The 48,200-nt window shown below is 69.8% G+C and carries 42 protein-coding genes, 1 rRNA gene, 2 pseudogenes and 1 riboswitch; of the genes and pseudogenes, 29 read left to right on the top strand and 16 right to left on the bottom strand.

Features of this window, described 5'->3' with window-relative positions:
- The 11 genes from rrf to ABD339_RS32035 form a co-directional block, all read left to right on the top strand.
- Positions 1-99, top strand: a 5S ribosomal RNA gene (gene rrf / locus ABD339_RS32085); the annotation flags it as partial.
- Between the two features lie 140 nt (positions 100-239).
- Complete coding sequence (clsA, locus tag ABD339_RS32080) at positions 240-848, top strand: cardiolipin synthase ClsA (RefSeq protein ID WP_344570688.1); 609 nt, start codon at positions 240-242, stop codon at positions 846-848.
- 112 nt (positions 849-960) lie between these two features.
- Complete coding sequence (locus ABD339_RS32075) at positions 961-3,456, top strand: sugar phosphate nucleotidyltransferase (RefSeq protein ID WP_344570687.1); 2,496 nt, start codon at positions 961-963, stop codon at positions 3,454-3,456.
- A gap of 117 nt (positions 3,457-3,573) precedes the next feature.
- The gene (locus tag ABD339_RS32070) at positions 3,574-4,473 is read left to right on the top strand and encodes a DUF881 domain-containing protein (protein ID WP_344570686.1); all 900 of its coding nucleotides are present in this window, start codon (positions 3,574-3,576) and stop codon (positions 4,471-4,473) included.
- On the top strand, positions 4,470-4,802 hold the full coding sequence (locus ABD339_RS32065; RefSeq protein ID WP_180928314.1) for a small basic family protein: 333 nt from the start codon (positions 4,470-4,472) through the stop codon (positions 4,800-4,802). Before ABD339_RS32070 ends, ABD339_RS32065 begins: the two co-directional genes overlap by 4 nt.
- Before the next feature lie 5 nt (positions 4,803-4,807).
- Positions 4,808-5,644, top strand: a complete 837-nt coding sequence (locus ABD339_RS32060; protein ID WP_344570685.1) for a DUF881 domain-containing protein — start codon at positions 4,808-4,810, stop codon at positions 5,642-5,644.
- A gap of 123 nt (positions 5,645-5,767) precedes the next feature.
- Entirely contained in the window at positions 5,768-6,601 is an 834-nt protein-coding gene (locus ABD339_RS32055) for an FHA domain-containing protein (protein ID WP_344570691.1), read from the top strand.
- Between the two features lie 21 nt (positions 6,602-6,622).
- Positions 6,623-7,354: a transcriptional regulator FtsR gene (gene ftsR, locus ABD339_RS32050; protein ID WP_344570684.1), complete on the top strand. Its 732-nt coding sequence runs from the start codon at positions 6,623-6,625 to the stop codon at positions 7,352-7,354.
- A 74-nt stretch (positions 7,355-7,428) separates the two neighbouring features.
- Positions 7,429-7,902 carry a bifunctional nuclease family protein gene (locus tag ABD339_RS32045; protein WP_026004895.1) on the top strand — a complete coding sequence of 158 codons (474 nt, stop codon included), beginning with the start codon at positions 7,429-7,431 and terminating at the stop codon, positions 7,900-7,902.
- 234 nt (positions 7,903-8,136) lie between these two features.
- The gene (locus ABD339_RS32040; RefSeq protein ID WP_344570683.1) at positions 8,137-8,778 is read left to right on the top strand and encodes a MerR family transcriptional regulator; all 642 of its coding nucleotides are present in this window, start codon (positions 8,137-8,139) and stop codon (positions 8,776-8,778) included.
- 33 nt (positions 8,779-8,811) lie between these two features.
- Complete coding sequence (locus tag ABD339_RS32035) at positions 8,812-10,353, top strand: DNA polymerase IV (protein WP_344570682.1); 1,542 nt, start codon at positions 8,812-8,814, stop codon at positions 10,351-10,353.
- On the opposite strand, the gene ABD339_RS32030 is transcribed toward ABD339_RS32035, so the two are convergent.
- Entirely contained in the window at positions 10,266-10,646 is a 381-nt protein-coding gene (locus ABD339_RS32030; RefSeq protein WP_344570681.1) for a PRC-barrel domain-containing protein, read from the bottom strand. The genes ABD339_RS32035 and ABD339_RS32030 overlap by 88 nt on opposite strands.
- A 167-nt stretch (positions 10,647-10,813) precedes the next feature.
- A riboswitch (glycine riboswitch) is annotated at positions 10,814-10,910 on the top strand.
- Positions 10,911-11,097: 187 nt separating this feature from the next.
- Between ABD339_RS32030 and gcvP the strand changes: the two genes are divergently transcribed.
- Positions 11,098-13,992, top strand: a complete 2,895-nt coding sequence (gene gcvP / locus ABD339_RS32025) for an aminomethyl-transferring glycine dehydrogenase (RefSeq protein ID WP_344570680.1) — start codon at positions 11,098-11,100, stop codon at positions 13,990-13,992.
- 156 nt (positions 13,993-14,148) lie between these two features.
- Here the strand turns inward: gcvP and ABD339_RS32020 are convergent, their stop codons facing one another.
- Positions 14,149-14,355, bottom strand: coding sequence for a DUF5999 family protein (locus ABD339_RS32020; protein ID WP_326692209.1), 207 nt, complete (start codon positions 14,353-14,355; stop codon positions 14,149-14,151).
- Positions 14,356-14,633: 278 nt separating this feature from the next.
- Positions 14,634-15,305 carry a hypothetical protein gene (locus ABD339_RS32015; RefSeq protein ID WP_344570679.1) on the bottom strand — a complete coding sequence of 224 codons (672 nt, stop codon included), beginning with the start codon at positions 15,303-15,305 and terminating at the stop codon, positions 14,634-14,636.
- 501 nt (positions 15,306-15,806) lie between these two features.
- Here ABD339_RS32015 and ABD339_RS32010 point away from each other — a divergent pair.
- The gene (locus tag ABD339_RS32010; protein ID WP_344570678.1) at positions 15,807-17,312 is read left to right on the top strand and encodes a glutamate-cysteine ligase family protein; all 1,506 of its coding nucleotides are present in this window, start codon (positions 15,807-15,809) and stop codon (positions 17,310-17,312) included.
- 53 nt (positions 17,313-17,365) lie between these two features.
- On the opposite strand, the gene ABD339_RS32005 is transcribed toward ABD339_RS32010, so the two are convergent.
- Positions 17,366-17,827 (bottom strand): MarR family winged helix-turn-helix transcriptional regulator, encoded by a 462-nt coding sequence (locus tag ABD339_RS32005; RefSeq protein WP_344570677.1) that lies wholly within the window; start codon positions 17,825-17,827, stop codon positions 17,366-17,368.
- 77 nt (positions 17,828-17,904) lie between these two features.
- Here ABD339_RS32005 and ABD339_RS32000 point away from each other — a divergent pair, with 77 nt between their 5' ends.
- From ABD339_RS32000 to ABD339_RS31990, 3 genes are all read left to right on the top strand, one after another.
- Complete coding sequence (locus ABD339_RS32000) at positions 17,905-18,273, top strand: VOC family protein (RefSeq protein ID WP_344570676.1); 369 nt, start codon at positions 17,905-17,907, stop codon at positions 18,271-18,273.
- A gap of 2 nt (positions 18,274-18,275) precedes the next feature.
- The gene (locus tag ABD339_RS31995) at positions 18,276-19,220 is read left to right on the top strand and encodes a DNA-3-methyladenine glycosylase family protein (protein WP_344570675.1); all 945 of its coding nucleotides are present in this window, start codon (positions 18,276-18,278) and stop codon (positions 19,218-19,220) included.
- 329 nt (positions 19,221-19,549) lie between these two features.
- Positions 19,550-20,326: a CPBP family intramembrane glutamic endopeptidase gene (locus tag ABD339_RS31990; protein WP_344570690.1), complete on the top strand. Its 777-nt coding sequence runs from the start codon at positions 19,550-19,552 to the stop codon at positions 20,324-20,326.
- A 113-nt stretch (positions 20,327-20,439) separates the two neighbouring features.
- Here the strand turns inward: ABD339_RS31990 and ABD339_RS31985 are convergent, their stop codons facing one another.
- Entirely contained in the window at positions 20,440-21,261 is an 822-nt protein-coding gene (locus ABD339_RS31985; RefSeq protein WP_344570674.1) for a PhzF family phenazine biosynthesis protein, read from the bottom strand.
- 296 nt (positions 21,262-21,557) lie between these two features.
- On the opposite strand from ABD339_RS31985, the gene ABD339_RS31980 reads away from it, so the two are divergent.
- The gene (locus tag ABD339_RS31980) at positions 21,558-22,190 is read left to right on the top strand and encodes a PadR family transcriptional regulator (RefSeq protein WP_344570673.1); all 633 of its coding nucleotides are present in this window, start codon (positions 21,558-21,560) and stop codon (positions 22,188-22,190) included.
- A gap of 176 nt (positions 22,191-22,366) precedes the next feature.
- Here ABD339_RS31980 and ABD339_RS31975 read toward each other — a convergent pair whose 3' ends face one another.
- The gene (locus tag ABD339_RS31975) at positions 22,367-23,191 is read right to left on the bottom strand and encodes a DUF4232 domain-containing protein (protein WP_344570672.1); all 825 of its coding nucleotides are present in this window, start codon (positions 23,189-23,191) and stop codon (positions 22,367-22,369) included.
- 327 nt (positions 23,192-23,518) lie between these two features.
- On the opposite strand from ABD339_RS31975, the gene ABD339_RS31970 reads away from it, so the two are divergent.
- The gene (locus tag ABD339_RS31970; protein ID WP_344570671.1) at positions 23,519-24,064 is read left to right on the top strand and encodes a Clp protease N-terminal domain-containing protein; all 546 of its coding nucleotides are present in this window, start codon (positions 23,519-23,521) and stop codon (positions 24,062-24,064) included.
- Between the two features lie 89 nt (positions 24,065-24,153).
- On the opposite strand, the gene ABD339_RS31965 is transcribed toward ABD339_RS31970, so the two are convergent.
- A complete protein-coding gene (locus tag ABD339_RS31965) occupies positions 24,154-24,873 on the bottom strand; it encodes a pyridoxamine 5'-phosphate oxidase family protein (RefSeq protein ID WP_344570670.1) in 720 nt (239 codons plus the stop codon).
- A 47-nt stretch (positions 24,874-24,920) separates the two neighbouring features.
- On the opposite strand from ABD339_RS31965, the gene ABD339_RS31960 reads away from it, so the two are divergent.
- Positions 24,921-26,252, top strand: coding sequence for an aminotransferase class I/II-fold pyridoxal phosphate-dependent enzyme (locus ABD339_RS31960; RefSeq protein ID WP_344570669.1), 1,332 nt, complete (start codon positions 24,921-24,923; stop codon positions 26,250-26,252).
- A 101-nt stretch (positions 26,253-26,353) separates the two neighbouring features.
- On the opposite strand, the gene ABD339_RS31955 is transcribed toward ABD339_RS31960, so the two are convergent.
- Positions 26,354-26,815, bottom strand: a complete 462-nt coding sequence (locus ABD339_RS31955) for a pyridoxamine 5'-phosphate oxidase family protein (protein WP_344570668.1) — start codon at positions 26,813-26,815, stop codon at positions 26,354-26,356.
- A gap of 254 nt (positions 26,816-27,069) precedes the next feature.
- Here ABD339_RS31955 and ABD339_RS31950 point away from each other — a divergent pair, with 254 nt between their 5' ends.
- The gene (locus ABD339_RS31950) at positions 27,070-27,699 is read left to right on the top strand and encodes a cysteine hydrolase family protein (RefSeq protein ID WP_344570667.1); all 630 of its coding nucleotides are present in this window, start codon (positions 27,070-27,072) and stop codon (positions 27,697-27,699) included.
- A 234-nt stretch (positions 27,700-27,933) separates the two neighbouring features.
- Here the strand turns inward: ABD339_RS31950 and ABD339_RS31945 are convergent, their stop codons facing one another.
- Positions 27,934-28,401, bottom strand: coding sequence for an RrF2 family transcriptional regulator (locus ABD339_RS31945; RefSeq protein ID WP_344570666.1), 468 nt, complete (start codon positions 28,399-28,401; stop codon positions 27,934-27,936).
- Positions 28,402-28,549: 148 nt separating this feature from the next.
- Here ABD339_RS31945 and ABD339_RS31940 point away from each other — a divergent pair, with 148 nt between their 5' ends.
- Positions 28,550-28,975, top strand: coding sequence for a cupin domain-containing protein (locus ABD339_RS31940; protein WP_344570665.1), 426 nt, complete (start codon positions 28,550-28,552; stop codon positions 28,973-28,975).
- 472 nt (positions 28,976-29,447) lie between these two features.
- Positions 29,448-30,857: a glutamate decarboxylase gene (gad, locus tag ABD339_RS31935; protein WP_344570664.1), complete on the top strand. Its 1,410-nt coding sequence runs from the start codon at positions 29,448-29,450 to the stop codon at positions 30,855-30,857.
- Positions 30,858-30,892: 35 nt separating this feature from the next.
- Here the strand turns inward: gad and ABD339_RS31930 are convergent, their stop codons facing one another.
- The 3 genes from ABD339_RS31930 to ABD339_RS31920 all read right to left on the bottom strand — a co-directional run bounded on the left by ABD339_RS31930 (position 30,893) and on the right by ABD339_RS31920 (position 34,951).
- A complete protein-coding gene (locus tag ABD339_RS31930; RefSeq protein ID WP_344570663.1) occupies positions 30,893-32,260 on the bottom strand; it encodes a cytochrome P450 in 1,368 nt (455 codons plus the stop codon).
- A gap of 201 nt (positions 32,261-32,461) precedes the next feature.
- Positions 32,462-34,408, bottom strand: coding sequence for an acyl-CoA dehydrogenase family protein (locus tag ABD339_RS31925; protein ID WP_344570662.1), 1,947 nt, complete (start codon positions 34,406-34,408; stop codon positions 32,462-32,464).
- 12 nt (positions 34,409-34,420) lie between these two features.
- Positions 34,421-34,951, bottom strand: coding sequence for an EF-hand domain-containing protein (locus ABD339_RS31920; protein ID WP_344570661.1), 531 nt, complete (start codon positions 34,949-34,951; stop codon positions 34,421-34,423).
- 396 nt (positions 34,952-35,347) lie between these two features.
- On the opposite strand from ABD339_RS31920, the gene ABD339_RS31915 reads away from it, so the two are divergent.
- Both ABD339_RS31915 and ABD339_RS31910 read left to right on the top strand, forming a co-directional pair.
- Positions 35,348-36,574, top strand: a complete 1,227-nt coding sequence (locus tag ABD339_RS31915) for an MBL fold metallo-hydrolase (protein ID WP_344570660.1) — start codon at positions 35,348-35,350, stop codon at positions 36,572-36,574.
- Positions 36,575-36,680: 106 nt separating this feature from the next.
- Positions 36,681-38,201, top strand: coding sequence for an MFS transporter (locus ABD339_RS31910; RefSeq protein ID WP_344570659.1), 1,521 nt, complete (start codon positions 36,681-36,683; stop codon positions 38,199-38,201).
- 63 nt (positions 38,202-38,264) lie between these two features.
- On the opposite strand, the gene ABD339_RS31905 is transcribed toward ABD339_RS31910, so the two are convergent.
- On the bottom strand, positions 38,265-39,782 hold the full coding sequence (locus tag ABD339_RS31905) for an amidase (RefSeq protein ID WP_344570658.1): 1,518 nt from the start codon (positions 39,780-39,782) through the stop codon (positions 38,265-38,267).
- A gap of 127 nt (positions 39,783-39,909) precedes the next feature.
- Here ABD339_RS31905 and ABD339_RS31900 point away from each other — a divergent pair, with 127 nt between their 5' ends.
- Complete coding sequence (locus ABD339_RS31900) at positions 39,910-40,536, top strand: TetR/AcrR family transcriptional regulator (protein ID WP_344570657.1); 627 nt, start codon at positions 39,910-39,912, stop codon at positions 40,534-40,536.
- An 18-nt stretch (positions 40,537-40,554) separates the two neighbouring features.
- Here ABD339_RS31900 and ABD339_RS31895 read toward each other — a convergent pair whose 3' ends face one another.
- Positions 40,555-41,658, bottom strand: a complete 1,104-nt coding sequence (locus tag ABD339_RS31895) for a type III polyketide synthase (RefSeq protein ID WP_344570656.1) — start codon at positions 41,656-41,658, stop codon at positions 40,555-40,557.
- Between the two features lie 11 nt (positions 41,659-41,669).
- The gene (locus tag ABD339_RS31890) at positions 41,670-42,884 is read right to left on the bottom strand and encodes a cytochrome P450 (RefSeq protein WP_344570655.1); all 1,215 of its coding nucleotides are present in this window, start codon (positions 42,882-42,884) and stop codon (positions 41,670-41,672) included.
- Positions 42,885-43,144: 260 nt separating this feature from the next.
- Here ABD339_RS31890 and ABD339_RS31885 point away from each other — a divergent pair.
- From ABD339_RS31885 to ABD339_RS31870, 4 genes and pseudogenes are all read left to right on the top strand, one after another.
- Positions 43,145-43,850 (top strand): annotated as a pseudogene (locus ABD339_RS31885) (zinc-binding dehydrogenase); the annotation flags it as partial.
- 247 nt (positions 43,851-44,097) lie between these two features.
- Complete coding sequence (locus ABD339_RS31880; RefSeq protein WP_344570654.1) at positions 44,098-45,228, top strand: ABC transporter substrate-binding protein; 1,131 nt, start codon at positions 44,098-44,100, stop codon at positions 45,226-45,228.
- 492 nt (positions 45,229-45,720) lie between these two features.
- Positions 45,721-46,485, top strand: coding sequence for a GNAT family N-acetyltransferase (locus tag ABD339_RS31875; protein WP_344570689.1), 765 nt, complete (start codon positions 45,721-45,723; stop codon positions 46,483-46,485).
- A 368-nt stretch (positions 46,486-46,853) separates the two neighbouring features.
- The gene (locus ABD339_RS31870) at positions 46,854-47,999 is read left to right on the top strand and encodes a Clp protease N-terminal domain-containing protein (RefSeq protein ID WP_344570653.1); all 1,146 of its coding nucleotides are present in this window, start codon (positions 46,854-46,856) and stop codon (positions 47,997-47,999) included.
- A 35-nt stretch (positions 48,000-48,034) separates the two neighbouring features.
- Here the strand turns inward: ABD339_RS31870 and ABD339_RS31865 are convergent.
- A pseudogene (locus ABD339_RS31865) lies at positions 48,035-48,200 on the bottom strand (IS110 family transposase); the annotation flags it as partial.

The raw sequence follows: 48,200 nt of genomic DNA, 5'->3' as shown, positions 1-48,200 counted from the left end.
AGGGAAACGCCCGGTCTCATTCCGAACCCGGAAGCTAAGCCTTTCAGCGCCGATGGTACTGCATGCGGGAGCGTGTGGGAGAGTAGGACACCGCCGAACTTCTTTTAGAGATAGCCCTGTTGGCCACCGGCCAACAGGGCTATCTCTATGTCTGAAACCGACCCCGTGCACGCTGGGTGAGCGCCGACGGGTAAGGTCAGGGGGTATCGTCGGCACGGTTACTCACAGGAGGCTCTCGGGTGGAGGTCCAGGAGACGGCGGTCCAGACGGACCGGGTCCTCACCATCCCCAATATCCTGAGCATGGCGCGACTCGTTGGCGTGCCGGTGTTCCTGTGGCTGATTCTGTGGCCCGAGTTCGGGGGGCCCAACTGCGATGTGTGGGCGCTTCTTGTGCTCGCAGCCAGCGGAGTCAGTGACTATCTCGACGGTAAGCTCGCGCGCCGCTGGAATCAGATCAGCAGCCTCGGCCGGATTCTCGATCCCGCTGCCGACCGGCTCTACATCCTCTCCACTCTCGTGGGCCTCACCTGGCGGGGAATCCTCCCCATTTGGCTCACGTCGGCGCTACTGGCCCGGGAGCTGCTCCTGCTGGTCATGGTGTGGATCCTGGACCGGCATGGCTATGCTCCGCCGCAGGTGAACTTTCTGGGCAAGGCCGCCACCTTCAATCTGATGTACGCATTCCCCCTGCTTCTCCTCAGTGACGGAAGTAGCTGGGTTTCGTCACTCGCTGCGATTTTCGGCTGGGCGTTCGCCGGCTGGGGTACGGCACTGTACTGGTGGGCAGGGATCCTGTACGTGGTCCAGGTACGCCGACTGATCAGGGTGGACGCCGGGGCCGACTGAGCCCGCCTTTTCAATGTCGCGGGGTTCGACTGCCCGTAGCGCGACTTTGTGGGCCATCCTGGATGGGTGAAGCTGGCATAACCGTCGTCTGTGCGAGGAGGACGCTTCCGACATGAAGGCCGTCGTGATGGCTGGTGGCGAAGGCACACGCCTTCGGCCGATGACCGCGAGCATGCCCAAGCCACTTCTGCCGGTGGTCAATCGGCCGATCATGGAACATGTGCTGAGGCTGCTCAAGCGTCATGGTCTCAATGAGACAGTCGTGACTGTGCAATTCCTGGCCTCGCTGGTCAAGAATTACTTTGGTGATGGCGAAGAGCTTGGCATGGAACTGACCTATGCCAACGAAGAAAAGCCACTGGGCACGGCTGGCAGCGTCAAGAACGCAGAGGAAGCGCTCAAGGACGACTCGTTTCTCGTCATCTCGGGAGATGCCCTCACGGACTTCGATCTCACCGATCTCATCAACTTCCACCGTGAGCAGGGCGCTCTCGTCACTGTCTGCCTGACCCGTGTGCCGAACCCGCTGGAGTTCGGGATCACCATCGTGGACGACGACGGCCGGGTCGAGAGGTTTCTGGAGAAGCCGACCTGGGGCCAGGTCTTCTCCGACACCGTCAACACCGGCATCTACGTCATGGAGCCCGAGGTCTTCGACTACGTCGATCCCGATGTGCCCGTCGACTGGTCCGGAGATGTCTTCCCTCAACTCATGAAGGAGGGCAAGCCCATCTACGGCTACATCGCCGAGGGCTACTGGGAGGACGTGGGCACGCACGAGAGCTATGTCAAGGCGCAGGCGGACATGCTGGAGGGCAAGGTCGACGCCGAAATCGACGGATTCGAGATCTCGCCCGGAGTCTGGGTCGCCGAAGGCGCCGAGGTACATCCGGACGCCGTGCTGCGAGGGCCCCTCTACATCGGCGACTACGCGAAGGTCGAGGCCGATACGGAGATCAGGGAACACTCCGTCATCGGGTCGAACGTCGTGGTCAAGAGCGGGGCTTTCCTGCACCGCACCGTCGTGCACGACAATGTCTACATCGGCCAGCAGTGCAATCTGCGCGGCGCGGTCATCGGCAAGAACACCGATGTCATGCGGGCCTCGCGCATCGAGGACGGCGCCGTCATCGGAGACGAGTGCTTCATCGGCGAGGAGTCCATCGTCCAGGGGAACGTCCGCGTCTACCCCTTCAAGACGATCGAGGCCGGCGCGTTCGTCAACACCTCGGTCATCTGGGAGTCCCGCGGCCAGGCGCACCTCTTCGGCGCCCGGGGCGTCTCCGGCATCCTGAACGTCGAGATCACCCCCGAGCTGGCCGTCCGGCTCGCCGGTGCCTATGCGACGACCCTCAAGAAGGGCTCGACCGTCACCACCGCGCGCGATCACTCCCGCGGCGCCCGTGCCCTCAAGCGCGCGATGATCTCCGCGCTCCAGACCAGCGCCATAGACGTCCGCGACCTGGAGAACGTACCGCTGCCCGTGGCACGGCAGCAGACCGCACGCGGCAGCGCCGGCGGCATCATGATCCGTACCTCGCCGGGCGTGCCCGACTCGGTGGACATCATGTTCTTCGACGAGCGCGGCGGCGATCTCTCACAGGCGAGCCAGCGCAAGCTCGACCGGGTCTACGCACGTCAGGAGTACCGCAGGGCCTTCCCCGGCGAGATCGGTGACCTGCGCTTCCCCTCCAGCGTCTACGACTCCTACACCGGCTCCGTCCTGCGGGCCGTGGACACCACCGGAGTCGAGGAGGCAGGACTCAAGGTCGTCGTCGATGCCTCCAACGGCAGTGCGGGACTCGTGCTGCCCAGCTTGCTGGGCCGGCTCGGGGTCGATTCCCTCACCATCAACCCGGGCCTCGATGAGTCCAGGCCCACCGAAACGAGTGAGTCGCGGCGCTCGGGAATGGTGCGGCTCGGGGAGATCGTCGCCTCCGCCCGCGCGGACTTCGGCGTGCGCTTCGACCCGGTGGGCGAGCGGCTCTCCCTGGTGGACGAACACGGCCGGATCGTGGAGGACGACAGGGCGCTGCTGGTCATGCTCGACCTGGTGGCGGCCGAGCGCCGCAGCGGCAGGGTCGCCCTGCCCGTCACGACGACCCGCATCGCAGAGCAGGTCGCCGCATACCATGGCACGCAGGTCGAGTGGACCACCACTTCGCCCGACGACCTCACCCGCGTCAGCAGGGATGACGCCGCCGTCTTCGGCGGAGACGGCAGGGGCGGCTACATCGTCCCCGAGTTCAGCTCGGTCTTCGACGGTGCCGCGGCCTTTGTGCGCCTGATCGGCCTGGTGGCGCGTACCCAGCTGACGCTCAGCCAGATCGACTCGCGCATCCCCCGTGCTCACGTGCGCCGACGTGACCTGGCAACCCCGTGGGCCGTCAAGGGACTTGTGATGCGCACGGTGGTGGAGGCGGCCGGTGACAGGTCCGTGGACACCACCGACGGAGTACGGGTCGTCGAGTCCGACGGCCGCTGGGTGATGGTGTTGCCCGACCCCGCCGAGGCTGTCACTCACCTGTGGGCCGAAGGGCCCGACGAAGCCTCCGCTCAGGCACTACTGGACGAGTGGGCAGAGGTGGTGGACAGCGCCGGCCGCTGAGCGCCGGTACCCCGTGCGTACGGCGGGACGCGCCCTTGCCGGGGGCAAGTCCCGCCGTACGGCGCAGGGGTGGGCCCGTTTCGCTGGTACAGGCCCGGACGTGCGACGATGTGCGGCATGTCGCAGCAGCATCCCCCAAGGAGCACCCTGTCGAGGTCTGCGCGGCCCGACGCCTCCATGTCGCTGCTGAACAACGTCATCGACCACAGCCTGGACGACGGCTACGCGGAGGCCGCAGCACGGCGGGGTGTGGAGGGCCGCTCGGGCCTTCCACGCACTCTGCGCGCGAAGCTGGGCCTGGCCGGTGGCCTGGTGCTGGCGGGCCTCGTGGTGACGGTGGGTGCGGCGCAGGCCCGGGTCTCGGCGCCCACCATCGCCAAGGAGAAGCAGGAACTCATCGAACGCATCGAGTCCGGCGGACGCGAGGCCGACAAGCTCCAGGACAACGTCGACGAACTGCGCGCCTCGGTGGAGGAGAAGCAGCGCAAAGCCCTGGAGAAGCACGGCGACGAGCGCGGCAGAACCACGGCGCTGCTCTCCGGAGCCGTCCCCGTCAAGGGCCCGGGGATCAAGCTGGTGGTGGACGACGCCAAGGACGCCGGATCCGGTAACCACGACGGGCCGCGCAACAGCAACGGATTCTCCGATACGGGCCGCATCCGGGACCGTGATCTGCAGCGGGTGGTCAACGGGCTGTGGGAGTCGGGCGCGGAAGCCGTCTCGGTCAACGGGCAGCGGCTCACCTCACGCTCGGCGATCCGTGCCGCCGGTGACGCGATCCTGGTCGACAACAAGCCACTGGTTCCGCCCTATACGCTCCTCGCGGTGGGGCAGGGCCAGAAGCTCAGCAGGACCTTCCAGGACAGCGTGGACGGGCAGTACTTGTACGTGCTGCACAAGGACTACGGTGCCAGGACCAGCATTTCCGTCCAGGACGAGGTCCGGCTGCCTGCCGCACCGAGTCTGATCGTACGAACAGCGAAACCTGTGCAGACAGGGAAGGGCAGCACATCGTGATCGCCGTACTGGGCCTCGTCGTAGGAGTCGTGGCCGGACTTGTCGTCCGGCCCGTGGTGCCGACGGTGGTCGAGCCCTACCTGCCCATCGCCGTCGTGGCCGCGCTCGACGCGGTCTTCGGCGGATTGCGCGCCATGCTGGACGGGATCTTCGACGACAAGGTGTTCGTCGTCTCCTTCCTCTCCAACGTCGTCGTCGCGGCGCTGATCGTCTTTCTGGGGGACAAGCTGGGCGTCGGAGCGCAGCTGTCGACCGGTGTGGTCGTCGTCCTGGGCATCCGGATCTTCTCCAACGCCGCGGCCATCCGCCGCCACGTCTTCAGGGCGTGAGGCCGATGAGTGACGGAAACACGCCACCGGAGGAGCGGCGCAGCGCGCGGGAAGCGGGCAGCCTGCCTCAGGAGGAGCCGGCGCCGGAGCCCGCACGGGCTGAGCCCGCGCCCGCACCGGAGTCCAGCGGCCGTCGGCGGCTCGTCCAGGCGCTCTGGCCGCCTCGGGTGACGCGCGCCCAACTCATCGTCGCCGTCCTGTTGTTCGTCCTCGGGCTGGGGCTCGCCATCCAGGTGCGCTCCACCAGCGAGAACAGTGCGCTGCGCGGGGCACGCCACGAGGACCTCGTCCGGATTCTCGACGAACTCGACGACCGCACCAAGCGGCTGGAGGATGAGAAGCGGGAGCTCGAAGGGCACCGCACCGAGCTGGAATCCAGCTCGGACCAGGCGGAAGAGGCCCGCAAGCAGACCCGCGAGAAGGAAGCACAGCTCGGTGTCCTCGCGGGCACCGTCAAGGCGGAGGGGCCCGGCATCCGCCTTACGGTCAACGACCGTGCAGGCGCGACCGATTCCGACACGCTGCTCGACGCCGTCCAGGAGCTGCGGGCCGCGGGTGCTGAAGCCATGCAGATCAACGGCGTCCGAGTGGTGGCCAGCACCTATTTCTCCGACAGCGGCGGCGGAGTGAGCGTGGACGGGCATAAGATCGGGCAGCCTTACCGCTTCGAGGTCATCGGCAAGCCGGCGGACCTGGAGCCCGCGCTGAACATTCCTGGCGGAGTCGTGCAGACACTGAAGAACAAGCAGGCCACAGCGTCTGTGACCCGGTCGGAGAAGATCACTGTGGACGCCTTGCGGTCGGCGAAGCGGCCTGACTACGCTCGGTCGTCATCGCAGTGAGACGGTGAGAGAGCTTCCGGGGGGTCGGCCGGTCAGTTGAGCACCGCGTGGTGGAAACTGTCTACGGGTCACGGACGTTATCCGGGCGTCATGTGTGATCAATGAGAGCATCGAGGGTCTGTCCTGCCCCACGGGCGGGTCTGTTTCGTGCGAGGGGAATCGCCCGTGAGTATTTTTGCGAAGTTGTTCGGCAAGAACCGCCAGGACGGCGGCGGCGCCGCGCGGCACCGTGCTTCCCGGAACGCGGAGACGTCGGCCGGAGCGCCCGGGGACAGCGGGGAGCGCCCGCTGTTCCGGGACGAGGTAGCGCCCGGTAATGGAGGCAATTCGGGTGGTCACGGCGCCGTTTCTGTTGACCCTGGCACACAGGGGCGCATAGGTTCCGGTGCACCGCCAACCTCAAATTCAGGTGGAGGTTCTGCCTTGCCGGTGTGTAACAGGTGTGGAACCCGGGCCGCGGAAGCGAGCCGGTTCTGCTCCAACTGCGGCGCCCCCCTGCGGGGAGGCGTTCCTGCGGAGGGTTCGTCCGAGACGACCTCCACGATCTCCATCTCCGGGCTGGAGGCTTACGAGGCGGAGGCGACCGGGCAGCACGCCTCTCCGGTCCTGCCGCCCGAGGCCCAGGCCGCCGTTGACGCGCTGCCTTTGGGATCGGCCCTGCTGATCGTGCGGCGCGGCCCCAACTCGGGCAGCCGCTTCCTGCTGGACGGCGAGCTGACCACTGCCGGACGGCACCCCGAGAGTGACATTTTCCTGGATGACGTCACCGTCTCGCGGCGTCACGTCGAGTTCCGGCGCGGCAGTGACGGTGTCTTCACCGTCTCGGATGTCGGCAGCCTCAACGGCACCTACGTCAACCGTGAGCGGATCGAGTCCGGCGTGCCGCTGGGGAACGGGGACGAGGTGCAGATCGGAAAGTACCGACTGGTCTTCTACGCGAGCCAGCGCACCTTCTGACCTCTCCTGCGGGGAAGGCTCATGCTGCGAACACCGCCGGGCGGTGCCATCACGGGCACCGTCGCCGGGCAGAGCGGGCCGATGAGCATCGGTGCCGTGCTGCAGGCCCTCCGGGAGGAATTCCCCGAGGTCACCGTCTCCAAGATCCGTTTCTTGGAGGCGGAGGGCCTCGTGGAGCCGGAGCGCTCTCCTTCCGGATATCGCAAGTTCCGGGCCGAGGATGTGGAGCGGCTCAGCCATGTCCTGAGAATGCAGCGGGACCACTGCCTGCCGCTCAAGGTCATCAGAGAGCACCTCGACGCGCTCGGCAGGGGTGAGCCGCTGCCGGCGGTCCCCGCCCCCACCCGCGAGATCCAGGAGCCGGAGGCCACGCCTCCGGCTCCTGCCGTGCGTATAGGGCGCGAGGAGCTGCTGGCCGTCGCCGGTGCGGGCGAGGAGGAGCTGGCGGAGTGGGAGTCCTACGGTCTGCTCGGCCCCGCCTCCGAAGGCGCGTACGCGCTGACGGAGGTCGCCGTGGCCCGGCTGCTGGCCGAGCTGGGCCGCTTCGGGCTGGAGCCGCGCCACCTGCGGGCCATGAAGGCGGCAGCGGGGCGGCAGGCCGGCCTCGTGGAACAGCTTGTGGCGCCCCTGCGGCGGCACCCCGACCCCCGCACCAGGGCCCGTGCCGAGAGCACCGCGCAGGAACTCGCGCAGCTGTCCGTACGGCTGCACGCGGCCCTCGTACAGTCCGCCCTGCCCCCGCGCGATGACTGATTCGGCACACGGATGCCCTCACCGGACGGCTGCCCGACTACCCAAACAGGCGCGGCACGGCCTAGGGTTGCTGTGTGAATGAGCTCGACGTCGTGGGTGTCCGGGTGGAAATGCCCACCAACCAACCGATCGTGCTCCTGCGAGAAGTGGGAGGCGACCGCTACCTCCCCATCTGGATCGGTCCGGGGGAGGCGACCGCGATCGCCTTCGCCCAGCAGGGCATGACCCCCGCACGCCCACTCACCCATGACCTGTTCAAGGACGTCCTGGAAGCAGTGGGTCAGGAACTGACCGCGGTCCGCATCGTGGATCTGCGGGAGGGCGTGTTCTATGCCGAGCTGGTCTTCGCCAGCGGAGTCGAAGTGAGCGCACGCCCTTCCGATGCCATAGCGCTCGCCCTGCGTACCGGAACGCCGATCTACGGCAGCGACGGTGTGCTGGACGACGCCGGGATCGCGATCCCGGACGAGCAGGAGGACGAGGTGGAGAAGTTCCGCGAGTTCCTCGACCAGATCTCTCCCGAGGACTTCGGTACCAGCAGCCAGTGACGGGCGGCGCCCGTAGCCCCGGTGGGGCCGCGGGCGCCTCTCACGAGACCTGGCCTGACTCTGGCCTGGCCATTCGGCCAGCCATTCCCGGCCCACGGGCACGCGAAACCACCCTGTGGGGCATTATCACTCGCCGTGCCGAGTGTGGCGATCGTTGACGCACCCGGAGTGACTGCCTACCTTCATGTGGGCAGCTTCCGGGGGTAACCCGGGATGTGAAGGACGGAGGTCGGCGTGACAAGCACCGGCAGCGAAGGTACGGCGGCTGGCGACTCGTCCCTATCCGACGGCCCTCCGGCCTCCGGCCGGGAGGCGCCGCCGGGGCGGCCGTCCACTCCACCGGCGGACACCCCGTCGGACGAACCCCCCTCGGACGCCCAGCCCGAAGAAGTCGGGTATCGCGGGCCCACCGCCTGCTCGGCGGCGGGCATCACCTACCGGCAGCTCGACTACTGGGCGCGTACCGGACTGGTCGAGCCCAGCATCCGTCCCGCGTACGGCTCCGGCACCCAGCGGCTCTACAGCTTCCGGGACATCGTCGTCCTCAAGATCGTCAAGCGTCTTCTGGACACGGGGGTCTCCCTCCAGAACATCCGCGCCGCCGTCCGGCACCTGCGCTCGCGGGGCAGAACCGATCTGGCCCGTATGACGCTCATGAGCGACGGTGCCACCGTCTATGAGTGCTCCTCGCCGGACGAGGTCGTCGATCTGCTCCAGGGCGGGCAGGGCGTCTTCGGTATCGCGGTGGGCGTGGTCTGGAAGGACGTCGAAGGAGCGCTCTCGCAGCTGCACGGCGAGCGGGTGGACACGGGCGAGACCCTGATCGGGCACCACCCCGAGGACGAGCTGGCGCGCCGCCGCAACCGCGCGGGCTGAGATTGTCAGACCCGTACGGCAGCATCGGCAGACGTGAGGAGTCAGCCGACCATCCTGCATCTGGACATGGATGCCTTCTTCGCCGCGGTGGAGCAGGCGTCCAAGCCCAGCCTGCGCGGGAAGCCCGTCGTAGTGGGGGGTCTCGGCCCGCGCGGGGTGGTCTCCACCGCGTCGTACGAGGCCAGACGCTTCGGCGTGCACTCCGCGATGCCCACGGCGCAGGCGAGGCGCCTGTGCCCCAACGCGGCGTATCTCGGCCCCCGGTTCGGGGTGTACCGAGCCGTCAGCGACGTGGTCATGGAACTGCTGCACCGCCTGTCGCCCCTGGTGGAGCCGCTGAGCCTCGACGAGGCGTTCGTCGACCTGGAGGCGGGGGAGGCGCTCGTCGGGCGCCCAGAGGGCCCCCAGGCGGCTCGTGAGGTGGGCGAGCAGTTGCGGGCCGACATCCGTGCGGCCACCGGTCTGAGCGGTTCTGTGGGCCTCGCGGGATCCAAGATGCTGGCCAAGATCGCCTCTGAGCGGGCCAAGCCCGACGGGCTGGTGCTGACGGAGCCCGGTACCGAGCGGGAGATGCTGGCGCCGCTCACCGTGCGGACCCTGCCCGGGGTGGGGCCCGCTACCGCAGAGACGCTGCGCAGAGCCGGGATCACCACTGTCGGCGAGGTGGCCGAGGCCGGGGCGGACGAACTGCTGCGGCTGCTGGGCAAGGCCCACGGCACCTCTGTGTACGCGATGGCACAGGGCATCGACGACAGACCGGTGGTGGCCGAGCGGGACGCGAAGTCCGTCTCCGTCGAGGACACCTACGACGTGGACCTCACCGACCGCACGCGGGTGCGGATGGAGGTCGAGCGGCTCGCCGGGCGGTGTGTGACGCGACTGAGAGCGGCGGGGCGCTCCGGGCGGACCGTGGTGATCAAAGTGCGCAGCTACGACTTCTCCACGCTCACCAGATCCGAGACCCTGCGCGGTCCCACCGACGACCCCGGGGTCGTCAAGGAGTCGGCACAGCGGCTCCTGGAGGGGGTGGACACCACGGCGGGGGTGCGGCTGCTCGGTGTTGCCGTGAGCGGCCTGGCCGACTTCACGCAGGAGGACCTGTTCGCGCAGGCGCAGGCGGCGCGCAGCGAGGCGGCGCAGGAGGCGGTCTCGGCCGCGGGGGAGGGGCCGGACGCACCGGGCGCTGCCGGGGAAGAGGGCGAACGGGGGCTGTCCTTCGCGCCCGAGCCGGTCGTACTCGCCGACCGGCGGTGGACTCCCGGGCGGGATGTGCGCCATGCCGAGCACGGCAGGGGATGGGTCCAGGGCAGTGGTGTTGGGAAGGTCACCGTCCGTTTCGAGGAGCCGGACTCCGCGCCCGGGCGGGTGCGGACGTTCTCCGTGGACGACCCGGATCTGGAGCCGGCCGAACCACGCTTGCTGGATGCCCGGATCGCTGCGGTACTGGCCTGGCGGGAAGGCACCTCCGGCAGCCGGGCGCGCGCGGATCAGTCCTCGGCGCCGGCGATCCGTCCGAAGTCACGGTCCGCGGGAGGTGCCGCGGATTCGCCGCCCACCGGTACGTCCAGCCCGTAGTGGCGGTAGAGCTGAAGCTCCTGCTGCGGGGAGAGATGGCGGCCCACCCCGAAGTCGGGGGCGCCTTTGATCAGGGCGCGCTCGAACGGGATGCGCAGTCCGTCCTCGTCCAGGCTGCTGGGCTCCAGCGGCACAAAGGCATCCCTGCTGAACAGGCCGGTGCGCACCGCCGCCCACTCGGGTTCGCCGGTGGAGTCGTCGAGGTACACCTCGTCCACGGTGCCTATCTTGGTCCCCTCACGGTCGTACGCCTTGCGGCCGATCAGGCCCCGCGGATTGATTTCGGTCTGCACGGTGTCTCCCTCTCACGGTCTCGCACGGTTCGCGGTCGCCGGGATGCGTGTACCCACAACGGAACGGTCGTGTACCCACAACGAAACGGTACTTTTCGGCGATTGGCCACTTGAGTGCACGTCGGGTCAGTGTTCGAGGGGCCGCTGATAGGCTCGGCAGCGGCTGTCGACCCCGTGCGGGAGAGTCCTCCGGCGAGCTGCCGGAGGCGCCGAAGGAGCAACTCCTCCCCGGAATCTCTCAGGCTCACGTACCGCGCGGACGAGGTCACTCTGGAAAGAAGGGCGGGCCCGGACCAGCGCCGATGCCCCTCCTCACCGACGGTGAAAGCCGGACTGTCCGCCATGTGGACGGGCCGGTGAAACTCTCAGGTTGAGATGACAGAGGGGGAGGCCATCCGGGCACCCGTGAAGGTGCCCCTCGTAGGTCGCAGAGACCAGGAGGCCCCCGCAGATGACTTCCCCTCGCATTCCGCTCTCCGCCCTGGAGCGTGGCGCCCCCTTCGAGAGCCGCCATATCGGCCCCGACAGTGCCGCGCAGGCGAAAATGCTCGCCCAGGTCGGCTACGGCTCGCTCGACGAGCTGACGGCCGCCGCGGTGCCCGACGTGATCAAGAGCACCGAGCGGCTGAACCTGCCCGAGGCGCGCGGCGAGGCCGAGGTGCTGGCCGAGCTGCGCTCCCTCGCGGCGCGCAACAAGGTGCTGGACTCGATGATCGGCTTGGGCTATTACGGCACGTTCACGCCGCCGGTGATCTTGCGCAACGTCATGGAGAACCCGGCCTGGTACACCGCCTACACCCCGTATCAGCCGGAGATCAGCCAGGGACGGCTGGAGGCACTGCTCAACTTCCAGACCGTCGTCGCTGACCTCACGGGGCTCCCCACATCCGGGGCCTCCCTGCTGGATGAGTCAACAGCGGCGGCCGAGGCGATGGCCCTCTCCCGCCGGGTCGGCAAGGTCAAGGAAGGCGTCTTCCTCGTCGATGCCGACTGCCTGCCGCAGACGGTCGCCGTGCTGCGCACCCGGGCCGAGCCCACCGGCGTCGAGGTCGTCGTCGCGGACCTCGACGGAGGCATCCCGGACGAGGTGGCCGCGCGGGGTGTCTTCGGCGTGCTTCTCCAGTACCCCGGGGCTTCCGGCGCCGTGCGCGACCTGCGTGCCGTCATCGAGGGCGCACACGAGCTGGGTGCTGTGGTCACCGTCGCCGCCGATCTCCTCGCGCTGACGCTGCTGACCTCGCCCGGTGAGCTGGGTGCCGATATCGCCGTCGGCTCAAGCCAGCGCTTCGGGGTACCCATGGGCTTCGGCGGGCCGCACGCCGGATACATGGCGGTGCGCGAGAAGTCGGCCCGCAGCCTGCCCGGACGGCTCGTCGGCGTCTCCAAGGACGCGGACGGCGAACAAGCGTACCGGCTCGCTCTCCAGACCCGCGAACAGCACATCCGCCGTGAGAAGGCCACCAGCAACATCTGCACCGCACAGGTGCTCCTGGCTGTGATGGCCGGCATGTACGCGGCCTACCACGGTCCCGACGGGCTGGCCGCGATCGCCCGCCGCACCCACCGCTACGCCGCCGTCCTCGCCGCGGGCCTGCGCGGTGCCGGGGTCGAACTCGTACACGACGCCTTCTTCGACACCGTCACGGCCCGGGTCCCGGGCCGTGCCGCCGAGGTCACCGAGCGGGCGCGGGAGGGCGGCGTCAACCTGCGGCAGGTGGACGGGGACCACGTCGGCATCGCCTGTGACGAGACGACGGGGCGTGCGCAACTGGCCGCCGTCTGGAAGGCGTTCGGTATCGGGCCCGGAGCCGTGGACGCCGACGAGCTGGACGCCGGCACCGAGGACGCGCTTCCGGCCGGCCTGCTGCGCACGGACGAGTACCTCACCCACCCCGTCTTCCATGAACACCGCTCCGAGACGGCGATGCTGCGCTACCTGCGCCGTCTCGCCGACCGGGACTACGCGCTGGACCGGGGCATGATTCCGCTCGGCTCCTGCACCATGAAGCTCAACGCCACCACCGAGATGGAGCCGGTCACCTGGCCCGAGTTCGGCGGGCTGCACCCCTTCGCGCCCGCCGAGCAGGCCGAGGGCTACCTGACGCTGATCCATGAGCTGGAGGAGCGGCTGGCCGAGGTCACCGGCTACGACAAGGTCTCCCTCCAGCCCAACGCAGGCTCCCAGGGCGAGTTGGCGGGGCTGTTGGCCGTGCGTGCCTACCACCGCGCCAACGGCGACACGCAGCGCAACATCTGCCTCATCCCCTCCTCAGCGCACGGCACAAACGCGGCCAGCGCGGTGATGGCGGGCATGAAGGTCGTGGTCGTCAAGACCAGCGAGAACGGCGATGTCGATGTGGCGGACCTGCGGGAGAAGATCGCGCAGCACGGCGAGCGGCTGGCCGTCCTGATGGTCACCTACCCCTCGACGCACGGCGTGTTCGAGGAGCACATCACCGACGTCTGTGCCGCCGTGCACGACGCGGGCGGCCAGGTGTACGTCGATGGCGCGAACCTCAACGCGCTGCTCGGGCTGGCCAGGCCGGGGAAGTTCGGCGCCGATGTCTCCCACCTCAACCTGCACAAGACCTTCTGCATCCCGCACGGCGGCGGCGGGCCGGGTGTCGGTCCGATCGGGGTGCGCGAGCACCTGGCTCCCTACCTGCCCAACCACCCGCTCCAGCCCGCCGCGGGCCCCGAGACCGGCATCGGCCCGGTATCCGGTGCGCCCTGGGGCTCGGCCGGGATCCTGCCGATCTCCTGGGCGTATGTGCGCCTGATGGGCTCGGAGGGCCTGCGCAGGGCGACACAGGTGGCGGTGCTCAGCGCCAACTACATCGCCAAGCGCCTGGAGCCGCACTATCCGGTGCTCTACACGGGCCCGAACGGACTGGTGGCGCACGAGTGCATCATCGACGTCCGGCCGCTGACCAAACAGACCGGCGTGAGCATCGACGATGTGGCCAAGCGGCTGATCGACTACGGCTTCCACGCGCCGACGATGTCCTTCCCGGTGGCCGGCACGCTGATGATCGAGCCCACCGAGAGCGAGGACTTGGCGGAGCTCGACCGATTCTGCGAGGCGATGATCGCCATTCGTGCGGAGATCGAGCGGGTCGGCTCGGGGGAGTGGGACGCGGACGACAACCCGCTGCGCAACGCGCCGCACACCGCGGCCATGCTCGGCCGCGAGTGGGAGCAGGGCTACTCGCGCGAAGAGGCCGTCTTCCCGGGGGATGTGCGGGCTGCCGACAAGTACTGGCCGCCGGTGCGGCGGATCGACGGCGCCTACGGTGACCGCAATCTCGTCTGCTCGTGCCCGCCGGTGGCCGAGTACGACGACTGACCCAGGGGCTCGGTCCGAGCGAGAGGGCGGGGACGGGGACCGGGCACATGTCAGGGCCGGTGCGGCGGATGCCGGGCCGGCCCTGGACGTTCTGTGACGTTGGCGCAGAACGCTGAGTGCTGTTGGCGCCGGTGACGTCGGCTGGAAGCCCGCCCGTCAGGCGGCTGTGGTGATGTGGTGCGTACCGAGCGGCCGGTGCGGGGCGATGATCTGGCCGTCCGGCAGCAGCTCACCGGTGTCCTCGAAGAGCAGGACCCCGTTGCACAGCAGGCTCCATCCCTGCTCGGGGTGGTGGGCCACGGGCTGCGCGGCCTCCCTGTCTGCTGAGTCAGCTGTCGGGCACGGTGGCTGGTGCTTACACATGGTCGGTGTCGTCTTCCGTCGTGTGGTGGCGTCTGTCCTGCGGCTTTGGATGCCCATTGCCGATCCCCCGTAATTCCGGTCAGTCCCCAGTGTTCCGCCGCCGGCTCGAATCCGCAGGGATTTCGCGTCAGCACTTTCCCAACCGCACAGACGCGTCACCCGAGCGGGCGGTTGCGCCCAACAACACGGTCACTTTGGGGGGTTCACCCGCCTCGCAGGACTAGTCCATCCGGAGGGTCGCGCGGGCATGCGCGTCGAGCCGCGGGACAGACGCCGTTTCACGCCGGCGTGCGCAGTCGCGGTGCCGGAGCGACGACCAGCCTGCGCGCCAGCACCGGAAGCAGCGCGTCCACGCGGTGCGGCTGGTGCGGAGCGATGCCGGGGGGCGCGGGTGCCAGCGGGATGAGCAGATCGGCCGGGTCGGGGGAGCCGGCCGAGGGATCCGCCGAGGTGTCCCGGTGCAGCCACAGCGTGAGCATGTACAGCTCCGGGACGGACAGCAGACGCGGCTGGTAGGGCGTGGGCAGCGCCTCGGCCTGGCGCAGCGCGCGCACCGTCGACATCACGTAGGGCCCTTGCCGGAACTGGCCGAAGGCCCAGCCGTCCGGGGTGAGGACCGCCTCGGCCGTACCGGCGTGCAGGGCCGGGGACTGGGTGTCGGACTGCTCGGCGCCGGTGTCGCGCAGCAGGAAGCGCCAGCCCGTCAGACGGGTCCGGGGCCCGCTTCCCCTCGGGTCGCCCTCGTGGAGTGCGACGCCGAGCTGCTCGGTGGTACGGGGGCCCACGCGCGCCATCTCGTGTGCCGGGAGCGGGAGTTCGGGGCGCAGAGGGCCTTGGGCGGCGCGCAGCGCCGCCGGGGCGCGGGTGCCGCGGACGGCGGTGGGAGAGCTCAGCGCGGTCAGGACACTGCGCAGGGCGGGGGCCGGGGCCGGGGGTACGTGCAGCGGCATGGCGGGTCGCCTCTCTTCGGAGACACTGGTGCTCAGCGGGGGCGCGGACGACGATGTCGGCGCGAGGGGTGGCCGCGGGCGCGGCGGGGGGCGTCGACAGGAGCGAACCGGGGGCGCCAAGTCTCTGCCTTATTTGCAGAGTTTATACGAGAGGTGTTCGACTGGGGTTTCCGCTAACGTGCGCCAGTGTTTCCCGTAAGGCCACAACCGGCCGAAACTTCAGGCATTTCACCTGCTTCGACGGCGGGGAGGTCGCAGTGACCTCGGATTCCATGCGAATCGCGGTCGGCCTGATGTCGTCGGTGCATTTTACGAGAGGTGCGTGAGGTACCCGGCCGCACCGTATGCCGAGGGAATGTGCCGTGCGACACCTGCCAGCGTAGCGGCAGTTGACAGTCGAGTCAGTATCCACAGGCGTTATCCCTCGCGATGAGGGGCATCATCGGTGCACGCTCGGACCGCACGCCTGGACCGCACCACGAACAGGGGAGGAACCCTCCGATGGGAGAGAAGGTCGTGGCCGACAGGTTCGACCTGTCCGACCGGCAGCGCTACCGGCGCAAGCTGCGCGAGTGTCTGGGGGGACTGGCGCAGCTTCTGGAGGAGAAGAGGTTCGACCGCCCGAGGAATCTCATGGGGCTGGAGATCGAGCTGAATCTCGCCGACGCCGGCGGACAGCCTTTGATGGTAAATGCGGAGGTTCTCAGACATATAGCCAGCCGGGATTTCCAGACAGAACTGGGGCAGTTCAATCTGGAAGTGAATATCGTGCCGCACGCGCTCTCCGGAAGAGTACTCGACCAACTCGCCGAAGAACTCCGAACCGGTCTCTCGTACGCGGACAGGCAGGCGCGCGAGGTGAAAGCGCGCATCGTCATGATCGGAATTCTGCCGACCCTCACAACGGACGATCTCACGCTCGCCAGCCTCACCGAGGTCGACCGCTACACCTTGCTCAACGACCAGATCATGGCCTCGCGCGGCGAGGAGGTCGTCCTCGACATCGCCGGTGTCGAGCATCTGACCTGCACTTCGGAATCGATAGCCCCCGAGGCGGCCTGCACCTCCGTACAGCTCCATCTGCAGGTCACCCCGGGCCGGTTCGCCGATGTGTGGAACGCGGCGCAGGCGGTGAGCGGAGTGCAGATTGCGCTGGGGGCCAATTCCCCCTTCCTGTTCGGCCGTGAGCTGTGGCGCGAGTCGCGAGTGCCGCTCTTCCTCCAGGCCACCGACACGCGCCCGCCGGAGCTGAGCGCCCAGGGCGTGCGCCCGCGCACATGGTTCGGCGAGCGCTGGATCGATTCGGCCTACGACCTGTTCGAGGAGAACCTGCGCTACTTCCCCTCGCTGCTGCCCATCTGCGACGAGGAGGATCCTCTGCGCGTGCTCGCGGCCGGGGGCACGCCCGCCCTGTCCGAACTGACCCTGCACAACGGCACCGTCTACCGCTGGAACCGGCCCGTATACGGCGTCATGGACGGTGCGCCGCACCTGCGTGTGGAGAACAGAGTGCTGCCCGCCGGGCCGACCGTCACCGACGTGCTGGCCAACACCGCCTTCTACTACGGGCTGGTGCGGGCGCTGGCCGACGAGCAGCGTCCGGTGTGGACCCGGATGCCGTTCGAGGACGCGGCGCGCAACTTCGACGCGGCCTGTCGGCACGGCATCGACGCCGAGCTGTGGTGGCCGTGTTCCTCGCGCGCCAGCAGGGGGCCGGGCATGGTGCGCATGCCGGCCACCCGGCTGGTGCGCGAGGAACTGCTGCCGCTCGCCGCCGCGGGTCTCGACGCGTGGGGGGTGGAGCCGACGGACCGGGACTACTACCTCTCGGTGATCGAGGAGCGCTGCCGCCTCCGTGTCAACGGCGCCTCGTGGCAGGTGGGGGCCTACCGGCGCGCGCTGGAGGGGGGCCTGGACCGGGAGAAGGCGCTGGCTGCCGTGATGCGTGCGTACTGCGAGCGGGTCGCCGAGGGCGGGCCGGTGCACACCTGGGCCGAGGGGCCGTAGCGGATGCGATCTGCCGCGCTCGCGTGGCGGATCGCATCCGCTGTGCGGCGTGTTCACTCGTCGAGGGCTTGCGCTATGCGGTCGAAGTCTTCGAGGAGTTCGGCGAGGCGTTGGCCGGGGAGCGCCCGGACCATGCGCGCTTCAACGGCGTAGACGGAGGCTTGTGCCGCTCGCAGGCGGCGCCGGCCCTCGTCGGTGAGGCGGACGGGCCGCGCGCGGCCGTGATCGACGGTGTCGGGGCGGGTGGTCAGGCCCGCGTCCTGCAGCCCGCGCAGTACGACGTTCATGGACTGCCGGGTGACGAAGGTGGCGCGGGCGAGTTCGGCGTTGGACAGGTCGGGGCGCAGGGCGAGGATTTCCAGGCAGGAGTACTGCGGGACGGTCAGTTCGTGTGCGCGCAGCGCCTTGTCCATGGCGCTGCGCAGCGCTGCGTGCGCGCGTTTGAGCCGGTAGCCCACATGGTCGGTCACGTCCTTGGCTGAGTGCGGCGCTTCGGTCGGCCGGGCGTTCTCCATGTCAGTATTTTGACATCTGCGGGGAGCGGTCATACGTTCGGGGATGTCAAAGTTCTGACATCAACCGAGGAGAACACATGCCGATCAGCATCGACGGCCCCGACTTCGTGGCCCTGCAAGTGCGCGACGTGGCGGCAGCCGCCGCCTTCTGCGAGAAGCACCTGGGGCTGCGTCGCACCCCGGCCGCACCTCCCGGCGCCGTCGTCTTCGACACCAAGCCCACCCCGTTCGCCGTGCGCGAGCCGCTGCCCGGCACCGACCTCGACGCGGGCCGCCCGGGGCTGGGCGTCGCCCTCTGGTTCTCGACACCCGACGCCCAGGCCCTGCACGACCAGCTCACCGCGGACGGCATCGAGGTGCTCACCCCGGTCAGGGAAAGCCCCTTCGGCCCGGTGTTCTCCTTCACCGGCCCCGAGGGCTATGTGCTGACTGTCCACGGAGCCTGACCATGCCCGCCGCCTCCCTCACCCCGGCGAGGCCGTTCTCCCTCGCCTCGTCCATCCGGTTCCTGGAAGGTTTCACCCCCGCTTCCTACGACCAGACGGCGGACGGAGTGCTGCGCCTGGCCTTCCCCGCCGACGACGCCGACTCCGTCATCGGCTGCGCGGTCCGCCAGGAGGAGGCGGCGGACGGGAAGCCCGGCACCGTGCACCTGGAATTCACCGTTCACGCGGAGGGCGAGGCCACTCGGCCACCGCTTCGCAGCGGGGTCGGCGAGGCCGTGACGGCTCAGATCGCCCGCATCATCTCCCTCGATGTCGACGGCACCGGCTTTCCCGCCCTCGCCGACACCGACCCGGTGGTGGCCGGACTCCAGGCCGACTACCCGGGGCTGCGGCCGGTGTGCTTCTACTCTCCCTACGAAGCCGCTGCCTGGAGCGTCATCGGCAACCGTGTCCGGAAGACGCAGGCCGCAGCCATCAAGGCCGGACTGGCACGAGCGCACGGCCGGGCGCTCGATGTGGCGGGCCGGCGGCTCAGCGCCTTCCCGGCCCCGGCCGTCCTGCGCTCCCTCGGCCACTTCCCCGGTCTGACGCAGGTCAAGATCGAGCGGCTGCACGCGATAGCCGAGGCCGCGCTGAACGGGCACCTCGACGCCGCAGCACTGCGCGCCCAACCCACCGAACAGGCCCTCGCCTCGCTCCGGGAACTGCCCGGTATCGGCCCCTTCTCCGCCGAACTCATTCTCATCCGCGGGGCCGGACATCCCGATGTCTTCCCGCTGGCCGAACCCCGTCTGCACCAGGCCATGGCCACCGCATACGGCCTCGACGCCGCCACGGCAGCCGCTCCAGGCCGGCTCGCCCATATCGCCGACGCCTGGCGCCCCTACCGCAGCTGGGTCGCTGTCCTGCTGCGTGTCCGCGCGCAGGAGACCGTCACCCTGCGGTAGCCGGCCGCCTCGGTGCCGGTGCGTTTCCGGACATGTGTCGGACCGCTCAGGAGAAGCGAGGCGAGGAGAGCGCATGCCCCCGCACACCACATGGCGCGGTGACGTCGGGCAAGCTGTGACACGGCAGTGCCCCGCACTGCCGCGGCGCTAGGGCACCGGTACCGCTGCCCTTGTGCTGGACTGCACAGCGCTGCCGCGCCGCACTGTACTGCCCTGCCCGAATGGCGAGGCCGGGCACCGGCCGGGGTGGGGGAACAGGATGGGAACGGCGTTCGGAACTGGAGGTTCGTGTGCGCTCACAGGCGCCTGACAACCCGCCCTCGGCGCGGATGGCACTCACCGGGGACGGGCTGGAGCGGCGGACGCTGCGAACGGAGCTGCTGCTGGTCCTCGCCCTCTCGCTGGGGGCGAGCGCGGTCTCCTCCGTGATCCACTTCGTCGGAGCTCTGACCGAGCCGGGCGGCCTGGCCGACCAGGCGGCACAGCTCAACTCCTCCCGGGCGCCGGGACGGCCGTGGCTCGATCTGGCCTGGCAGCTCTTCAATATTGTGACGGCGCTGGTACCTGTCGCCCTCGTCGCACACCTGCTGGGGCGCGAAGGGGCCGGAGGGCTGCGGGTGATGGGGTTCGACCGGCGCAGGCCCGGCTTCGACCTCGGCTGGGGCGCCGCGGTCGCGGCCGGGATCGGCGGCTGCGGTATCGCGTTCTATCTCCTGGCCCAGGCAAGCGGGTTCAACCTCACCGTGGAGCCCGAATCGCTGCCCGGGGTGTGGTGGAAGTACCCCGTACTGATCCTCTCCGCTGTGCAGAACTCCGTTCTGGAGGAGGTGATCGTGGTCGGCTACGTACTGCGCAGGCTGGGCCAGTTGGGCTGGTCCGTGCCGGCCGCCGTGTGCGCGAGCGCTGTGCTGCGCGGGTCGTACCACCTCTACCAGGGGGTCGGCGGATTCTTCGGGAACCTGGCGATGGGTCTCGTCTTCGGCCTGCTGTACCGGCGTTGGGGGCGGGTCGGACCGCTGGTGGCCGCGCACGCGCTGATCGACATCGTCGCCTTCATCGGCTACGCGGTGCTCGCCGGAAGGGTGGACTGGCTGCCCACACCGTGACCCGACCCAGCCGCCGCAGCCGGGTCACGGCGGGCATGGACACGACGGGTCGGAACGGGACACGACGCGGCCCGGCGGCGTAACCGGTGGTCACGGCGTGGCACTCGGGGCCGTCACAGCTCCACTTGTAGGTGTGCGTCCAGGACCGTGAAGGCGCTTCCGCCCAGCAAGGTGCGCTCACCGCGCAGCCGCGTGCGGACGAGACCCGTACGCCGCGAGAGCTGCATGCCGGTGAGGTCGTCGCGGGAGAGCCGTTCGGACCACAGCGGGGCCAGAGCGGTGTGCGCGCTGCCGGTGACCGGATCTTCGGCCACTCCCACGGCGGGTGCGAAGACCCGTGAGGCGTAGTCGTGCTCCGCGTCGCCGTCCGCGGGGGCCGTGACGATCACGACACCGCTGGGAAGCGCCGCTGCCGCCGCCGGGTCGGGCGCGAGTCCGCGCAGCGTCCGCTCGTCCGCGACCTCCAGGAGCAGCATGCCCAGGCTCCCCGTGTCCCAGGCGGCCACGGCATCGGTGCCGAAAGCGGCGGAGGCGTCCTCGGGGACAGGGATCGGGGTGAGCCGTGCGGTCGGGAAGTCGAGGGTGAGGGTGGCGTCCGGCTCGTGGGTGGCCAGGAGCACTCCGCTGAGCGTACGGAATCGCACCGTTCCGCCCTTCGGCAGCAGCCCGTCGGCGGCCAGCAGATGCGCGGTGGCCAGCGTCGCGTGGCCGCACAACGGGACTTCCGTCGTCGGCGTGAACCAGCGCAGCTCCCAGTCCGCCTCCCCGTCGTCGGGCAGCGGGCGCGTGAAGGCGGTCTCGGACAGATTCATCTCGGCGGCGAGGGCCTGGAGGCGGGAGTCGTCCGGATACGGGCCGGCGTCCAGGAGGACGACGGCGGCGGGGTTGCCGGTGAAGGGGCGCTCGGCGAAGGCGTCGACTGTGCGGATCCTCATGCGCGGGAGCGTAGAAGCCCGCTGCCGGATCTCGATACAGCCAATTCCAGGTGAGTGGCTCCGTCAGTGGCCCGGTTGAAGGCCGGCAGGGGCTCGGTTGCTGGACTGGTATATGCCGCAAAGAAGGCGCGGCAGTGGCCGCTGGGGCTCAGGTGGACGGTTCGATGGCTCTTGATGGTCCGGATCCGCTTGGGGGCCGGCGTGAGAGGAGGAGAGCTGGGTTGTCACGCGACAGGTTCCGATATATCGTTGAGTCATCGCGACTGATCAAAGATGTGTAGTGAAAGGAGTCAGCGATGTTTCCCGACGGAGATGAACGAGGCACACGAGGGTTCGGCGGATTCGGACCCGGTGAGCGGCGGGGCCCAGGGGGCCCGGGGCCGCAGGCGTATGGCCGGCCGCGGTCCGCATTCGGCCCCTTCGGGCCGCCCTTCGGCGGCGGACCTCCCTTCGGGGGGCGGGGCCGGGGGCACGGCGGCCCACGCGGCAGGGCGCGGCGCGGTGATGTCCGTGCGTCGATCCTGGCGCTGCTCAAGGACCGGCCGATGCACGGTTACGAAATGATCCAGGAGATCGCCGAACGCAGCGGCGGCGCGTGGAAGCCGAGCCCCGGTTCGGTCTACCCGACACTGCAACTCCTGGAGGACGAGGGCCTGATCAGCAGCGAGAGCGAGGGCGGCAAGAAACACTTCTCGCTCACCGACGCCGGCAGGACCGAGGCGGAAGCCGGAGCGGACGCCCCCTGGGAGGACGCCGGGCGAGGGGTCGACTGGGAGGCCCTGCAGGAGGTGCGTACCGCGGCCGGCGGGCTGGCCTCGGCGTTCCAGCAAGTGTGGGCCACCGGTACGCCCGATCAGCGGGAGAAGGCACTCGGAGTCGTCAATGACGCCCGCAAGAAGCTCTACCTGATCCTCGCCGAGGAGGACTGAATCCCAGGCGCCGCGAGAGGTGCGACCAGCGCCGCTCGGAGTGCCGGGGCGGCCGGGTCCGGTGACAGGCCGTGCCCGGCCGATTCCGCGTAGGGCCGGGGGCACCGCCGCGTGCGGTGACGGACGGCAGGGCGGGTTGCGCCGGGCTGGGGGGAGAGGGCGCGCTGTGCGGCCTCTCAACTGGCGGGGCCTTCGCCGGTGCTCAGTGCTGTGGCCTGGATCCGGCCCTTGCCGCATACGGTCCCCAGGCTCCAGCCCGCACTGATCGAGTGACGCTCGTCGGGTGGGATGACCCGCAGTGCGCCCGGCGTGGGACAGGCTCCGTCGGCAGGGTCGCCCGAGGAGGGGACGACGGTCCAGTGCAGTCGGCTCCAGGCGCGGTCGCCGGGCTTCAGCGTGAAGGGCTGCGCATTGTGTTCGCGGTCCCTGGCGGTTTCCGTCGGGATCCGGGCGCCGCTGTCCGAGGTGAGCTGAAGACCTGGCCAGCCCTGTGTACGGCACGGCCTGTCCGAGGTGTTGGTGACGACGAGCGCCGCGTAACGGTTGCCCGCAGCCGCTTCCAACTGGTGCAAGGAGGCGGAGAGCGCGCCGGGGGCGCAGTGCGGGGACCCCGCGCCCTGCCCGCCGGGCGAGCGCGGTGCGGGCGCGGGGTGGGACCCCTTGCCTGACGTCTGCCCGGGGGAGGACGTTGACGTGGCCGGACTCCGTGGCGCATTCGAGTGCGCGTGGGTCCGGGAGTCACCGGGGGCGGGTCCACCGGATGAGGGCGATACGTTGGAGGGGCCCGAGGACGGTGACGAGCACCCCGTCACCGCCAGGGCCGCCGCGACCGCCAGGGTGAGGACGGCCTGACGGACGGTCGCCCGCCGGGCGGCCGGGCGACCGGGCACGGGTCGCCCGGAAACGTACCGGCCGGGTACGCGCCGTTCGGGGCTCCGCCGGGCGGGTGCCGCGCGCTGATGGAGAGTTCGACGCGTCGAGGGTGCATGGTCTGGGGCCATGGGGTCTCCCGGTGCTCCCGTAAGCGGATCTCACGCCCTTGGACTGACTTACTGCTCGGGAGGTTCCCCGCTACTCCCCGCTCACTCCCGGGCGCCGGTGCGGTGCGCCTCCAGTCGCCGGATGCGCCCAGTGTCCAACAGGTCGTAGACGCGGGGCCGAGGGGAGTCGTGTTGACGGAGTCCCGGGTACCGCGCGTGCCGACCGCCGGATGCGGTGCTTCTCCTCCCCAGGGAGGAGGGCTCGGGGGAAGTGCCCAACTCTTGGGGGACGGGCATATGCCACGAGATGCCGATGTCCCGCGCAGGTGTATGTGATGTGGTGTTCGGGTGCAGAGTTCTACACCCTCCAGCGAACCGACCGGCCCGGGAGCCGAAGAGCAGGTCAGCGATGCGCTGGCCATCATGATCGACACGGCTCGCCGCCGGGCGGCCCGTGACGGTGACCGCCAGATCGACACCGCGCACCTGCTGCACAGCCTGCTGGAGTCGGACCGCGACATATGGGAGCTGCTGGAGGGCGGCGGCCCCCAGGTGGGGAAGCTCCTCGGCTATCTCGTCCAGCGCAGTATCGGCTATGGGCTGACCTGGCAGAGCCGCTTGGAGGACTCGGGAGCCGTTCCGGCGGTCTCGGAGCAGCCCGGCGGGCTCCCCGGCTGGTCTCCCGCGGCGGCGGCCGCACTGGAGCTGGCCGTCGAGCGCGCCCGACGGCACGGCAGGGCGAACGCGGAGGGTGTGGACCTGTTCGCGGGCGTGGTGGCGGACGAGGAGTGCCGGGGCGTCGAGGTACTGCGCCGCGCGGGCGTGGACACCGGCGTCCTGGCAGTACGTCTGGGAGTCGCGGACCGATCCGCGTGCGGGAACCAGGGCCGGTAGCCGGGCCGCAGCGGCGCTGCGCGCGAGCCGGGCGTGGCCCTGGAGGCTGCCCCGGGGCGGCGCAGCGCCGTCAGGTGCGGACGTGGACGTCAACGAGTGGTGAGGTAACCCGGGACAGGGGTGCCCGGGGACAGGTCGTCGGCGGGAATGGGGGTGCCGTATGTCGGTGCGACGGGCAGGACGCCGGTCCAGTACGGCAGTGCGAGGTCTTCCGGCTCGTCGTTCGGGCCGCCGGCGCGGACCTTCGCCGAGACCTCCTCAAGATCCACCCGGATGACGGCGGTCGCGGCCAACTCCTTCGCGTTCGCCCCGCGCGAGTCCGCGACCCGGCCCGGGACGACCGATTCCACGATCGCGTCGAGCGCCTGGATCCGCTCCTCGTGGTCGGTGACCTGGTGTGCGATGCCGTGTGCCACCACCGTGCGGTAGTTGATGGAGTGGTGGAAGGCCGACTTGGCCAGCACCAGGCCGTCCACATGCGTCACCGTCACACACGCCGGCAGGCCCGGGTCGGTATCGCACGCCTCGCGCAGGGGGCGCGAGCCGGTCGAGCCGTGTATGTAGAGGCGCTCGCCCACGCGCGCATACAGCGTCGGCAGCACGACGGGCGCGCCGTCACGGACGAACCCCAGATGGCAGACATAGCCGTCGTCGAGGATCGCGTGCACCAGCTCGCGGTCGTATGTCACGCGCTCGCGGGCGCGGGCCGGGGCCGTGCGCGGGGTGCGGGCATAGGGGGACGCGGCGCCTCCGTCCGTGGTCTCCCCGGCAGGCTCTCCGGTGGTTCCGGCGGATTCTGAGCTGGTCAAGACGATTCCCCTTGCCTCGTCGATTGCACTAGTGCATAATCTTCTTTGTGCTAGGAGACTACAGGATCGAAGGCAAGGGTGCAGCTGAAATCGCGGTCAGCGTGGAGCGTGGAGTCGGCACGGGAAAGCTGAGCCCTGGAGAAGTGCTTCCGCCCATGCGGGAGTTGGCGATCGAGCTGGGGGTGAATCCGAATACGGTGGCGGCGGCCTACCGCACCCTCCGTGACCGTGGGGTCATCGAAACCGCCGGCCGTAGAGGCAGTAGGGTGCGCGAGCGGCCCGCTTCGGCGCCGCGCGAGTCCATTCGGGTCGAGGTGCCCGATGGGGGCCTCGACATTTCCACGGGGAACCCCGACCCCGCTCTGCTGCCCCCGCTCGGTGACGCCTTCGCGGTCGCCACCGAGTGCGCGGCCCGCGTGCCTGTCCTCTACGGGACACCGGACATCGATCCGTGGTTTGCGGCACTCGCCCGTGCCGCCTTGCATGCGGACGGGCTGCCGGAGGGCCCGCTCGCTGTTGCCTCGGGATCCCTGGACGCCATCGAGCGCGTGCTGAGCTCGCATCTGCGCCCCGGTGACTCCGTGGCCGTCGAGGATCCGGGCTGGGGGAGCCTGCTGGATCTGGTGCCTGCGCTGGGGCTGCGTCCGCTGCCTGTCGCCGTTGACGACGAGGGCCCGGTCCCGGCCGAGTTGGAGCGTGCGCTGGGGGAGGGGGCACGGGCGGCCGTGGTCACCGGCCGGGCCCAGAATCCGACGGGCGCGGCCATCACGGCGCAGCGGGCTCGTGAGCTGCGTGAGGTGCTGAGCGGTCACCCCGATGTGCTGACGATCGAAGATGATCACGGGCACGGCATCGTGAATCTCCCGCTTCGCCCTGTCGTCGGCGCCACCCGACTCTGGGTGCTGGTGCGCTCCACCGCCAAGGCGTACGGGCCTGATCTGCGCCTGGCGATGCTCACGGGTGACCCGCTGACGGTCGACCGGGTGCGCGGCAGACAGCGGCTGGGCCCCGGCTGGGTCAGTCACCTGATCCAGCGTGCGGTGGCACACCTATGGGAGTCGGAGGTGCTGGACGCAGTGGCAGTCGCCGAGTCGTACGGGCAGCGCCGGGACGCCCTGATGCGGGCACTTTCCGAGCGGGGGATAGCGAGCCATGGGTGCAGCGGCATGAATGTATGGGTACCGACGCCGGACGAAACGGGGCCGGTTACCCGGCTGCTGCGTGCGGGGTGGGCCGTTGCCCCCGGTGCCCGCTTCCGCCTGGCATCGCCGCCCGGCCTGCGGTTGACCGTGTCGCCGCTCGTCATGGATGACATCCCGAAGCTCGCCGCCGACGTCGCGGCAGCCCTGCGGCCGGGAGAGGCCCGGCGGTACGACTGAGTGTGGGCGGGTGCGGGGTCACAAGAACCGCGGGGACTGGTGCTGGATGCCCAGGCACTGACGAGACGCTTGAGGTGGGGGAGGGGTGGCCCGTGATGCGGTCAGAGTTTGCGGAAGTCCCAGGAGACGAGCGATTCGGGAGTCAGCCGAAGCCAGGCGTGCCGGCCATCGTGGGGCATCCGGTCGAGGCCGAAGTATTTGATGGGGAACAGTCGCTCGGCCTCGGCCAGTTCGGGGCAGGGCTCACCTTTGCGAGGTGCCTCACCGATGAACTCCACGCGGCCCGACAGCTCCACCCCGCGCAGCTCGCCATAGTCCTCGCCGTCATCCACCACCACCGCCACCCGCGGGTCGTGGCGCAGTTGAGCCCAGCGCCTGCTACGGGTGATCGAATACAGCCACAGCGAGCGGCCGTCCCAGCAGAACCACAGAGCGCCGACGTGCGGTGCCCCGTCGTCGCTCACCGTGGCAACCCGGCAGGTGCGCTGATCCAGGAGAAACGCATCGCGTTCCTCGGGCGTCATCATGATCCGGCGACCCCGCCGCTGCTCTGTGACGGCCATGCGTCTCTGCCTCCAGCGCTTCGATGACTGCGTACGTCGTGGTACCTGGGCGTACCCCGCACCCGTGAAGTGAGCAGGCACCACGCTCGGCGATTTCATTTCCTGATGGAGTGTCAGGAAATCATGGACGCTCTTCCCGTGTTGCGCAATGCCCCCTATGGTGCGCCCCGCACGGCCACGGCGTGGAGAGGGGCGGCGCATCGCAGCCGACTCGGAAGACGAGACAGTGAACGCGGAACACGAATGGGGAAACGATGCCTCCGAATGACCGATTCGCCGCCCAACTCGACCCCGCCACGGCCGCCCTGCTCACCATCGAGTGCCAGCGCGGCGTCGTCGGCGAGGAGAGCGCGCTGCCCGAACTCGCCCAGGAGGCACGGGAGTCAGGTGCGCTGGGGCGGATCGCGTCGCTGGTCGCCGCCGCACATCAGGCCGGGATCCAGGTGCTGCACGCCGTTGCTGAACGCCGCCCCGATGGCAAGGGTGCCAGCCGTAATGCCCGGCTCTTCCGTGCCGCCGAGCGGCTGCCGGTGCGCCAGCTGATGGGCTCCTCCGCCGTACGAGTAGCGGATCCCATATCCGTGGCGGAGGAGGACCTGGTGGTGAGGCGGCTGCACGGGCTTTCGCCGCTCGCGGGCACCGACGTGGACGCGCTGTTGCGGAATCTCGGGGTCCGGACGCTGGTGATCACGGGGGTCTCGGCCAATGTGGCCGTGCCCAACACGGTCTTCGACGCCGTCAACCTTGGATACACCGCTGTGGTGCCCGCCGACGCCATCGCGGGGGTCCCTGCCGACTACACCCCGGCGATGGTGCGCAACACCTTGTCCCTGATAGCGACGGTCACCACCACCGAAGAGGTACTCGCCTGCTGGAATGCCTGAACCGGCCCTCGCTCGGCCCGCAGCGCAGGCCACTTCGGGCCTCATCCGCCGGCGAAACTGCCATGAGGAACTGGCCATGCTCAGGGCCGGGATGGCTGCGCAGGGCGGCCGAAGCAGGCACCTCCCCCCTGCGCGGCCCTCCCGCCTTCACTGCTCCTGGCACCTAAGCACTCCACGGGACGTCGCGCGCCTGCTGTATGTCTCCGGTCCCGCTGGGAGACCCCGCGACGACAGTTATGACGGCTTCGGGTGGTGGTGCCGAGGTCGGTGTTCGGTCAGGCCCACGAGTATGTGGTGGACCGGCGGGGCCACCAGTTCCGGGACGGTGAGGGGGTCGAGTGCGCTGTAGAACGCGTTCTGCGCGTCGCGCAGTGCCCTGCGCAGGTGGCAGGCCGTGTGCAGCGGGCAGGGCGGGTCGCTTTCGCAGGCCACCACTTCGGCCTCGCCTTCGAGCATCCGGACCAGCCACCCCACCGAAGCCTCCCGCCCGAGTCCGGTCAGAGTGAGCCCCCCGCCCTGGCCCCGGCGTGCCTCGATCACCCCCAAGTGCTGGAGACGGGTGATCGCTTTCGCCAGATGCGTGTGGGGCACGCCCATGGACTGGGCCACCTCGCGAGTGGTGAGCGGGGGTTGGTCGTCCCGGGATACCGCCAGGCGCATCACGCAGCGCAGGGCCAGGTCCGTGAATTTCGTCAGCCGCACAGCCAGACGCTAACAAAGACGTATGTAACATTCGTATTTGCAGGGTGTTCGGCACAGCGCGGATGTCCTGCGTGTGGGTTCGTCTTGAGGCTGGCCGCGGAGGGGCAGCCCGGGGCGGTGGACGATGTGCATCGGACGGTGACACCTGATGAGCGCGGACGGCGACAGCCTTCCCGAGAGCGCTGAGAGCGCTGAGAACCCGGCTCGGCCGCGAGTCCTGTGCGAAACCGCGGCGCTCGATGGTGCCTCTGCACGGGCGGGCGCCATGTGGCGGCTTGAGGAGCCGGGGCGGCAACTGGACGCCAACGTCGTGCGGATCCCGCCCGCCCGCTGCGTGGAGACCCATTACGAGCCGGACGTCGATGTCCTCCTGCTGGTCACGGCGGGCGGGGGCAGCCTGGGTTCGGCTGATGGTCCGCGCCCTCTCAGCGAGGGCAGCCTCGTATGGCTGCCCCGACGCTCGACGCGCAGCCTGGCCGCGGGTGACCAGGGCATGACCTACCTGACCGTTCACCGCCGCCGGGGTGGCATGCGCATCCAGCCGCCGCCCGGAGCCGCTCCGCTCGTTCCCTGAGCCGGCACCGGCCCACCGGATGCCCGGTCCGAGATGCGGCTACCGGATGCCCGGCCATGGAGGCCCGTGCACCGGATGCCTGGCCCCCAGGCCCTGGCGTACCGGATGCCCGGCCATGGCCCCGGCCGAAGGTGCTCGACCCGGCACCGGGGTGCGGGACGCCCTTCAGGAATCCGCGCTCCGGATGCCCGTGCGCTCCCCGCTCCCGGCCGCTCCGGACTGTGCGCGTCGTCGCCTTGCCCTCCGTGTGCCGTTCCGCCCTGGTGGACGTGGCCCAGCCCGCCGGCCGGCTCGTCGTCGCCTGCATAGGTTTCTCTAACCCGGAGTAAAGCAGGCCAATTCGGCGGCAAAATGTACGTATTTCCTGAACGTTCTCTCCGCCGTACGAGTGAACAGGTGCGAGCGCGATGATCGCGTGCGGCTCTAGGTTCAATGGTGATCGGCTTCCGCCGCCGCACGTCCCGGAGAGGTCATGTCCTACACCTCCGCTCCTGACCAGCCGCACCCGCTTCCGGCCCGCCCGACACCGCCCTGGCCCTCCGTCCCACCCGCCGACGTCTGCTTCCCCAGCGAAGAGGGCGAACCGCGTGCCGTGTACGAGGCAATCCGCGACGAACTGCTGCTCGACGGGCGGGCCCGGCTCAACCTCGCCACTTTCGGCACCACTTGGATGGAGGACGAGGCGCGCGCCTTGATGGCCGAGACCGCCGACAAGAACCTCGTCGATACGCAGGAATACCCGCAGGTCGCGGACATGGAAGCCCGCTGTGTGCGGATGCTCGCCGATCTCTGGCACGCCCCCGATCCGGCCCGCGCCACCGGATGCTCCACCACCGGCTCCAGCGAAGCCGCCATGCTCGCCGGGCTCGCGCTCAAGCGCCGCTGGCAGCAGCGCCGACGAGCGGCCGGCCAGGACACCGCGCGGCCCAACCTCGTCGCGGGCGCCAACGTGCAAGTGTGCTGGAAGAAATTCTGCGCGTACTTCGATGTCGAGCCCCGGCTCGTCCCCCTCGCCCCTGGGCGTCTGCACCTGACCCCCGACATGCTGGGGCAGTACTGCGACGCCGACACCATCGGTGTCATCGGCATCCTCGGCTCCACCTTCGACGGCTCCTACGAGCCCGTCTCCGGGCTCTGCCTCGCCCTCGACGGCATCCAGCACGCCACCGGCCATGACATTCCCGTCCATGTCGATGGTGCGTCCGGCGGGTTGATCGCCCCGTTCCTCGACCCCGACCTGCTGTGGGACTTCCAACTCGCCCGGGTCGCCTCCATCAACACCTCCGGCCACAAATACGGCCAGGTGTTCCCCGGCCTCGGCTGGGCCCTGTGGCGGGACGCCGACGCGCTGCCGAGCGAACTGATCCACCAAGTCGACTACCTCGGCGGGGAGATGAGCACGTTCTCCCTCACCTTCACGCGCCCTGCCTCACACATCGCCGCCCAGTACTACACCTTCCACCGCTACGGGCACGAGGGAATGCGACGGCTCCACCTTGCCTCGCGCAATACCGCTCGCACCCTCGCGGACGGCATCGCCGGCCTGGGTCTCTTCGAACTGCTCACGGACGGCAGCGAGTTGCCTGCCTTCGCATTCCGTCTCACCGACGAGGCCCGCGCGGGCGGTCTCCACGAACGGGGCATCGCGCTCGCGATGCGCGCCCGCGGCTGGCAGCTCCCCTCCTACCCCCTGCCCGCCGGTCTCTCCGACACCTGGGCGCTGCGCGTCGTGGTCCGCACCGGATTCACCCCCCGACTGGCCTCCATCTTCCTCGACGACCTCCGCCACGCCGCCCGCGACCTGGCCTTCTCGACCGTCCTCGGCCAGGGGAAGGGCCGTGTCCCCGCCGCTCTGGAGCCGCGCGCGGTCACCGCCGTTTGAGCGCGGCGCGCCCCGTCCTGTGGGCCGGGACCTCCTCAACTCCCGGCTGACGGGCCAGAAACGGGGGTGCGGCGCCTGCGGAGCCGGATCCTGCCGCCCCGGGCAGGGACGAGCGTCACCGATACGAGCCGTGCGGCTTCCGGTGGGCCCGCCGGCTCGGGAATGGCTGTCGCGAGGATCTCCCGCAAGACGGTCTCGATCTCCAACTGGGCGAGCGGCACGCCGATACAACGCCGCACACCGCCGCCGAACGGCGTCAGCGAGTACGGCGCGGGGTCCCCGCCCAGGTGCCGCTCCGGCCGGAAGACATCCGGTTCCGGCCACAGCTCGGGATCGAGATGGGTGAGCGGGAAGAGCGCGGCCACGAACGCGTGCCGGGGCACCGGGTGGCCGCCGAGTTCGGTGTCGTGCGCCGCGGTGCGCATGGCGTTGTAGACGGCGGGCCGCAGTCGCCCGGACTCCTTGAGGACGGAGGCAAGTACGAGGTCCGAACCGGAGTCGAGGTCGGAGACAAGAGCGTCGCGGGCGGCAGGGTGGTGGGCGAGCAGGTGCAGGGTCCAGGCGATCGTGGTCGCCGTGGTCTCGTAGCCGGCGAGAACGAGGCCGGTCAGCTCGTCCAGGAGCTGTACGTCGTCCAATCCGGCGCCCTGCTCGTCGCGTGCGCCGAGCAGCAGGGACAGCACGTCGTCACGGTGGGCGCGGTCGGGCGCCGCCCGGCGCGCGGCGATCTCCTCTCGGGTGAGATCCCGTACCGCCGCGCGGAGCCGGTGGAAGCGACCGCCCGGCGAGAGCGGACCCAGGTCGCGCCGCAGCGGCCCGGGCAGAAAGAGCACGGCGAGGTTGCCCGTGGCGACGAACCCGTTGAGCGCGTTCCGGAACATGGCGGTCCGGGCCGGGTCCGTCAGTCCGAAGACAACCCTCAAAATGACGTCGAGCGTCAGCCGCTGCGCCCACGGCCGTACGGGCACACCGTCTCCGGACAGCAGCTCGGGCAATCCAGCGTGCACCAGCTCCCGCACCCGCTGTGTCCAGCAGGCGATCCGCGCCCCGTGGAAGGGCGGCAGCAGCAGTTTGCGATGGAGCAGATGCCTGGGCGGCGGCGTGCAGATCAGCGACCCGGAGCCGAGCGCGGGCGCCAGCAGGGCGGCGGCGTCGCCCCCGGTGAACCGCTTGTGATCCGTCAGAACAGCCCGGTTGGCCGCGGCGTCGGCCGCGCATACGAGAGCAGCGCGGTAGGGAAAGGTACGCAGCGAGAAGACCGGCCCGAACTGCCCGCGCAGGGAGCGGGTGTAGCCCTGCGGGTCCCGTAGCATCCGGGCCGTCTGCACGGCGCGTGGCGCACGGGCGGTCGGCGGGAAGCGGCGGGGGTCCCATGGTGGTTCCAGGGTGAACGCGTCGCTCATGGCCGGGGTGCTCCTCGCAGCGGTGGGGGAGAACTGGGGGTGGTGGGCCGGGAAGGCGATGCTGGTCCCGGCTGATCCCGGCCGGGCTGGGCGCGACCAGTACGGTCCGGCCGATCAGGCTCGATCCGATCCGATCCCGTCCGGTCGGGCTCTGGGCTCGGGCTGGTTCGGTTCGGACTGATGCGGCCTGCTCGGCCTGGTTCAGCCGGGTGGTGCCGACTGCCAGGGCCCTGCCGGGTCGTCGTAGGCATCGTCGTAGCCGTCGGTGGCGATGGGCGCCTGGAGAAGCGTGTCCGGAATGGCGAATGCCTCGACGAGAGCGAGTGCGTGCGGGGCCAGTTCGGCGCTGACCCGGTCGATGGCGGGCCCCAGGTCCCGGACCACTTCGGCCGTGAGGTGTCCGTCCGCCAGCAGCAAGCCCGTGTGGGGGGCGAGGCATTGCAGGGCGAAGAGCTGGAACACCTGCTCCAATAAGCTTCTCGTGGCATCGTCGCCCGCACGGGCGGCCGAGGCCAGGAACGCCTCAGCGGCCTGCCGGGTGGCGTACGCCCCGACGAGGTCCAGGGCCGGGTTCACCGCGTGGTTCCAGCGGTCCAACGCGGTGGGGCTGGGCCGGCCGAGGCGACTGCGGGCGTCCTGGAGACAGGTCAGCTCGTGGCGCACGAGCAGTTCGAGCAGGAACGTGCAGTCGGTCAGCGGACCGCCCGGTGAGTCGGGCGGTGAGTCGATCGGTGGGCCGGCGTGCGAGGCGGTCCGTGCGGCGGGGGTGGCGGGCGGGCTGTAGCCGCGGCCGGTCAGCATGTCGGCTGCGGCCTTCGTCCAGACGACGAGGTTGTCGCCCTCGGCCGTCACGGTGCTCTCGATCGGGGTGATCAGATCGACGACGCGGTTGGCCGACAGCAGCCCCTGAGCGCCGCAGCGCTCCCGGCACTCGATCACGAGATCCCTGGCCTGCCACGTGACCCAGCCCTTCGTCGCCGCGACGAGGACCTCCGTCTCGGCGGACTCGGCGTCGTCCCGGTCCGCACAGCGCCGGGTGGCCTCGCGCAGCAGGAACGTCGCCGCGTAGGCACGGGCCGTGGCCCCGAGCAGCCTGCTTTGATGGCAGCGGTAGGCGAAGACCGGTACGCCGGATCTGCTCGCCGGTGCGAAGGTGTGCCGGCGGTGGGCGTAGCGCACGGCGATGGTGAGTGCCGCCCTGGCGCCGCCCAGCGCCGCGCCGCTCAGGCAGAGCTTTCCTGTGGTGACCCGCTGGATGGACCGCAGGAACCGGCGGCGCCGACTGCCGAAACCGCTGCGGAAGGCCCCCTCGGCGGTCAGGTCCGCATGCTCGCCGGCCAGCAGCGCCGTACGCGGCAGTGTCACCTGGTCGAACGAGGTGATGGCATGATCGACCGCCGACCCGGGCGTCTCCGAGAGCGGGCGGACCCGGATGCCGGGGAGCGTCCCCGTCTCGTCCCGCAGGGGTACGAGGAAGAGGAATACTCCGCAGTCCTGTTCACGAACGATCAGTCTGGCCGCGACCAGACCGCTCTTGGGCCCGCCGACGGGTCCTGTGTTGGGCATGAACTTCTGAGCGTCCCGCGACGGCGTGTGCAGAACGAACGTGTCGGTATCCGGCTGGTAGGCCGCCGTGGTCTCCAATTCGGCGGCGTTGTTTCCGTAGCCGAGTTCGGTGATCAATACGGCGCCGTACCGCCGTAGCAGGGTGAACGGCGAGAGGTCCACCGTGTGCCGGGGATCGAGTTGGAGGAGGCTGCCCAGGAAGAGGTTGTAATGGATGGTGGCCAGTGTGGTGAGTGAGCCGTCCACCGTTCCCAGCCACTCGTGCAGCGAGACCAATCGTGCCGTTTCCGTGACCAATTTCTCCACGGATTCGACTGCTTCATTGACCACTCGCAATCGCTCATAGGCGAGTTCGGATCGTTCTGCGGGCGGTAGGCCGTCGCGGTAGTGGAAAATCTCCCGGCCGAGCAGCTCCGTCCAGGGGCCGTGCAGGTCCTCGAAACGCCCCTCGAAGAGCACCTCCGTCAGCAACGGCACCTGCACCCGCGCCTGAGCCGGGCCATGGCCCTGCCCCTGCTCCTGGCCCGGTAGGACGGCACTGCCGTCGGCCGTGCTCTTTCCCACCACCGCGATCGCGTCCACTTCGGATCTACCTCACAGAGCGCCGAAGAGCAGGTGGCTTGCCGAGTTGGCCGGATCCTCGTCGCCGTAGTACTGCGCGGCAGCGGTCATCAGACGGTCCTTCGCCAGATGCCCGTCCTGGTCCGTCAGCCGGTCGAAGGCCGCCTCGGCCTCGCCCGGGGGAACACCGATGCCGACCAGAACGGTGATGAAGTCGTCCTTGCCGACCAGGCCGTCGTCGTCCCGGTCGGCAAGGTGGAATCCGGCGGAGTAGAGCGGGCCGATCAGGGTGTCGAAATTCGCGCTCAACTGGTGCAGGGCCTGCTGGAACTCGCTCTTGTCGATCCGGCCGTCGCCGTCGGCGTCGGCGGTCTCCTGCAGGGCTCGCCAGTAGTTCATCATCTCCTCGGCGTACTTCTTCCCCTTCGCCGTCTGCTCCTCGCCGAAGGCAGCCAGAACGCGCCCGCCCATCAACTCGAAATCATCTTGGGAGATTACGCCGTCGGCGTTGGCGTCCAGGAGAGAGAACAATTTTTCGTACTTCTGATCGAGCAGTGTGCCCATGTGTTCCTCCAGTGCTGACAGTTCATCCGAAACGAGGGAGAGAATACCGGCGTCCGATTGGGCGAAACCACCCGTCAATTGCTCCTCCTTCGAGTGAAAAAGGAGCGTCAACGGGGGCGCGTACGCGTGGGTGGGGCGCGGGTGCCGCCTCCCGCACCGTTGTCATCGCCTCCGGCGGACAGGCGCCGTTGTCGTGGCCTCCGGCGCCGCGACAAGGACGGGCGCCCGCGTCCCTGCCGGACCGGAATCGGAGAGCGCGCAATTTTTCGACGGTCTCGATCGTTGCCGTTTCCGGGGCCACGGCGCGGGTCACGGCGAGCCCGTGTCCGCGAGGGCCCCGCCCCTCCCCGGCCCAGGGCTGGGTGAGGACATGAAGCGAAGATTCCAGGAGGTTCCGTGGCCAGCTCAGGCAACGCACAACCGGCGCTCTCACGGCTGCGGTTGCGGCCCGCCGCGTTCGGCGCCGATCCCACCGGTGAGCGGATGGAACGGATCCGCCGGTCCCCTCATTTCGGGGAGAAGTCGTTCCGGAACCCCGAAGGACCCCCGGCCGATACCCCGCCCACCGGCTCCAAGACCGAGTTCGCGAAGGTCTACTTCCAGAAGGAAGCACGGCGGCGCCGGCGCCCGGCGGCGCCCATACCGCTGCACACCACCACGTCCGAGGACCTCGCACGGCCTCCGGCCACCGGGCTGCGGCTCACCTGGATGGGACACTCCAGCGTGCTCGCGGAGATCGACGGCCGACGGATCCTCTTCGACCCCGTATGGGGCCGGCGCTGTTCGCCGTTCACCTTCGCCGGGCCGAAGCGGCTGCACCCGGTCCCGCTGCCGATGACCTCCTTGGGGCCGGTGGACGCCGTCGTCATCTCCCATGATCACTACGACCACCTCGACCTGCCCACGATCAAGGAACTGGCCTCCACGGACGCCGACTTCGTGATACCTCTCGGTGTGGGGGCGCACCTGGAGCGCTGGGGCGTTCCGGCGGACCGGCTGCGGGAGCTGGACTGGGAGGAGTCGACGGAGATCGGCGGGCTGCGGCTGACCGCTACCCCGGCCCGGCATTTCTGCGGCCGTGGTCTGCGCAGCGGACAGCACACCCTCTGGGCGTCCTGGGCCGTCGAAGGGCCGTCGGGACACCGGATCTACCACAGTGGCGACACGGGATACTTCACCGGATTCCAGGACATCGGGGCCGCACACGGCCCGTTCGACGCGACCATGATCCAGATCGGTGCGTACAGCGAGTACTGGCCGGACATCCACATGACACCCGAGGAGGGCATGCGGGCGCACCTGGACCTCCAGGGCGGCCGGGCCGCCGGGGTGATGCTCCCGATCCACTGGGCCACGTTCAACCTCGCCCCGCATCCGTGGGAGGAGCCCGGCGAGGGCACCCTCGAAGCCGCCACCCGGGTGGGCGCGCGGGTGGCGCTGCCGCGCCCGGGGGAGCCTTTCGAGCCCACTGCCGAGCACGTCCCGTCCGCGCCGTGGTGGCGGGCCGTCGCCCAGCCGCCGGCCGAGGGCAGTACCGCCGCTCCGTCCACGCCGGAGGCCGCGCAAGAGGTCAGAACCACCGAGCCGGGCCAGGACACCCACGGGGCGGTCACGGCGTTGTAGGGAAGGTGCGGCCTGCGGCGGGCTGTTGGCCGGCGCCGGAACGAACGGGAGAGGCGGAAGCGCGAGGTGGCCGCCCCACGAGGAAGCGATCACCTAGGGTCACCCTATGAGGGACACACAGGGAAAGGCGGACGAGACCGCCGGGTCCGTACGTCTGGCGTCGCGGACGGGCAAATGGGTGCTGAGCTGTTCCGTGCTGGCCTCCGGAATGGCTCTGCTGGACGGCACGATCGTGAACATCGCGCTGCCCCGCCTAGGCCGTGACCTGGGCGCCACGCTCGCCACTCTCCAGTGGACCGTCAACGCGTACATGCTCACCCTCACCGGCCTGATCCTCCTCGGCGGCGGGCTCGGTGACCGCTTCGGCCGTCGGCGGATCTTCCTCGTCGGCGTCGTGTGGTTCGCGCTCGCCTCCGCACTGTGCGGCGTCGCCCCGGACAGCAAGGTGCTGATCGCCGCCCGCGCGCTTCAGGGCGTGGGCGGCGCACTCCTCACGCCGGGCTCGCTGGCCCTGGTGCAATCGACCTTCCGCCAGGAGGACCGGGCCAAGGCCATCGGTGCCTGGTCGGGGCTCGGCAGTGTCGCGGGGGCTGTCGGTCCGTTCCTCGGGGGCTGGCTGGTGGACGGTCCCGGCTGGCGCTGGATCTTCCTCATCAATCTGCCGCTGGCGGCCGTCGTGATCCTCGTGGCCCTCCGGCACGTCCCCGAGAGCCGCACCCCCGGCGCCACCGGCGACTTCGACGTGACCGGCGCGGCATTCGCCGCACTGAGCCTCGCGGGGGTCACATATGCGCTGATCGCGGCCTCCGGCCACCAGCCGGCCGCAGCGGTCGGGGTCGCGGCGGCCGTCGGTGTGGTCTGCGGGGCGGTCTTCGTGCAGGTGGAGCGCCGCCGCGCACATCCGATGCTGCCGCTCGGGATCTTCTCCGTCCGGCTCTTCTCGGCCGTCAACACCGTGACGCTGTTTCTCTACGCCGCGATCGGCGGCGTCTTCTTCATCCTCCCTATCCAGCTCCAGACCACCGCGGGCTACAGCGCGTTCCAGGCGGGTGTCTCCACCCTGCCGGTCACCGTCTTGATGCTCGCCCTCTCCGCCCCGGCGGGCGCGCTGGCCCAGCGCATCGGGCCCCGTATCCCGCTGACGCTGGGCCCGCTGGTCGCAGCGGCCGGTCTGCTCCTGCTCCGCCGTGTCGGCCTGGGCGGGACTTCATACGTGGTGGACGTGCTGCCCGCCGTGGTGATCCAGGGGCTGGGCATGAGTCTCTTCGTCGCCCCGCTCACCGCCACGGTTCTCGCCTCCGTCGATGTCTCGCGCTCCGGCATCGCCAGTGGTGTCAACAACGCGGCGGCACGCGCGGCCCAGCTCCTGATCGTCGCCGTACTGCCGCTTGCCGTGGGCCTCTCCGCGCACGGCTACACCTCTCCTCACGCGGTCGATGACGCCTTCGGGGCCGCGATGCTGATCTGTGCGGCGCTCTGTGCCGTATCGGCAGTCCTGGCCTGGTTCCTGGTCCCGAAATCAGCCCTCGAAGCCACCCCCGATCACGACGTCGCCCGGCCCGAGTGCACCACCTGCCTGGGCGTCTCGGGCCCGCCGCTGGAACCGGGCGAGGACACCGCTCGCTGACGGCCGGCCAACTCGCCGATCAGGGCAGGGCGCTTGGCCGGACGGCGTCTGGGGCGCGCGGTCTCACGCCCTCGTACCGGTGCCCTCACCAGCGGGCGTGGGCTCCTGGCTCTCCGGGGGCAGCTCCTGGTCTCCCGGAACCCGGTCTCCCGCCCACACCGCGGGGGTCCGCCCCGACCAGGGGCTCGCCTGTTCGAGTTGACCAGCGAGGCGGAAGAGGCGGCCTTCGAGCCCGTAGCCGGCGGCGAACTGCATACCGACCGGGAGCCCCGTCGAGGGGTCGGCCGTCACCGGCACGGACATGGCGGGCGTGCCCGTCACATTGAAGACCGAGCTGAACGGTGCGAGGTCGAAGAGACGGCGAAGCCAGCCGAGGCCGTCCAGTGCCTCCGCGCCCTCGGCGTGGGTGCCCAACGGCACGGGAAGTTCCGGCAAAGTCGGGGTGAGCAGTATGTCGTAGGACCCGAAGTAGCCGGCGAGGCTTCGCGAGACCCGGTTCCGGATCCCGAGAGCGGTGACGAACTGGGCGCCGCCGACCCGCTGTCCGAAGTGGTAGCCGGCGAGCACGGGCGGCTCAAGGGTCGAGGAGTCGACGGGACGGCCGGAGGCGGCGGCCAGCTCGTCGATCGAGGCCGCGAGATTCGCCGTCGACTGAACGGCGTTGGCCAGAACGAATTCTCCCCAGTCCGCCCCGAGGCCGACCTCGGCCTCCGCCACCTGGTGACCGAGGGATTCCAGCAGGCGCACGGTGCGGGAGAGCGCGTCCGCCACCGCCGGGGAGGTGCGATGTCCGCCCCATGCCTGGGTGAGCACCCCGATCCGCAGCGTGCCCGGATGCCGGACGGCTTCCTCCGCGTACGGCCGGGTCGGCTCCTGGGCGAAGTAGGGGTCACCCGGTTCCGGTCCGCGTATCTGGTCGAGCAGTACCGCGCTGTCGCGCACGGTGCGGCTGATGCTGCCGTGCACGGCCAGACCGTTGAAGATCTCGTCGGAGAAGGGGCCCACGGAGACCCGGCCGCGGGTGGGCTTCAGTCCGAACAGGCCGTTGTACGCGGCGGGAATGCGGATCGATCCGGCGGCGTCGGTGGCGTGTGCGATCGGGACCACCCCGGCAGCGACGGCCGCGCCCGCACCCCCGCTGGATCCGCCCGCGCTCCGCTCCAGGTGCCACGGGTTGCGGGTCGCGCCGTAGAGCACTGGTTCCGTCGTGGTGCTGTAGGCCATCTCCGGTGTCGCGGTACGCCCGAACGTCACGAGGCCGGCGCGTCGGAAGCGCCGCATCAAGGAGGAGTCGGCGTGCGCGATATGACCGGCCGCGAGGCGGCTGCCCAGCTCCATGCGTTTCCCGGCCATGGACACCGCGATGTCCTTGATCAGGAACGGGACTCCGGCCAGCGGTGTGCTGCCGGGGCCGGGCTCGTCCTCGGCGGGCCATGTCTCCACGATGGCGTTGATCCGCGGATTGACGGCCTGCGCGGCCTCACGTGCGGCGGACTCCAGTTCGGCCGGGGTCACTTCGCCGTCGGCCACCAGCTGCGCGAGCCCGACCGCGTCGAAGCTCACGTACTCGGAAAGTCTCACTGCCACTCCCAAAGAAAAGAACGATACCGTCGAGACCCGGACGATACCGCTCGGTATCGTCCGGGACGGGCTGGTACCGTAACAGGAAGTGGAGGGCCCACAACGAACCGGACGTCACGGAGCAGTCATGGCACCGACCGTCAGCAGGCCGAGCAGGGTGGCGAAACTGCCGCCTCGGGAGCGCATCCTCGACGCGGCGGAAGAGCTCTTCCAGAACGAGGGGATCCGGCGGGTGGGCGTCCAGACGATCGCCGAGCGGGCCGAGACCACCAAAATGGCCATCTACCGGCACTTCGAAACCAAGGACGCGCTGGTCGCGGAGTGGCTGCGCATCGTCGCCGCGGACTACCAGGCGGCCTTCGACCGGGTCGAGGCCGAGCACCCGGGCCGGCCCGGAGAGCAGATCATGGGCATCGCACGCTTCATCACCGAAGGGCTGCCGGCGATCTCCTACCGGGGCTGCCCGTTCATCAACTCCCTCGCCGAGCTGCCCGACCGCTCCCACCCCGCACGGCAAGTGATCGAGGAGCACAAGGCCCAGCAGACCCGCAGGCTGGTCGGTATGTGCGCCGCGGCCGGCCTGCCCGACCCCGGGCAGGCCGCGGCCGAGATCACCTTCGTCCTCGAAGGCGCGCAGGTCAGCACGCAGAACGGAAGCATCGATCAGGTGGGGGACCGGGTGCTGAGGATCGTCGAGGGCATCGTGGGCCAGCACCGCGCTTCGCCCGGCGCGGCCCGGACGGTCTCCGGCTGACCGCCCGCACCTTCGTGGCTACTTGCCCCTGGGGCGGACCAGCTGACGCGCGGGCGACTCGGCCGGCTTCTCGTCCGTGACCCAGGCACCCAAGGTGATTTCGGCGGTGATGCCGGGGCCGAACCCCGCGATGATTCCCTGGGTCGCGTGATCGGCGCCGCCGTCCTCGAAGAAGCGCTCCAGGGCGTCGAAGATGACGGCGCTGGCGATATTGCCCCGTTCGGTCAACGTGGCCCGGCTGTACCGGAACATCACCGGCGGCAGCTTCAGATGCGTACACAGGTCGTCCAGAATCCTGGGCCCACCCGCGTGGACGATGTAGAAGGCGAGCCCCGAGATGTCCCAGCCGCGCAGCTCGGCCACCTTGCGCAGCGCGGGGGCGAGGTCGGCCATCGTGCCGGGCACCCGCTTGTCGAGCATGAAGTGGAAGCCGGTGTCACGGACCGCGTACGAGATCCACTCCTCCGTGTCGGGCACCAGGTGCGAGGCGTTGTGATCCAGCCGCACGCCCGTGCCGCCGTCGTCGCCGCGGACGACCGCGGCGGCGACGGCGTCACCGAACAGCCCGTTGGACAGCAGATTGCCCACCTCCAGGTCCGTCGGCTGGTAACACAGCGAGCAGAACTCGCAGCACAGGATCAGCACGTTCGCCTGCGGATAGGCGGTGCAGAAGTCGTGTGCGCGGTTGATGGCCGCGCCACCGGCGGCGCAGCCGAGCTGGGCGATCGGCAGCTGCCGGGTCTGTGGCCTGAAACCCATGGTGTTGATGAGCCAGGCGGTCATCGACGGCATCATGAAACCGGTGCAGGAAACATAGATGATCATGTCGATGTCGCGGGGCGTGAGTTCGGCGTGAGCCAGCGCCCGCCGCGCGGTCTCGGGCACCCGCGCCTTGGCCTCCACCTCGTACCGGGCGTTGCGCTCGGTGAAGCCGGGGTGGCGCAAGGTGTCCTCGATGGGCTGCACCAGGTGGCGCGTCCGTACCCCGGTGTTGGCGATCAGACGCAGTGCGAGCCCCAGTTGGGGGTGCCCGGCGTGCAGCTCCCTCGCCAGTTCGAGGGTCTGCTCCCGGGTGATGACATGCTCGGGCACGGCGATGGCCGGCCTGCACAATGTGGCCATGCTCGCCTTCCCTACCAGGTCACCGGAAGGGTGAGCGGATGGCGCCAGATCGACACGGTGTTCCACCGCACCTCGTCCTCCGGCACGGCCAGCCGGAGGTCCGGGAACCGGGCGATCAGCGTGCCGATGGACACCTGGAGAGTCATCCGCGCCAGGTGGGAGCCGAGGCAGTGGTGGCTGCCGTATCCGAACGTCATGTGCCCGGCCGGCTCCTGCCGCTCGAAGTCCAGCTCGTCGGGACGCTCATACGCCAGGCCGTCGCGATTGGCGGTCAGATACGACACATGCACCATGTCGCCGGCCTGGATGAGCTGCCCGCCGACTTCCACGTCCTCCTGGGCCACCCGGGGGATGCCCACGCCCTGGCGGAACGGGATGTAACGCAGTAGCTCCTCCAGCGCTTTCGGCAGCAGCTCGGGCCGCGCTCGCAGCTGCGCCAGGTGGGAGCGGTGGGTCAGCAGGGTGTAGACGATATTGCTGATTTCGTAGGTGGTGGTGTCGTGCCCGGTGACCACCAGGAGCATGGCCAGCACGGCCAACTCCCCTTTCTCCAGCATCTCCTCCCCGATGCGGGCGGTGGCCATCGCGCTGATGAGGTCGTCACCCGGGTCACGGCGCCGTGCTGTGGTCAGCTCGGCGAAGTAGGCCCGCAGCGCTGCCTTCGCCTCGGCCGCCGAGGACGCGTCGGCCGCGCTCATCGACATCATGGCCATCGCCCAGCCGCGCAAGCGCGGGCGGTCCGCCTCCGGCACGTCCATCAGCTGACTGATCGTCATCAACGGCAGCTCGTTGGCCAGATCCGCGGTCACGTCGGCCGGTGCGCCCCGCTCGGCCATCTTGTCCAGCAGCGTGTCCACGCGCCGCTGCGTCCACGGGCGCAGCGCCTCGACCTGCGGGGTGGTGAAGGCTTTGACGACCAGCTTCCGCACCCGGTTGAGCGCGGGCGGGTCCATCAGGTTGATCGCCTCGGACTGGGCGATGGGAGCGGGAGTGATCCGCGGGAAGTCCTGGCCGATCAGTGCGGCTCTGCTGAACCGGCGGTCCGACGTTACGAGTTGAACGTCCTCGTAGCGCGTCACCAGCCAGCAGGTGCCCGTCCCGTACGGCATACGGACACGGGTCACGGGTGCCTCGTTCCGCATCCGGGTCATGAACGGATCGGGCTCCAGCGCTCTGTCGTGGCGGAACGGACACGTCCGCTCGGTACCTGTATGCGCAGTGGTCATCGCAGCATTCCCCCCTTGGTCCCGGCGCGTTCCTGGTGCGCCTTCGGAGGGCATACCCGCCTCAATCCGGCACCACGCCTGTAGGGTAAAAACCACTCTTATGGGGTTACTTCATGCCTGGATGACCGCTCGGTGTCCACTATCCTGTCCGCCCGCCGTGCTTCACCCGGAGTCTGTGCCGCGGATGAGGGTGTCCGGAGGCGCCGCCCTTGACGACCGGCCGACAGTGGCAGGAAGGGGCTGAATGTGCCCTGGGATTCACCTACGGTTCCCCCGACAAGGACGGCACCCTCACCCAGGGCGGCTACTCCAGCCATGTCGTAGTGGGCCAGGACCCCGCCCTCTCCGTGCCCGAAGGTATCGCGCTGGACGAGGCCGCCCCACTCCTGTGCGCGGCATCACCACCTACTCGCCGCTGCGCCGCTGGGGTGCGGAGCCCGGCAAGAAGGCGGCGATCGTCGGCCTCGGGGGGCCCGGTCACATGGCGGTCAAGCTCGCGCACGCGAGGGGTGCGGAGGTCACCGGGCTGTCGCAGTCGCTGAAGAAGAAGGAGGACGGCCAGCGTCCGGGTGCGGACCATCACCACGCCACGAGCGACCGGCCATGTTCGAGCAACTCGCCGGCTCCTTCGACCTCATCGTCAATACGGTGAGCGCGAAGATCGACCTGGACGCCTGCCTGGCCTGCTGACCGTGGAGGGCGCCCTGGTCAACGTCCGGGCCCCGGCCGAGCCGCTGTCGCTGAGCGCGTTCTCCCTCATCTACGGCGACCGGCTGTTCGCGGGCGCACAGATCGGCGGAATCCGCACGAACCAGAAGATGTTCGACTTCTGTGACGTGCACGAGATCGGCTCCGAGACCGAGGTCATCCCGTGCGAACGAGATCGACGAGGCGTACGGGCGCGTTCTCACTTCGGATGTGCGCTACCGGTTGGTGATCGACATCGCGACGCTGGGCGGCGAGTAGGAGAGGGAGGGCCAGCCGGACCGACCCGACCGGATCCCATGCCGGTCCGGGGCCGGGACGGCCGACCGGCCCTGGACGGTTCAACCGCTGCCGCCGGCCCGGCGGCCGTCAAGGGACGGGGCGCCGCGACGGGTCGTCCCCTTGTTCGGCTACTCTCGGCGCCACTGAGCGCCACGGATGTTCGCTCTGCGCCCGGGCGACGACGCAGGTGCACTGCAACGAACCGTCACTCGGGAGACGCCCGCGCATGAATACGCCACCATCGCCGCCGGGAGCGGAGCGGACTGACGGGTCATCCGTCCAGACCGGGCCTGCCGTCCAGATCGGTGTTCTCACTCCACTGACCCGGCCCGGCTGGGCCGAGGCGGGGCAACACCTGCTCGCAGGATCCGAACTGGCCGCGCGCGAGGTCAACGACACCGGAGGCATCGGCGGAAGACCACTTGAGCTGCTGGTCACAGACACCGCGGCGGATCCGCTGAGGGCCGCGGCCGCGGTGGACGAATGGGCTCGCCTGGGCGTGGCCGCCGTGGCGGGGGAGTACCACAGCGTCGTCGCCCGCACCGCTGCCGCCAGGGCCGACGCGCTCGGCCTGCCGTTTCTCTGCTCCTCAGCGGTCTTCGACGCGCTCACCGAACAGCCGACGGAATGGGTGGCGCGCCTCCCCCCGGCGCAGTCCCACGGCTGGCGGATCTACGCGGACTTCCTGCTCGGCGCCGGCCACAGCCGAATCGCCGTGGCAGCCGAGCCGAGCGCCTACTGGGCATCTGGGACCCGCATTCTGCGGGACCACCTCGCTCCGCGCGGCGGCACCCTCATCGAACTCGACATGCGCGTGCTGACCGCCACGGCGCTGTGCGACGAACTCGCCGGCAATCGCGCGACAGCCCTTCTTCTTCTGGTCGGCCACCCGGAGCCGGCGATACCGATCGTCAGGTCCGTCCGTCGCGACCCGCGCCTCGCCGAGATCATGATCGGTGCTCCGGCTGGGCAACCCGAATTCGCCCAATGGGCGACACTGCTGGGCGAGGACAGCGCCGCCATCCCTTTCCTGCGCTATCTGCCCGAACGCCTCAGCCCACTCGGGCAACGCGTCAAGGCGGCCCTCCGCGAACGGCTGGGCGCAGCGCCCTCTTTCGTCGCGTTCGAGGGGTACGACACGGTCGCCGTCCTCGCCGACGTGTTGCGTTCCCAGGGCACGTCTCGGGCGCGCATCGCCGAAGCCTGGCCGCTCGTCGCAGTCGAGGGCACACGGGGGCGGATCCAGTTCACCCGTGAGCCGGGCATCAACGTGTGGCAATGGGCATGGCCGCCGGTCCAAATCGTTGACCGGGATCCGGCCGAACCCGATCGCTTTCGGGTTCTCCACGCCACTTGAGAAACGGGTGGGAACCTGCGCAATGCGGGTCCCCTCGGGGTTACTGAAATGCGGTGACTCCCGTGGCCGGGCCAGCTTCGAACGCTCTGGAAGGGCCGCGCGGGCGAAGTACACCGCGGGTGCCGAGCACAACCTCGCCAACCTTTCCGGTGAGAACCGCGGTCAGAAGAGCCACGGCCCAATAGCGCCCGCTCGCGTTCGCGCTTTCGCCACGTTCAGCGTGCCGCTCTGGTATCACTCGGCTTGCCCGCGGAAGAGGTGGCCGTCGGTCAGTCCTGGCGGCCACCGCATTCCCTCCGTGTCCTCCGGAGTTCGGCGTTCGGCCGGCTGGTACCGGAGCACCGCACGACAGGGGCGTGCAGCGAATGTGATGGTCGTCGGCGTGAGACCGTCGAGGCGCAGTCCGAAATCACGTGCGGCCTTCGCCACGTCATGCTGGGATCATTCGCCATGTATGGCTATATCTACGATGAAGCTGACTTGATGGACAGGATGGAACGGAACCTGGCGGAACACGCCTGTCACTTGCACCGGAGCATGGTCGGAGCTGCCGTCACGGAGACGGGTGACCTTCTGATCGCCGACAGCGGCTTGGGCGACGACACCTTCAATATCGTTGCCGCGGCTCGCTTCACTGCCGCCACCGCACCGGCACGTATCACCGAGACCGCTCGGACGCTGTCGCACACCGGCCGCCGTTTCTCCTGGTGGGTGGGGCCCGCGTCGAGGCCATCGGACCTCAGCGCCCGCCTGACGGCGGCCGGTCTGCCGGCATCCGAACGCGAGACGGCGATGTGGGCCGAGCTGGAAGACACCCTGACACTGCCCGTCGCTCAAGGGCTGGAGGTCCAGACGGTGGCCAAGCCCGGACAACTCGCCGACTACGCCACGGTTCTCGCCGCGAACTGGAACCCGCCCGCTGACACCGTCCGCCGTTTCCTCACCCAGGCCGCCCCGCAGGCGCTGGCCGCACACTGCCCGGCCCGCTACCTGGTCGGCTATGCGGAGGGCCGCCCGGTCTGTTCGGCCGAGGTGTTCCATCACGCGGGGGTTGCCGGGATCTACAACATCTGCACTCTGGCCGCACACCGCCGACGTGGCTACGGAGGTGCTATCACGCGGGCCGCACTCCGCGCGGCCCGCGACGGGGGTCACCGCATCGCGGTCCTACAGGCGTCCGCGGATGGCGAGCCTGTCTACCGCCGCCTGGGTTTCCGCCCCTGTGGCCAGTTCACCGAACACACCATCAACCCCTGAACCGCCTCATCTTCACTGGCCCGCTGCCCACTTTTCCTGGCCTGACGTGCTTTCTCGACCTGACGTGCCGGTCACAGCCGCTCGTGGACGGCCGCTACCAGGACAGGGCCCTCGTAGCGGCCCTCCACGAGCTTGCCGTAGCTCGTGCCCACGGCGCCGAACCCTGGGCGGCGGGCGGTCGGCCATCACATGAGCCGAGCCTCCCGCGGCTGCGGGCCCGGCCCCGGCCGTCCGCATGTCCCGGTGACCCGGTGGGCGGACATGTTGTGCGCCCCAGGGGGAAGCAGAGATCCTTCTGCGGGGCGATGCGGTCTCCGCTCCGGTCGGGGAGGCTGCTGCGCAGGACCAGTGAGAAGAGGAAAGGCCGTATGGAAGCGACCAGGTCACCCGACTGGAACATCGTGGGAATCCTGGGGGCCGCGCGCGGCGCGCGGTCGGGCGCGGGGGGACCCATCGGCAGCGAGCACCTGCTGGCCGGCATGACCACGGCCAAGGGAGCGGCGCGCGAAGCCCTCGCGGCTGAAGGGGCGACCAAGGTCGCGCTCCTGGCCGTGCTGCGGGACCGGATGGACCGGGACGAGGCGTGGAGCGCCGACGACGAAGCAGAGGGGATTGTCACCGAGAAGGAAATCCTCGGGGAGGAGGGCGAAGAGCGCATCCGCTACACGGGCGCCGCGGCCAGGGCACTGACCGCCGCGATGGCACAGGCCCGGGGAGAGGACGCCAGGAGGTTCGGCGCCGATCATCTGCTGCGGGGGCTGCTGGAGGAGGACAACCGCGCCGTGGAGATGCTGGGCACGTGCGGCATCTCATCGCAGGCCGTACTCGCCCGCCTCGACGGCAGCGCCGGAAGCCAGGGCTCAGGAAGCCTGGCCCCAGGCAGTGAGGACGCCGGAAGCCAAGGCTCGGGAAGTCAGGGCTCGGGAGGCCGGGGAGAGGCGAGCCTCGACCCTCTGCTGCACCCCACCCGCGACATCCTCCTCGGCCACAGCCACTACCGCCGGGCGCCCCTGTGGATGCGGTGGCTGTTCAAGCTCAGCGGGGTCAACTGGGCGGCGCGGCCCGCCTGGTGGGTCCGGATGGAAACCTACGAGCAGGCACACCGTCTCGGCAGCGACGCGGTGGGCACCGAGCACGTGCTGCTCGCGATCCTGGCCACCCACGAGGTCGCGCTCCGGTACCCGCATCTGGCGGGGGAGAGGGCGTTCGGCCCCGGCTCCCGGTACGCGGGCGGCGAGCGACTGGCCCGCCTGGGTATCGACTACGCGTCGGTCCGCAGCGCACTGACCACCGGCCACCCTCGCCTGACATCAGATGCCCGGCCTGTCGAGCAGTACCTCGACGAGACCAAGGGCCCGGACGCGACAAGAAGGCCGGATCCGGGCCCTGACTCCCGTTCCGATGGGGAGAGGACAGCCGATCCGGGCACGGGCCCGCTGGTCGAGACCCTCCTGGGAGAGGCGACGCGTGCCCGGCAAGCCGTCCACGCGCTGACCGGCCCTCCCGGCAACTGACCAGCCCGCCTCCGGGGGTGTCTCTATGTTTTTGGTCAAGCGGTTTGGGGTGTGCGGGGTTCGTAGAAGGTGCTGTCGCGGAGCATGGCGTAGATGACGCTGATGCGGTGGCGGGCGAGGCGGAGGAGGGCTTGTGTGTGGGTCTTTCCCCGGCTTCGGCACTTGTCGTAGTAGGTGCGGGAGGCGGGGTCGTGCAGGGCG

This window comes from Streptomyces axinellae (assembly GCF_039532135.1).
In the GTDB taxonomy this organism is placed as follows: Bacteria; Actinomycetota; Actinomycetes; order Streptomycetales; family Streptomycetaceae; genus Streptomyces; species Streptomyces axinellae.
This window is presented reverse-complemented; position numbering and strand designations above follow the sequence as displayed.

Excerpts from the sequence above, each read along its gene's own strand:
- ABD339_RS31900 (WP_344570657.1), top strand. The coding sequence starts at position 39,910 with ATGGCACCGACCGTCAGCAGGCCGAGCAGGGTGGCGAAACTGCCGCCT.
- ABD339_RS32005 (WP_344570677.1), bottom strand. The coding sequence starts at position 17,827 with ATGGAGAACGCCCGGCCGACCGAAGCGCCGCACTCAGCCAAGGACGTG.
- ABD339_RS31995 (WP_344570675.1), top strand. The coding sequence starts at position 18,276 with ATGCCCGCCGCCTCCCTCACCCCGGCGAGGCCGTTCTCCCTCGCCTCG.
- gad (WP_344570664.1), top strand. The coding sequence starts at position 29,448 with ATGTCCTACACCTCCGCTCCTGACCAGCCGCACCCGCTTCCGGCCCGC.
- ABD339_RS31890 (WP_344570655.1), bottom strand. The coding sequence starts at position 42,884 with ATGACCACTGCGCATACAGGTACCGAGCGGACGTGTCCGTTCCGCCAC.
- ABD339_RS31980 (WP_344570673.1), top strand. The coding sequence starts at position 21,558 with ATGTTTCCCGACGGAGATGAACGAGGCACACGAGGGTTCGGCGGATTC.
- ABD339_RS32000 (WP_344570676.1), top strand. The coding sequence starts at position 17,905 with ATGCCGATCAGCATCGACGGCCCCGACTTCGTGGCCCTGCAAGTGCGC.
- ABD339_RS31975 (WP_344570672.1), bottom strand. The coding sequence starts at position 23,191 with ATGGCCCCAGACCATGCACCCTCGACGCGTCGAACTCTCCATCAGCGC.
- ABD339_RS31950 (WP_344570667.1), top strand. The coding sequence starts at position 27,070 with ATGCCTCCGAATGACCGATTCGCCGCCCAACTCGACCCCGCCACGGCC.
- ABD339_RS31875 (WP_344570689.1), top strand. The coding sequence starts at position 45,721 with ATGGAACGGAACCTGGCGGAACACGCCTGTCACTTGCACCGGAGCATG.
- gcvP (WP_344570680.1), top strand. The coding sequence starts at position 11,098 with ATGACTTCCCCTCGCATTCCGCTCTCCGCCCTGGAGCGTGGCGCCCCC.
- ABD339_RS31955 (WP_344570668.1), bottom strand. The coding sequence starts at position 26,815 with ATGGCCGTCACAGAGCAGCGGCGGGGTCGCCGGATCATGATGACGCCC.
- ABD339_RS31895 (WP_344570656.1), bottom strand. The coding sequence starts at position 41,658 with ATGGCCACATTGTGCAGGCCGGCCATCGCCGTGCCCGAGCATGTCATC.
- ABD339_RS32010 (WP_344570678.1), top strand. The coding sequence starts at position 15,807 with ATGGGAGAGAAGGTCGTGGCCGACAGGTTCGACCTGTCCGACCGGCAG.
- ABD339_RS32015 (WP_344570679.1), bottom strand. The coding sequence starts at position 15,305 with ATGCCGCTGCACGTACCCCCGGCCCCGGCCCCCGCCCTGCGCAGTGTC.
- ABD339_RS32075 (WP_344570687.1), top strand. The coding sequence starts at position 961 with ATGAAGGCCGTCGTGATGGCTGGTGGCGAAGGCACACGCCTTCGGCCG.
- ABD339_RS31940 (WP_344570665.1), top strand. The coding sequence starts at position 28,550 with ATGAGCGCGGACGGCGACAGCCTTCCCGAGAGCGCTGAGAGCGCTGAG.
- ftsR (WP_344570684.1), top strand. The coding sequence starts at position 6,623 with ATGCTGCGAACACCGCCGGGCGGTGCCATCACGGGCACCGTCGCCGGG.
- ABD339_RS32020 (WP_326692209.1), bottom strand. The coding sequence starts at position 14,355 with ATGTGTAAGCACCAGCCACCGTGCCCGACAGCTGACTCAGCAGACAGG.
- ABD339_RS32060 (WP_344570685.1), top strand. The coding sequence starts at position 4,808 with ATGAGTGACGGAAACACGCCACCGGAGGAGCGGCGCAGCGCGCGGGAA.
- ABD339_RS31920 (WP_344570661.1), bottom strand. The coding sequence starts at position 34,951 with ATGGGCACACTGCTCGATCAGAAGTACGAAAAATTGTTCTCTCTCCTG.
- ABD339_RS31870 (WP_344570653.1), top strand. The coding sequence starts at position 46,854 with ATGGAAGCGACCAGGTCACCCGACTGGAACATCGTGGGAATCCTGGGG.
- ABD339_RS31990 (WP_344570690.1), top strand. The coding sequence starts at position 19,550 with ATGGCACTCACCGGGGACGGGCTGGAGCGGCGGACGCTGCGAACGGAG.
- ABD339_RS32070 (WP_344570686.1), top strand. The coding sequence starts at position 3,574 with ATGTCGCAGCAGCATCCCCCAAGGAGCACCCTGTCGAGGTCTGCGCGG.
- ABD339_RS31910 (WP_344570659.1), top strand. The coding sequence starts at position 36,681 with ATGAGGGACACACAGGGAAAGGCGGACGAGACCGCCGGGTCCGTACGT.
- ABD339_RS31985 (WP_344570674.1), bottom strand. The coding sequence starts at position 21,261 with ATGAGGATCCGCACAGTCGACGCCTTCGCCGAGCGCCCCTTCACCGGC.
- ABD339_RS31930 (WP_344570663.1), bottom strand. The coding sequence starts at position 32,260 with ATGAGCGACGCGTTCACCCTGGAACCACCATGGGACCCCCGCCGCTTC.
- ABD339_RS31880 (WP_344570654.1), top strand. The coding sequence starts at position 44,098 with ATGAATACGCCACCATCGCCGCCGGGAGCGGAGCGGACTGACGGGTCA.